Genomic DNA, 57,167 nt, shown 5'->3' with positions numbered 1-57,167 from the left:
CTGCGCCGCCGTCTCGCGCTTCTTGCGCGTCGAGGGTGGGGGAACCGCCTCGGGCGAGACTTCATCGCTGTCGACGAAAACCTCGCCCCGCCGGAAGGCCGCCAGCCGCTTCGACAGAAGCCAGATCTCATGGCCGAGGATCAGCGGCACCAAGACCAGCGCCATGGCCTTGATCCAGATGTAGTCCCACCAGTTGCGCGGGTTCAGGCTCACCTCGTCCAGCGCGACGAAGAGCGCCACGACCGCGACGCCCAGCACGATCACCAGCGCAAAACCCGTCTCGCGCGCAAAGGCCCCCCAGGCCTCGGCCGGGGTCCTGGGCGCCACGCGGCGCCCGCGCCAGGCGCGGCGGGTCTCAGTCATCCTGATGTCCCGCCCTCAGCCCCTCGCGCACGCGGTGGGCTATCTCGATGAACTCGCGGCTGTCGCGGATGTCGAGCGGGCGCTCTTTCGGCAGCGGGCTGTCGATCACATCGGTGATCCGGCCCGGACGCGGCGACATCACTACGATCTTGGTCGAAAGATAGACCGCCTCGGGGATCGAATGCGTGACGAAGCCGATGGTCTTGCCGGTGCGCGCCCAGAGCTTCAGCACTTCCTCGTTCAGCCGGTCGCGAACGATCTCGTCCAGTGCGCCGAAGGGTTCGTCCATCAAGAGGATGTCGGCATCGAAGGCCAGCGCCCGCGCGATCGAGGCGCGCTGCTGCATGCCCCCCGACAGCTGCCACGGGAACTTCTTGCCGAAACCCTTCAGCTCCACCAGCTCCAGCACCCGTTCGGTTCGTTCTTCCTGCTCGGCCTTCGGGAACCCCATGATCTCCAGCGGCAACCTGATGTTCCCGGCGATCGTCCGCCACGGATACAGCCCTGCCGCCTGGAACACATAGCCATAGGCGCGCTTCTGGCGTGCCTCGTCCGGGGTCATGCCGTTCACTGTCAGCGTTCCCGAGGTCGGATGCTCCAGCGCCGCGATGCAGCGCAGGAAGGTGGTCTTGCCGCAGCCCGAAGGCCCGATGAAGCTGACGAAATCGCCCTTGCCGATCGTCAGGTTCACGTCCTTCAACGCCTGCACCGGCCCGTCCGATGTCTGAAAGACAAGGTTCAGCCCCTTCGCCTCGATCACCGGCTGGTCCAGACTTTTCGTGTCCTTCACACCCACATTCCTTCACATTCCCGTTGTCGGCCCGTGCGATCCTGCCATTGGCTTACCATCTGAAGCACGAAAGGAGGACCGCCATGCTTTATGACACCTTGCAGACGACCCTCGCTTTTGCGCCGCAGCCCGAGGATCTGGAAGACATCCACTTCGACGCCCCCGTCATCGCCTTCCACCCGCCCGCAGCGGATGACGAGGAAAGCGAGCCGGGAGAGCCCTGACACCCCTCACACCCCCGTTGCCGGGATACCCGTCCGTTCGACGGGCCGCGGCGCGGTCAGATCCTTCCATTGGGTCAGTGCCCGGTTAACCGCCGGGCGCGCCTCACGAGCGACGAACTTGCCGTGGCCTTCCTGCGTGCGCACCTCGCCGTCGTGGATGGCCACATGGCCGCGGGTCAGGGTATAGCGCGGCAAGCCCTTCACCTTGTGGCCCTCGAACACGTTATAGTCGATCTTCGACTGCTGTGTGGCGGCCGAGATGGTCTTTTCCTTCTCGGGATCCCACACGACCAGGTCGGCATCCGCGCCTACCAGAACCGCGCCCTTCTTTGGATAGCAGTTGAGGATTTTCGCGATATTGGTTGAGGTTACGGCGACAAATTCATTCGGTGTCAGCCGCCCCGTGTTCACCCCGTGGGTCCAGAGCATCGGCATCCGGTCCTCCAGGCCCCCCGTCCCGTTCGGGATCTTCGAGAAATCGCCCCGGCCGAACCGCTTCTGTTCGGTGGTAAAGCTGCAATGGTCCGTGGCCACGACCGAGAGCGAGCCGCTCATCAGCCCGGCCCAGAGGCTGTCCTGGTGCTGCTTGTTGCGGAACGGGGGCGACATGACGCGGCGGGCGGCATGGTCCCAGTCGGGGTGGAAGTATTCTGACTCGTCCAGCGTCAGGTGCTGGATCAGGGGCTCGCCCCAGACCCGCTTGCCCGCCGCCCGCCCCCGACGGATCGCCTCATGCGCGTCCTCGCAGGAGACGTGGACGACGTAGAGCGGCACGCCGGCCATGTCAGCGATCATGATCGCGCGGTTCGTGGCCTCGCCCTCCACCTGCGGCGGGCGGGAATAGGCGTGGCCCTCGGGGCCGGTGTTGCCTTCCTTCAGAAGCTTCGCCGTCAGTTCCGCCACCACATCGCCGTTCTCGGCATGGACCATGGCAAGGCCGCCAAGGTCGCCCACGCGGCGGAAGCTGTTGAACAGCTCATCGTCATTGACCATGAGCGCGCCCTTGTAGGCCATGAAATGCTTGAAACTGGTGATCCCGGCCTTGACCGAGTCCTCGATCCCCTGCCAGACCTTCTCGCCCCACCAGGTGACGGCCATGTGGTAGGAATAGTCGCAGGTCGCGCGGGTGGACTTGTTCGACCAGACCTTTGCCGCATCCATCAGGTCCTGACCCTGCCCCGGCAGGATGAAATCGACGACCATCGTGGTCCCTCCACTCAGTGCCGCCCGGGTGCCGCTTTCGAAGTCATCCGCCGAGTAGGTGCCCATGAAGGGCATCTCCAGATGCGTATGCGGGTCGATGCCGCCGGGCATGACGTAGCAGCCGCTGGCATCCAGAACCTTGTCACCCTTCAGGCCCTGCCCGATCTCGACGATCACGCCGCCCTCGATCTTCACGTCGGCCACATAGGTCAGGTCCGCCGTGACGACCGTCCCGCCCTTGATCACCGTCGAAGCCATCGAACCTCTCCCTGCTTTCATCTTTACGATCGTTTGCTTAGCCCCGCGCCCTGATTGCGCAGTCAGGCGACGACCTCCGCCACCTCAAGGCAGGCATGCAGCAGCACGTCCGTCCCCGCCGCGGCCCATTCCGGGCTGATCTCCTCTGCCTCGTTGTGGGAAAGCCCGTCCACGCAGGGGCACATGATCATCACCGTGGGCGCGACGCGGTTGATCCAACATGCGTCGTGGCCGGCGCCGCTGACAATGTCCATGTGGGAATATCCCAGCTTTTCAGCAGCTTGCCTGACGACCTTCACCAAGCCGGGGTCGAAGGTGACGGGGTCGAAATGGCCCACCGGCTCGATCTCGCAGCCAAGGCCCAGCTCGCGTGCCACCGCGTGGGCCGCGCGTTCCACCTCGGCGCGCATCGCGTCGAGCTTGGCCTGCTCGGGGCTGCGGATGTCCACCGTGAACACCGCCTTGCCGGGAATCACGTTGCGCGAGTTCGGCCAGACGTTGCACTGGCCCACGGCCCCCACGGCGTTCGGCTGGTGGCTCATTGCGATCTGGTGGACCCGTTCCGTGATCCGCGCCATGCCGAGGCCGGCATTCACCCGCATGTGCATCGGCGTCGATCCTGTATGCGCCTCTTTTCCCGTCAAGGTGATCTGTAGCCACCACAGACCCTGACCATGGGTCACGACGCCGATGTCCTTGCCCTCGGCCTCGAGAATCGGGCCCTGCTCGATGTGAAGTTCCAGCATCGCATGCATCTTGCGCGCACCGACCTTCTCGTCGCCCTCCCAGCCGATGCGGGCCAGCTCGTCGCCGAACCGCTTGCCTTCCGCATCGCGGCGGTCCTTGGCCCAGGCCTCGTCATGCATGCCGGCAAAGACGCCCGAGGCCAGCATCGCCGGGGCAAAGCGCGTACCTTCCTCGTTCGTCCAGTTCGTTACCACGATCGGGCGGCGGGTCTTCACCCCCATGTCGTTCAGCGTGCGCACGACTTCCAGAGCACCCAGGACTCCGAGCACCCCGTCGTACTTGCCGCCCGTGGGCTGGGTGTCGAGGTGGCTTCCCATGTAGACCGGCAGCGCCTCGGGGTCGGTGCCCGCACGGGTGGCGAACATGTTGCCCATGGTATCGACGCCCATGGTCAGGCCGGCCGCCTTGCACCAGGAGGCAAAGAGGTGCCGCCCCTCGCCATCGGCATCGGTCAGGGTCTGGCGGTTGTTGCCGCCCGCCACGCCCGGGCCGATCTTCGCCATCTCCATCAGGCTGTCCCACAGCCGCACGGAATTGATCCGCAGGTTGTCCCCGGTTGCTGGCATCTTACTCTCCCTGTTCGCGCCGGGACCATCCTGCCCCTTGCCGCGACTCGTTTCCTGACCGTATGGTCAAGATGAAACGCATCACAACCTGACCAGACGGTCAACAAAAATCCGGGGAGCGATGAGCGGCGACGCCCAGATTTCACGCATCAGGCCCGGCCGCCGCACGGATATTCGGCGCGAGAACGAACGCGCGATCCTGGATGCAGCCGAGAAGGTCTTTGCCGAGGCCGGTTTCGGTGGTGCTACCATGCAGCTGATCGCCGACATGGCCGGGTTGCCCAAGGCGAACCTGCACTACTATTTCGCCACCAAGGAGGATCTGTATCGCCGCGTGGTGCAACAGATCTTCGAAATCTGGCTGGATGCGGCGTCAAGCTTCGATGATGCGCCGGGGCCGGTCGAGGGAATCGGTGCCTACATCGATGCCAAGATGGATATCTCGCGTCGCCATCCGCACGGGTCCAAGGTCTGGGCGTCAGAGGTCATGCACGGCGCTCCGGTGATCCAGGACTATCTGGAAACCACGCTGCGCGACTGGACCGAAGGACGGATCGCGGTGATCCAGCGCTGGATCGACGAAGGCAAGATGCGGCCGGTCAACCCGCGGCATCTGCTGTACATGCTTTGGGCTACGACCCAGCACTACGCCGACTTCAGCCACCAGATCCAGACGCTGAATGGCGGCAAGCCACTTACCGACAGGCAATGGGCCGAGGCGAAGGCCAGCGTGAAGGACATGGTCCTGCGCGGGATCGGCGCGATATAGGAGAGCGCGATGGACAGTGACGACCTTGAAGCCGAATACGCCGGGCTGGAACTTGCCCGGTTCGACGAAACCTCGGCGCTTCGGCTGGGCGAAATCCTGATCGACCTTGCCCTGGCCGAGGATCTGGGCGTGGTGATCGACATCCGCACCGCAGACCGGACGCTGTTCCACGCCGCGCTGCCGGGCTCTGCCCCGCTGAACGATCTTTGGGCGCGGCGCAAGTCGAACACGGCGCTGGCCTTCCAGCTGCCCACGCTTCTGGTCGCACAGCGCAACAGGGCCAGGGGCCAGACGCTCGACCGGCACGGGCTGGCACCGGCCGATTTCGCAGACAGCGGCGGGGCGGTGCCCATCCGGGTCAGGGGGGCAGGCGTCGTCGCCGTGGCCACCGTCTCTGGCCTTACTCAGGAAGAGGATCACAGGCTGGTCGTACGCGGCCTTCGGGCCCTGATGGCCGTATAGGGCGAACCGGAAACCATCGTGCCGTGACGGTCGCCAGACATCCGGTCGCGAATGGCCGGGCGATCTGTCCTGAACCTGCGACGGCTGACCGCATCCCCCTTGCAACCAAGAAGCGCGCGCCTATGTCGGCAAGAAACATCAAGGGAGATCAACATGTTCACTGGCATCAAGCGTTCACTCCTGGTCATTGTCGCCATGGTAACCATCATTCCCTGGGGGATGATGCAGCTGGTGCAGTAGGCCATCGGTCAGGCCGGGTCGGAAGGGACGGAGCGGGCGAATGGTTTGACCCGGCACGCGCCTGCACGCTATCCAGTGAGGCACAGTGATCAGTTCCGTGACCGCATGTCAGCCACCACCCGCCCCCGTACCCGCATCCAGCAGAAGAATCGCGAAGCCATCCTCGATGCCGCGCTGGAGGTGTTTTCCCAGCACGGGTACCGGGGTGCAACTCTGGACCAGATCGCCGAGGTGGCGGGCCTGTCCAAACCGAACCTGCTTTATTACTTCCCGTCGAAAGAGGCGGTACACAAGGCGCTGCTGACCGGTCTTCTGGACACCTGGCTTGATCCGCTGCGGGCGATGGATCCGGCCGGAGATCCGTTAGCCGAAGTCATGTCCTATGTCCGCCGCAAGCTAGACCTGGCCCGCGACTACCCGCGGGAAAGCCGCCTTTTTGCCGGGGAAATCCTGCAAGGTGCCCCCAGAATGCGTGAGGTGATCGAGGGCGATCTGCGCGAACTGGTCGCCGAAAAGGCGCGTATCCTTGCCCACTGGATGGACGAAGGCCGCATTGCCCGCGTTGATCCGGTGCATCTGATCTTCTCGATCTGGGCGCTTACGCAGCATTACGCCGATTTCGATGTTCAGATCCGGGCCGTGCTTGGCCCCGGCCACGATCCCTTTGCCGAGGCCGGCATCTTCCTGGAAACCCTGTTCCAGCGGCTGCTGACCCCGGCCGTGCCCCGGACTCCCGGTAATTGAAGCGTCTGCAGCGAAGGCATGGGCGGTGATGCTGCGGCAGGGTGTCGGCACGGCCAAGGCAGCCCGGATCAACAAGGACCACCGAGCCGGGATAGCCTTGCCCGCCCGTCTTCCCGGCGTTTCGGGGTGCGCAGCGCCCTCGTCTGGCACAGGGCGGCGCTGCGGCACGGCCCCGCCCGTCGCAGGGCCCCTACAGGTCAGTTGCCCTGACGGGTAAAGCTGGTGCGATTGTCCGGGCCGATCGACAGCCAGCCTGCGACCGTTCTGGCGACGTGGTTGGTGATCATCGACTTTTGCGTTACGCCCTTTCTTCTGGCCTCGCGCATCTGATTGCCAGCCAGGGCGGGCAGCTCCGCCCGGATCTCGGTCGCCGGCAGCAGCTCTTCCCCCGTCCGGGCATCGACAACCCGGGCCGTGAACTTGATGTTGTGAACGCCCCAGTTGGTTCCCCGCTGTTCGGCCTCGAACGTCAGGGCGTGGAACCGCAGAACTGTCACCTCGATCACGACCGGGCGCGAACCCCGCAAACCTTGCGCCCCAAGGGTAACGGCGGCGTCCATGATCGCGGCCACCTGTGCATGGCGGTCGCCAAGCGGATCCTCGCGCCAGACAATGTCGGCGTTCGGCAGAAGGGTCTTGGCCTCGCTGACCGTCAGGGTCTTTGGCACCGAAACCCGCACATCCGCCAGCCGCCAGCCGGCGGAAACACTGGCCGGAACGGGAACATAGTCGGTCTTGAACGTGCCGCCGCCCACACATGCAGTCAGCAGCAACCCGGACAGGCCAAACAGGACAACGCGGCGCGCAATGGACATCGATACCTCATGAAATCAGATCAGACCCTGCCTTGTCCCCCCACTCCTAGTGGTCGAGCGTGGCCAGAGCAAGTTGAGACCTTGGCAGAAAAGGGATGGCGGCTTGCCGTTTCGCGCCAATCGTGCCCATTTGCGCCCAACAGCGGGAGACAGAGATGGATCACGAAGACCTGCGATCATGGGCGAAGCGGGCGGCGGACTGGGCCGCGGACTATCACGGGACCCTGCGCGACCGGCCGGTGCGCGCGCCCCTTGTGCCGGGGGCCGTGGCGGCACAGTTGCCGTCGTCGCCGCCCGAAGGCGCCGAGCCGATGGAGACGATCTGGGACGACTTCCAGCGGATCGTGCCGGGCGGCATGACCCACTGGCAGCACCCGCGCTTCTTCGCCTATTTTCCGGCGAACGCCGCTCCTGCCAGCATGCTGGCCGAGCAGCTGGTCAATGCCATGGCATGCAATGCCCTGATCTGGCAGACCTCTCCGGCCGCGACCGAGATGGAACAGGTCATGGTCCAGTGGCTGCGTCAGGCTGTAGGCCTGCCCGAGGGCTATTTCGGAACGATCCATGATTCCGCGACCAACGCCACGTTATCGGCCGTGCTGACAATGCGCGAAAGGGCGCTGGACTGGCACGGACTGGACGAGGGCATGGCAGGGGCGCCGATCCTGCGCTTCTACGCCAGCGCCGAGACCCATTCCAGCGTGGACAAGGCGATCCGCATCGCCGGGATCGGGCAACGGAACCTGGTCAAGGTGCCGGTGGACGAAACCCGCGCGATGACCGGCGCGGCCTTGCGCGCGGCCATCGTGGCCGATCGGACGGCGGGAATGGTGCCTGCGGGCGTCATCCTGTGTGCCGGGGGCACCAGTGTCGGCGCATTCGACCGGATTGCCGACTGCGTTGCCGTTGCAAGGTCCGAAGGCGTGCCGGTCCACGTCGATGCCGCCTGGGCAGGAAGCGCGATGATCTGCCCCGAATTCCGCAGCCTCTGGGCGGGGGTTGAGGGGGCTGACTCCATCGTTCTGAACCCGCACAAGTGGCTCGGGGCGCAGTTCGACTGTTCGGTTCAGTTCCTGAAGGATCCGGGCGCACAGGTGCGCACGCTGGGCCTGCGGCCTACCTACCTGGAAACCGCGGGACGGGAAGAGATCGTCAACTTCAACGAATGGACCGTGCCACTGGGCCGCCGGTTCCGGGCGCTGAAACTCTGGTTCGTGCTGCGCGCCTACGGCCTCGAGGGGCTGCGGACACGCATCCGCAACCATGTTGTCTGGGCACGCGAACTGCACGACCGGATTGCCGCCCTGCCGGGGGTCGAAATCGTGACCGAACCACGCCTTTCACTGTTTACCTTCGCGCTGAAGGACGATGCGGCAACCGAGGCGCTTCTGCAGAGGATCAACGACGACGGCCGGATCTACCTGACCCAGACCCGAGTCGACGGGCGATTCGCGATCCGGGTCCAGGTCGGATCGTTTGACTGCAGGCGCGAAGATGTCATGCTGGTGCAAACGACCGTCCAGGATCTGCTTGCCCCATGTTCCAGCGTGCCATCGGCCTGATTCTCGGCCTGTCTTTCCTGTCCCTCGGTCCTTTCGCCCTGGCCGAGCCGCTGCCGCAACCACTGTCCGACACGGTGTCGGACTATGCCGGGGTGCTGGATGACGCCGAAGAAGGGCGCATCGTGCGGCTTCTCCGGCAACTGCGCGACGAGACCGGGGTTCAGATGGTTGTGGCAACGATGGGCGACATTGCCGACCACGGCGGCGCGGGGATGCGGCTTGATGCCTATGCCAAGGCGCTGTTCAACGCCTGGGGCATCGGAGAGGCAGACCGAAACGACGGTATTCTGCTTCTGGTCGTGACCGGATCGCGCGAGGCCCGGATAGCGCTGGGCACAGGCTATGATGCCGTCTACGACGGGCGCGCCGCACGCGTGTTGTCGACTGCTGTCCTGCCCGAGTTTCGCGAAGGACGCATTGCCGGCGGGATCGAAGGCGGAATCCTTTCCGTGCGGGACCGCCTGATTGCGCCCTTTCTCGAGGGGCAGCCAGTCACGCTGACCGATGGTTTCGGCGAGACTGCGGCCGACCGCGACCTGTCGTGGCTTCTGGGGGTTGGGGGCGTCGGGGGCATTGCAGCCTTCGGGCTTTGGCGTATGCGAAATCGGCGCCGCTGTCCGAATTGCGGCAACGCCACGCTTCAACGCATCAACGAGGTCATCGAACCTGCCGGGAAAGCTTCCTACGGGACAGGAATCGTGCACTTGACCTGTTCGTCCTGCGGTTTCAACGAACGACAGACCTACACGATCCGCCCCGGTCGCAGGGCATCATCGTCGCGCAGCCTGACAGGGGGCAGCAGCGCATCGGGAAGCAGCCGCGGTGGATTTGGCGGGGGGCGGTCGTCCGGCGGTGGTGCAAGCGGCCGATGGTAGACAGATTGTCGGATAGGCCTGACACTGCAGCGCCACCTGACTTCAGGTTGCGCCATTCGAAACACGCGACGGCATGGCCGGCCTCGCCCCCCGGATGGAAAGCAAGGCCGGGCCGGATCACGCCGGCATCAGAAGCGCAGCGAGACCTTGGCCTTCAGGGTGGTGGCATCGAAATCGACGCCCTGACCGTCAAAGTCGCTGAAGCGGTGCTGCAGAAGCTCGCCGCCCACCGTCCAGCGGTCGTTGATGGCAGTGTCGAACCCCGCGCCAATGAACCAGCCATTGTCCGACAGATCGTTTCCGCCGACAGTTGCCGTCGCGCGGGCAGCACCTGCGGTGGCATAGATCAGGCTGTTGCCCACCTCGGTCCCGCCCATGAACTTCAGCCGGGCGATGCTGTCGATCTCGTCACCGGGCACCGAGCCAAGGTCGATGCTCGCGGTGTCATAGTCCAGTTCCGCCCCGGCGACATACTGGCCGAAATCCCAGCGATAGCCGGCGTGGATACCGCCAAGCCAGTCGTTGCCGTCAAGCCCCGCCCCGTTCGAACCGATGTCGGCGTAACCCAACTGGGCACCGGCATAGAACCCGCCCCAGTCGGCCGAAGGCGCGACCACGGGCGCGGGGGCCGCAGTCACAACCGGTTCCGGCTGAACCACGGTCGGCCCACCGGCCAGCGCGGGGCTGGCAAGGGCGGCAGTGGCAAGAAGTGCTGCGATAGATCTCATGATTTGTCTCCTTGTTCCGGCAGCCCGGTCCATGAACCGGGTCGCTCGCACTCAAGGCTGGGCTGCGGACGGGGGAAGCACAAGGCGTCCTCACGCCCCCTTGAACCGATGTGACTGGCCCGGGCAGCCGGTCGCCGATGCGTGGGGCAGAACCGGCCAATTCCTGCCGGAAAACCCCGCCTCAGGCCCGATCGGCAAGTTCCAGCCACTCCGTTTCCGCTGCCGAAAGCGCCGCCTGCCGTTCGGTCATCGCGTCGGTCGCCTTGCGGAATTTCACCGGGTCGCGGGTAAACAGATCGGGGTCCGCCAAAAGCGTGGAAAGCCTGGCGATCTCTGCCTCCAGCTTCTCGATCAGCGCAGGCAGATCCTCCAGCCGCTTCCGTTCCGTGAAGGACAGGCCGCTGGTGCGCGGGATCTCTGTCCTGGTTGCAGGCGCGGCCCGGGCAGCGGCGCGTTCCGGGGCCGGGGCTTCCGCAGCCGGACGTTGCGCCGCATAGTCGGACCAGCCGCCGGGATAGACCGTCGCCCTGCCCTGCCCCTCCAGCGCCACGGTCGTGGTAGCCACGCGGTCGATGAAATCGCGGTCGTGGCTGACCAGAAGCACCGTGCCGTCGTATTCGCCCAGGATGTCCTGCAACAGGTCCAGAGTCTCGACGTCAAGATCATTTGTCGGTTCGTCAAGGATCAGCAGGTTCGACGGCTGCGCCATCAGCTTGGCCAGAAGCAGCCGCGCCTTTTCGCCACCTGACAGGCTGCGCACCGGGGCACGGGCCTGGATGTCGTCGAAAAGGAAGTCCTTCAGATAGCCCACCACATGCCGGGGCTGGCCCCGAACCATCACCTGATCCGCCGCGCCCGAGACGCGCATCAGCGGATCGCCGGTCAGGTTCTCCCACAGGCTCGCTTCGGGGTCTAGCCGGGCGCGAGTCTGGTCGAAGACGGCGATCTGCAGGTTCGTCCCCAGAGTAACCGTGCCGCTGTCAGGTTGAATTTCGCCCGTCAACAGCTTGAGAAGCGTGGTCTTTCCTACCCCGTTCGGCCCGACGAAGGCCACCCGGTCGCCGCGCAGGACGCGCAGGCTGAAGTTGCGGATAATCACCTTGTCGCCATAGGCCTTCGAGATGTTCTCGGCCTCGATTACCCGTCTGCCCGAGGTCGGGCCGGACTCGAAGGCTAGCGCCGCCGTGCCCTGACGCCGGATCTGGGCCGCGCGATCTGCGCGCAACTGTTGCAGCGCCCGCACCCGGCCCATATTGCGCTTGCGCCTGGCCGAGATGCCCTCCACCGCCCACCGCGCCTCGGCCTTGATCTTGCGGTCGAGCTTGTGGCGCGCCTCATCCTCTTCGGCCCAGACGGTTTCGCGCCAGTCCTCGAACCCCTCGAACCCCGCCTCGCGCCGGCGCAGCACGCCCCGGTCCAGCCACAGCGTCGCCCGCGTCAGTGCCCGCAGGAAGGCGCGGTCGTGGCTGATCAGCACGAAGGCCGCGCGGGTGTCGCGCAGCTCGGCCTCCAGCCATTCGATGGCCTGGATGTCCAGATGGTTCGTGGGTTCGTCCAGCAGCATCAGCTCTGGCGCTTCGGCCAGAAGCTTGGCCAGCGCCGCCCTTCGGCGTTCGCCGCCGCTGGCGGTTGCAACCGGGGCGGCGGGGTTGAACTTCAGCCCCTCGGCCACGACCGACAGGCGGTAGTCCTGCCCCTCAGGCAGGGCCGAGGCCGCAAAATCACCCAGGGTGGCAAAGCGCGAAAGGTCGGGATCCTGCTCCATGTAGCCCACGGTCACGCCGGGGGGCACGGTGCGGGTGCCGCTGTCGGGTTCGATTAGCCCTGCCATGAGCTTCATCAGTGTCGACTTGCCCGATCCGTTCCGCCCGACCAGCGCCAGCCGGTCGCCGGGCTGGACGGTCAGCGAAACCTGATCCAGCAGGGGATTGCCGCCGAAGGTCAGCGAAACGGAATTCAGTTGCAGAAGTGGTGCGCGTGCCATGGGGGCGAGGTAGAGAGGGATTTGACCCGCGTCAACGTCTGGACGTCGCGCGCCTGTCATGTGCAACTGGCACAAGCAGACAAGGAGACCCCCAATGGCGCCCCTGGACGGCATCACCATCCTAGACCTGACCCATGTGCTGGCCGGACCGTTCTGCACGCAAAGCCTGCAAGACCTGGGTGCAAGGATCATCAAGGTGGAACGCCCCGGCACCGGCGACGACACCCGCGCCTTTCCGCCGTTTGTCCAGGGCGAAAGCGCCTATTTCGCCACGCTGAACGCGGGCAAGCAGTCGATCGCGCTGGATCTGAAGACCGAAGCGGACAGGGCGATCTTCGAACGCCTTCTGGCCCGGGCCGATGTGCTGGTGGAAAATTTCCGCCCCGGCACGATGGACCGGCTGGGCTTTGGCTGGGAGGCGCTGAGCGCCTTGCATCCCCGGCTGATCTATGCCGCCGTCTCGGGCTTTGGCCGCACGGGGCCGGATGCGATGAAGCCGGCCTACGACATGGTGGTGCAGGCCCGCGGCGGGGTGATGTCGATCACGGGGGAAACGAACGGCCCGCCGGTTCGGGTCGGGGCCTCGATCGGCGACATCGTGGCGGGGATGTTTCTGGCGCAGGGTATCCTTGCTGCACTTTATGACCGCGAAAGGACGGGGCAGGGCGCCCTGATCGACGTGGCGATGCTGGATTCGCAGCTGGCGATCCAGGAACATTCGGTGGCGATCACCACGGCAACCGGGGTGCCTCCGGGCCGGACCGGCTCGCGCCATCCGACGATAACGCCTTTTGCGACCTTCCGCGCATCGGACGGCTTCTTTGTGATCGCCGCAGGAAACGATGCGATGTTCGCCCGCCTGTGCGACGTGCTGGGGCTGAAACTGGCCGACGATCCCCGCTTTGCCACCAATGCCGCGCGCTGCGAAAACCACGCGCTGCTGAAACGCCTGATCGAGGCGGTGACCCTGGGCCAGACGGTGGCCCACTGGCTTTCGGTGCTGGACGGTGCCGGCCTGCCGACCGCGCGGGTGCAGGACATGGCCGAGGTGCTGCGCGACCCGCAGATCCTTGCGCGCAACATGGTGGTGCCTGTGACCCCGCATCCGGGCGGGCCCAGGTTCATTGCCACCGGCAACCCGATCAAGATGTCGACGCTGGACGATCCGTCTGCCCTGCCCCCCGCACCGCGACTGGACGGGGACAGGGAAGCCATCCTGCGCTGGCTGGATGGTGGCAAGGCCGGCTGACACGGGCAGCATCAGGGTGCGGGGCGCATCATATCTTGCGCGGAATTCCCGCCATGGGCTGCAAGGATCGGGGGCCTGTCGCAGGAAAAGCCCGGCCAGCTGCCGGATTGAGGGCGAAAACCGCCGCATTCCGGCATTGCTGGCCTGCTTGTCCGGTCTAGAACTGCTGGCGAACCGGAGAAACCGCCTTGACGACGCCTGCCCGCGTGGACGCAAGCACCCTGCCCGATGAACGCTGGGACGACCCGGCGCGGGGCACGATCCGATTCCGAACGTTGATTTCGGCGCCCGCCACCGACACACGCGATCTGGTCTGCGGCATCGCGCTGATGGCACCGGGCGAAACCTTCGCGCTGCATTCGCATCCTCAGGCCGAGGTCTACTTCGGGCTGGAAGGCGAAGGCGAGGTGCTGATCGACGGCAGACCCCACCGCCTGGCCCCCGGAGTGGCGCTTTACATCCCAGGGGGCGCGGTGCATGGCGTGCCACTGGCAACGACTTCGCTGAAATGGTTCTACACCTTCGCCGCCGACAGTTTCGGCGACATCGCCTACAGTTTCCTGCACGAGAGCCAGCATGACTGACGACGCACTTGTGATCTTCACCCCATCGGGCAAGCGGGGCCGGTTCCCCCTGGGAACGCCGGTGCTGACTGCCGCGCGGCAGCTGGGGGTGGACCTGGACAGCGTCTGCGGCGGGCGCGGCATCTGCTCCAAATGCCAGATCACGCCAGGCTATGGCGAGTTTCCCAAGCACGGGGTCACCGTGGCCGAGGACGCCCTGTCCGAATGGAACGCGGTCGAAGACCGCTACAAGCGCATCCGTGGCCTGAAGGAAGGGCGTCGTCTGGGCTGCCAGGCCAAGATACTGGGCGATGTCGTCATCGACGTGCCCCCCGAAAGTCAGGTGCACAAGCAGGTCATCCGCAAGTCCGCGACCGAACGTGCCATGGTCATGGACCCCGCTACCCGCGCCGTCTATGTCGAGGTGGCCGAACCCGACATGCACGAACCCACCGGCGATTTCGAACGCCTCGCGCGCGCGCTGAAGGAGCAGTGGCAGGTTGACCGGATCGAGGCTGACCTTTCGGTTCTGCGGCAGCTGCAACCCGTGCTGCGCAAGGGCGAATGGAAGGCGACGGTCGTTCTGCACAAGGGCAACCACGATGCCGCGACGCGGATCCTCGACATCTTCCCCGGCTTCCACGAGGGGCCGCTTCTGGGCCTTGCGGTGGACCTTGGTTCCACCACGATCGCCGCACATCTGTGCGACCTTTCGGACGGTCGGGTTCTGGCCTCCTCCGGTCTGATGAACCCTCAGATCCGCTTCGGCGAAGACCTGATGTCCAGGGTCAGCTACGCGATGATGAACCCCGGCGGCGATGTCGAGATGACCAAGGCCGTGCGCGAGGCGATCAACACGCTTGCCGATGCAATCGCCGGCGAGGCGGGGGTCGATCCGGCGGCGATCTACGAAATGGTCATCGTCTGCAACCCTGTGATGCACCATCTTTTCCTGGGGATCGATCCGGTGGAACTGGGACAGGCGCCCTTTGCGCTGGCCACGAGCGGCAGCCTGTCGCTTGATGCCCGCGACCTGGATCTCACGACCCTCAACCGCAGCGCCCGGGTCTATGTCCTGCCCTGTATCGCGGGACATGTCGGCGCGGATGCCGCGGCGGTGGCTTTGTCCGAAGAACCGGATCAATCGCAGGACATGGTCCTGATTGTTGACGTGGGCACCAATGCGGAAATCCTGCTGGGCAATCGGTCCCGCGTGCTGGCCTGTTCCTCGCCTACCGGGCCGGCGTTCGAGGGCGCGCAGATTTCCAGCGGGCAGCGCGCAGCGCCAGGCGCGATCGAACGGGTGGAAATCGACCCCGTTACCAAGGAACCGCGGTTCAAGGTCATCGGCTGCGATCTCTGGTCCGACGAGCCGGGCTTTGCCGAGGCGACCAGGGCGACCGGAATCACCGGCATCTGTGGCTCGGGCATCATCGAGGCGGTGGCCGAGATGCGCATGGCCGGCCTGCTGGATGCTGGCGGGCTGATCGGCGGACCTGAACAGACCGGCACGCCACGTTGCGAAGCCACCGGGCGCACGCACAGTTACCTGATCCATGACGGCAGCGCCGAGGGCGGACCACGCATCAGCGTGACCCAGGGTGACATTCGGGCCATCCAGCTGGCGAAATCCGCGCTTTATGCCGGTGCGCGCCTGCTGATGGACGAGATGGGCGTCGATACGGTTGACCGCGTGACGCTGGCCGGTGCCTTCGGCGCCCACATCAGCCCCAAACATGCGATGGTGCTGGGCATGATCCCTGACGTTCCCCTTCAGAACGTCACCAGTGCAGGCAACGCCGCCGGGACAGGGGCGCGCATCGCCCTTTGCAACGTGGCCGCACGTGACCGGATCGAGACGACCGTTCGGCACATCCACAAGGTAGAGACCGCCATCGAACCGCGGTTCCAGGAGCATTTCGTGAATGCCAATGCGATCCCGCACGCGGTCGATCCCTTCCCGAACCTCTCTGCCATCGTTCATCTGCCCGACGTAAGCTTCAACACCTCAAGTCACGGGTCCGAGGGCGGGCGACGCCGGCGGCGGGGCTGACAGGACTTCTTTCCGGGGGCCAGCCAGCCCGATCCTGCTTGCGCCAGAGGCAGACCTGTCAGCGACGAACGTCTTGCGTCGGCACGGGTTTCCCGTCACGTTCTGTGCATGTCCGACGATCGAGCCGCCGATCTCATCAAGCGTTGCGCCGCACAGGACCGCGCGGCATTCCGCGCCCTGTATCGGGGCAGCGTGGCGAAACTGATGGGAGTCATGCTGCGAATCCTGAAGGATCGCGCCGCGGCCGAAGACGCCTTGCAGGAAGCCTACATCCGGATCTGGCAGCGCGCAGGCAGCTACGACCCCGCCAAGGGACCCGGCATGGCATGGCTGGTGGCGATTGCCCGGAACCTTGCCATCGACCGCCTGCGCGCCCGTGCAGAAACGCTGAATGACCCGGGGCCTGTGGCAACGGGTGATGAGGCCGCCCGGACGCAGGCCCCGATACCTGCCCCGGAGGAGGTGTGTCGCATCGGCGACTGCCTTGCCACTCTGGAACCCGACGGCGCAGCCGCGGTGCGTCACGCCTATCTGGATGGCTTGTCCTACCTTGACCTTGCGGCACAGCATGGTGTGCCGTTGAACATCATGCGCAACAGGCTGCGGCACGACCTGCTGAAGCTGCGGGAATGTCTGGATCAATGACCGGTAGCCTGCTTTCCCCGCGCGAACATGACGAAGTGCTGGCCGCAGAACATGTGCTTGGCGTGGCCGACCAGTCTGAAAGAAGTGCGACCGAGGCGCGCATGCGGGCCGATCCCGCATTTGCCGCACTGGTCGTCGCCTGGGAACGGCGGCTGGCCGGGCTGAACGACGGTTTCCGGCACGGCCCGTCCACCGATCTCCTGCCCCGGATCGAAGCGCGGCTATTTCCGCTGCCTGCGGTGGCCGCTGCGAAGGCTGGGCGTGGACAGGGTCTCTTGCGCTGGCTGGCCGGGATGGCCGTGGCGCTGGCCCTTTTCCTTCTTGGCATCGCCACGCTCGCCCCGCCGCGCCCGGTGCTGGTGGCCACGCTGGCAACGCCCGACCACCGCCTTGCCTACGAAGTGCGGAGTTTTGGCCCGACGCTTCGCGTGACGCGGACCGCAGGCGTTCCGGCGATGGAGGGGCAGGTGCACGAACTCTGGGTCATCGCACCGGATGCAGCGCCGGTTTCGCTGGGCCTGCTTGATGCAAGGCCCCTTGAGGTGGACTATCCCGTGCCGCCACCCGGCTGGATCCTTGCGGTTTCGATCGAACCCGAGGGCGGGTCTGCCACGGGCCTGCCGACAGGTCCGCTCATCCTGACCGCAAGGCTTGGCGACAGCACCTGACTGCGGTCGCGCAAAGGTCAACCGCCCCGGAGACATGCAATGGCATGTGGCGTGATCGGATAAGGTTGCGCACTATCGCCCGTGGTCCTTCCGCCGCGCTGGCCTTGGCCGCCAACCCCATGGTTTGCGCAGGGTCGATGTTCAAGGCCAGGACCGCTGACGAAAGCGCGATCAAGCGGGCCAGCGCACCGGGGGTCAGGCAGCACGGCCGCGACACTGCAGAAACGGTCATTGGTCGGCCAGCCAGCCCGACTTGCGGAAACCGGCCTCGCGCTGGCAGGAGCCGATGATCGTGATGCCCAGGCGGGCTTCAGGGGCCGCTTGACCTTGGCACCGGCTTGGCATACCTGAAAGGCGACGCGGGTGTAGCTCAATGGTAGAGCAGAAGCTTCCCAAGCTTACGACGAGGGTTCGATTCCCTTCACCCGCTCCAGTTCTTCGGACCGCCGCCCCGACCGGGCGGCGGCTTGCTTTTGCGGGGCCGGGCTTCCATGTTTGCGGGCAGTCACCCACGGCCACCCACGGGCGATCCCTTGCCCTTGGCATTGCACCCTATCGGAAGGGAAAGTCTGATGCGCGTCGCCCTGACCCTGCTTCTGGCCACACCCTGGCTTGCGGCCTGCGTGTCCCAGACCCATTCGGCTGACCCTTCCCCCTTTGCCGGCAGTTGGGACTGCGGCGTGGCCGTCTTCCGCTTCACCGACACGACCTATGACAACGCTTCGCAGAGCTACCCGATACGCGCGGTCGCCCAAGACGGTCGCAACTTCACGCTTTGGCTTGGTGACGGTTCGACAATCGGCCTGGTCGCAGTGACAGAGACCGGGTTAACCTGGGTTTCGGGTCGCACGGGCCAACAGTTGAACTGCCGCCGCGTGAAGTAGCTTCCGTTCGCCGCGCGAACCGGGTAACCCACGGGTGGATCAATACGGGAGACTTCAATGAACACCGACATCACCCGCTACGGCACCGGCCCGCGCATGTCAGAAGCGGTTGCCTACAACGGCATCCTCTGGGTTGCCGGTCAGGTCGGCCAGCCCGGCGCATCGGTGGCCGACCAGACCCGGCAGTGCCTTGCCGAGGTGGACCGCATCCTCGCCGCCGCCGGCACGGACAAGACGCGCATCCTGTCGGCGCAGATCTGGCTGGCCGACATCAGCACCTTTGCCGAGATGAACGCCGTCTGGGACGCCTGGGTTCCGCAGGGCCACACTCCCGCCCGCGCCACCGGCGAGGCAAAGCTGGCCACGCCTGACTACAAGGTGGAAGTCATCGTTACCGCCGCGCTGAAATAGCGGTCTGCATGGGGAATTCCGGCCCGATACCCTGACTGGGGTATGCGCCGCCTGCCATGCCGGTCTAGCAGGGAAATCCAAAGGGCCAGCGCTATCTGGACCCATATCGGAATTCGAGGTTCCCCATGTCGATTTCGCCGAAACTGCTGACCCGCTCGTTCGCGGTAGGAATACTTGTCGTATCGAACAGCCAGGGCGCTACCGCGCTGACCTTGACACGCTGCAACGCGCTGAGTGATGGGGTCTATCGGCCTGTCCTCGTCGTCGAACATGACGGGGTACGCACGATCCACGCCATGGGCGAGGACGGGCTGACCCGAAGCATCATCTTCAATCCCGAGGCGGCGCTTTCATGGGCGAAGGCACGCTACGGCGCCGATGCGACAATACCTGCCGTGTATCCCGATGGCTGCGGATCGGGCGGTGGTGGCGGGGCCCCGGCTGCCATCGGCGACGACGATGATGATTATGAAGACGACGATGATGACGATGATGACGATGATGATGACGGCGGCACCGGGTTCTGACCTTGCCCGCAGATGCGTGGCCTGCGCGTTCTGCTAGCCAATGAATCCGGCGGGGGGCGCGGTCATGTAACCACGCTTCGCGCGGCGGCCATGGCCCTTGGCGCAGAGGCCACAGTCATTGCTGCGCTGGGGCGCGACGTCTATGCCTCGGAACTGGCGCCATTCTGCACGCGAATGGTGAAGGCACCCCTGCTCAGACGCCCCCTGCATCTTCGTGCGCCGCTAGGCCCTGTGGGAAGCGCGACATGGGGCGATGTCCTCGGGGGGCTGGGGCTGGGCGATCCGCGCAAGCTGCGCCGCGGAATGGCCTTCTGGCGAAAGCTGATCGTGGAAGAAGACATTTCCCTGCTCATCGCAGATCTCGCGCCTCTGGCTCTCTATGCCGCGCGAGGCCTGCGCGAGGAAGGCTGGGCGATCCGAACCGTCAACCTGGGGGTCGGTTATACCGTGCCCCCGCCCCATCTGCCCGCCTACCCGTCCTATCTGGCCGACTTTACCCGCACCTTCTTCCCCGAGGAAGAGACCCGGGATGCCATCAACCGAACCGGCGCCGCGTTCAGCATGCCCACGTTGCCCGCGCTGCCGGCGCTGCAGGATGCAGACCTGTCGCTGGCATGCAGCTTTCCGTTTCTTGATCCGTTCCGCGACAGCCGCACGCCTTCCGACCGGATCGCTACCCTTGTTCCGGCGGCAAGGGAAAGCCCGGGTTCCGGCGACGAGGTCTTCGTCTACTTCTCTACCGCGGAACTTTGTGATCCGGCGCTTGTTGACGCACTGGAACGCCTGCCCCTTCCCCGCCGCGGCTTCGTTCCCAGCGCCCCGACCGAGGTGAAGGCGCGATTGCAGGCTTCGGGGATGGTTCTGCTGGACCGTCCCGCCAGCGCCGACGAGATCGCCGCGCGATCACGTCTGATCATCCATGCCGCCCCCCATGGGACCGTCAGCCTTGCCGCGCTGGCGGGGCTGCCGCAATTCGCCGTGCCGCAACATCTGGAACAGATCTACAATGCGCGCTAGACGGCTGCGCAGGGTATTCTGGCCCACGCGCAGCCAGGTAGTCCCGATCTGCTGGAACAGATCCTTGCCGCCAGTGAAAACCGGATCATGGCCGAACGCGCCGCGGACCTGTCGGCGACGCTGCGCGGGCAACATCCGCCAGACCCGATTGCCGTTCTAGGCAACCGCCTGCACGATCTGGCTTCCGCAGTGCTTGCCGAACTCTGAGCCTCAGCCGCGCAGGAAGGCGACCAGCGCCGCGGTTGACCCGTCCTTGCCCGCAGTATCCGCCTTGCCCTCCAGCACCGGCTGGAGCGCCAGCGCCAGTTCCTTGCCCAGCTCCACCCCCCACTGGTCGAAGGAATTGATCCCAAGGATCACACCCTCGACGAACACGCGGTGTTCGTACAGCGCGATGATCTGGCCCAGGGTGAAGGGCGTCAGACGGTCATAGGCCAGCACGGTGGAGGGGCGATTGCCCGGAAACACCCGGTGCCGCGCCTGCCGTTCCAGTTCCGCCCCGGTCAGCCCCTTCCGCGCCATGATCGCGCGCGCCTCTTCAAGGCCGCGGCCGCGCAGCAGCGCCTCGGCCTGCGCCAGGCAGTTCGACACCAGAAGCAGGTGCTGATGCGCCAGGTCCGGCTCATGCCCGCGCCGCGCCACCAGGAACTCGCAGGGCACCACGCGGGTTCCCTGATGGATCAGCTGGTAGAAGGCATGCTGCCCGTTCGTGCCTGGCTCGCCCCAGACCACGGGGCCGGAGTGCGTCTCCAGATCCGACCCGTCAATCGCGACGCGCTTGCCGTTGCTCTCCATCTCCAGCTGCTGAAGATAGGCGGGAAGCCGCGCAAGTCTTTGATCGTAAGGCAGAACCGCCCGCGTGGCATGGCCGCAGATCTGGTTGTGCCAGATGCCGACCAAGGCCAGCATCACCGGCATGTTGGCCGCGAAGGGCGCTGTCAGGAAGTGCTGGTCCATCGCCCGGCCGCCGGCGAGGAACTCCTCGAACCGCTCCGGCCCGATGGCGATCATCAGGGCCAGGCCGATCGGACCCCACATGGAATAGCGGCCGCCCACCCAGTCCTCGAAGCCGAAAACCCGCGCCGGATCAATGCCGTAGGCAGAGGTCTTGTCGCGCGCGGTCGAAACGGCGGCGAACTGGGCCGCCGGATCGGCCACCTTCGCCGCCATCCAGCGTTTGGCCGTGTCGGCATTGGTCATCGTCTCGATCGTGGTAAAGGTCTTCGAGGCCACGATCACCAGAGTCGTCGTTGGATCAAGGCCTTGCAGAACGTCGTGAATGTGCGCGCCGTCCACGTTCGAGACAAAATGGCAGCGCGGCCCGTCATGGTAGGGCGCCAGCGCCAGCGTCGCCATCGCGGGGCCGAGATCGGACCCGCCGATCCCGATGTTCACCACGTCGGTGATCGGCCCGCCCTGTCCCTTGAAGGCGCCCGAGCGCACGTCGCGCGCGAAGGCCGCGCAGGCGGCACGGATCCGGCGCACCTCGGGCAGCACGTCCTGGCCATCGACGCGGATCACCGCCTCCTCGCCCGCCCGCAGCGCGACATGCAGCACCGCGCGGCCTTCGGTATCGTTGATCTTCTCCCCGGAAAACATCGCCGCGCGCTTTTCCGCCACGCCCGAGCCCTCGGCCAGTCTGACGAGGGCGGCGCGGGTGGCGGCATCGATGTTGGTCTTGGAATAGTCGAACAGCATCCCGTCGGCCGTCACCGAGAAATCGCCCGCCCGGCTTTCGTCAAACAATTCCAGGATATGGCGGCCCTTGTTCACGTCGTGAAGCCGCTGCAGGTCAGCCCATTTCGTCATGACTACTCCGCCCAATGCACGGTTGCGTTGTCGAGGACGGCCCGGACGGGCGCCTCCTGCGGGCTCAGGGTCATCGCGCGCTCCAGAGCCTCGCGCTTCTCCGTCCCGGTGATCAGGATGTGGATGTTGAACGCCTCGCGCAGCACCGGCGCGGTCAGGGTGACGCGCGGCTCGCCCGCCGCCTCGGCGCGCAACGCCATCAGGATCGGCGCGTCGGGGGCCAGCGCCTCCTCCAGCCGGTCGGCGCCGGGAAACAGGCTTGCGGTGTGCATGTCCGCCCCCATGCCCAGCAGGAGGACCGAGATCGGCAGATGCGGCCGGATGCCGTCGGCCAGCGCATCCAGCACATCCTCGGGTGTCTCGGCCGGTGCATACATCGGCACCAGCCGTGCCCGTGCTGCCCGGCCGCGGATCAGCCGCTGCCGCACAAGGCGGGTGTTCGACCGATCGGAAGATTCCGGCACCCAGCGTTCGTCGTTCAGCAGCACCGCAACATTGGCCCAATCCAGATCCACGCCCGACAACGTGTCGAAGATCGGACCAGGTGTCGTTCCCCCAGGAACACAGAATGTGGCCCGCCCCTCGCGACGCAGGAAGTCGCCCAGCTGGCCAGCGATCAGATCGGCCAACCGCAGCATCATCAGATCGCGATCGGGGTAGGTTTCCAGTTGCATTACCTGATCTCCCGCCAGCGGCGGCCGTCGCGGTGCATCAGCATCAATGCATCCTCCGGGCCCGAGGATCCGGGATCATAGATCTGCGGCCGGTCGCCGCGTGCTTCCCAGCCCTCGATGATCGGGTCGGTCCAGGCCCAGGCGGCCTCGACCTCGTCGCCGCGCATGAACAGCGTCTGGTTGCCGCGGATCACGTCCATGATCAGCCGTTCGTAGGCATCTGGCACATCTGCGGCCTCGGCGCCCAGAGCCTCGGCAAAGGACATGTCCAGCGGCACCTGCATCAGGCGCATGCCGCCGGGGCCGGGCTCCTTGATCATCACCATCAGGTTCATGCCCTCGTTCGGTTGCAGCCGGATGACAAGCACGTTCTCGTGCCAGCCGCTTGCATCGTCGAAGATCGCGTGCGGCGGCGGCTTGAAGGTGATCGCAATCTCGCTGGCACGCGCCCGCAGACGCTTGCCGGTGCGCAGGTAGAAGGGCACGCCCTGCCAGCGCCAGTTCGAGATCTGAACCTTCAGCGCGATGTAGCTTTCGGTGCGGCTGTTGGGGTTCTCGGCATGGGCCAGATAGCCTGCCTCGCCATTTCCCGGCCCGTATTGCCCGCGCACGATGTCCTCGGGCGGGACTGGCTTCAGTGCGCGGATCACCTTCAGCTTCTCGTCGCGCACGGCGTCGGGGTCGAAGTGATAGGGCGGTTCCATCGCGATGAGGCACAGCAGCTGCATCAGATGGTTCTGCACCATGTCCCGCATCGCGCCCGACTTGTCGTAATAGGCACCGCGGCCTTCCACGCCCACCGTTTCCGCGACCGTGATCTGCACATGGTCGATGTATTCCGCCTTCCACAGCGGTTCGAACAGGATGTTGGCAAAGCGGACCGCCATCAGGTTCTGGACGGTTTCCTTGCCCAGATAATGGTCGATCCGGTAGATCTGCGTCTCGTTGAAGTGCCTGGCCAGGCAGGCGTTCAGCGCCCTTGCCGAAGCCAGATCGCGACCGAAGGGCTTTTCGACAACGACCCGGCTCCAGGCATCGGCAATGCCGTGGTCGGACAGGCGCTGCGCGATGTCGCCGAACAGGCTGGGCGCGACCGAGAAATAGAAAGCGCGCACCACGTTCTCGCGCATCAGCGCCTTGAGCTGCGCCCATCCGTTTGCGCCCGTCGCGTCGATGGCAACATAGTGCAGCCGCGCAAGGAATCCCTCGATGGCAGCAGGATCCTGCCGGTCGGCCGGCACGAATTCGGCAATGGCCGCGCGCACCTGATCACGATATTCCTGATCCGTCAGCTCTGCCCGCGCCGCGCCGATGATGCGGCTTTCGGCCGGCATCTGTGCAGCAAGGAACCGACGGTAAAGGCCCGGAAGGATCTTGCGGCGTGCCAGATCGCCGGTGCCGCCGAAGATCACCAAGTCGAATACATCCACCGGAATGACGCGCGAGACCATGGGCTTCTCCTCGAACGGCTGTTAGCGCTAACGGGCGCCTTCTACAGCCTGTCCGGGCCCATGTCTAGCACCCCGAGACGCGCGGTCCAACAGCTGGCGAGATCATGCCTCCAGTTCGGCATCCCAATAGAGGTAGTCGATCCAGCTGTCATGCAGGTGGTTCGGCGGGAAGCGCCGGCCGTGGGCCTGCATTTCCTCGGCCGTAGGGGCGCGGGGTGGACGGCGAAGGGTAAGGCCGGACTGCTTAAGCGTCCTTGATCCCTTGCGCAGGTTGCAGGGCGAACAGGCGGCCACCACGTTCTCCCAACTGGTGATCCCCCCGCGCGACCTTGGCACCACATGGTCGAAGGTCAGATCGCCCTTCGCCCCGCAATACTGGCAACAGAATTCATCCCGCAGAAAAAGATTGAAGCGCGTGAAGGCCACGCGCTTCTGGGGTTTGACGTAATCCTTCAGCACGACGACTGAAGGTATCCTGAATTCCTGCCGCTGGCTTCGCACCACCTGGTCGTATTCGGCGACGATCTGCACCCGGTCCAGCACGGCAGCCTTGATCGCCTCTTGCCAGGGCCAAAGGCTGAGCGGGTAATAACTGAGCGGCCGGTAGTCGGCGTTCAGCACCAGCGCCGGAAAGTGCTTCAGCGCGGCGGGGTCGCGCACGAACTGGGTTCTGAAATCGCCGTCCATTCCGTCAAAGACTCCACGTCCTGCCCGTTGACAACCGGCCTGCAGGGCGGGGGAGCCCACCCCGTGACCTTGAACTATATATGGCGCTTTCGCCGTGGCAACCCCCTAGCGCCAGAGTGTCGCAGAGGTTTTCCACAGGCTTCCTGCCGGATTCGGGTGACAGAAGAATGACAGCTGCGGCACAGGACGCTCATCTCTCCCTTGCGGGGCATCTTCGCTGGGCGACCGCGCGAAGACGTCCCGCAAGGGTCGGATGACCGGCGGTCAGGCGGCCGCCACCGCGCGACCGGTCAGCACCTTGACAAGGTTCGCCCGGTAGGCCGGCGTGCCGTGCAGGTCGCCAATCATGTCCTCCGCGTCCACGCTCAGCCCGGAAATCGCTTGCGGCGAAAAATCCGCCGACAGCGCCGCTTCCGCATCTGCCCAGCGGAAGACCCCGTTCTGCGAGGCCCCTGTGACCGCCACCCGAACGCCATCCCTGAACTTGGCGACGAAGACCCCGGTCAGGGCAAAGCGGCTGGCGGGCTGGTTGAACTTCACATAGGCCGCCCTTTCCGGGATCGGGAAGACGACGCTGGTGATGATCTCGCCATCATGCAGGGCGGTGGTGAAAAGACCCTCGAAGAAATCGTCCGCCGCGATCTTCCGGGTGTTCGTTACCACCGTCGCGCCCGAGGCCAGCACAGCCGAGGGGTAGCAGGCGGCCGGGTCGTTGTTGGCCAGACTGCCGCCGATCGTGCCCCGGTTGCGCACCGCGGGATCGCCGATGCCGCCCGCCAGTGCCGCCAGTGCCGGATAATGCGGGCGCGCCTCGCGTGCCACCACGGCATGCGGCGTGGCCGCACCGATGTGCAAGCCCCCCTCTCCCATGCAGACGCCCTGCATCTCGGCGATGCCGGTCAGGCTGACCAGTACTCCGGGCGCTGCCAAGCGCTGCTTCATCGTCGGGATCAATGTCTGACCGCCTGACAGCCCCTGCGCGCCCTCCTGCCCCAGGGCCGCCACGGCCTCTGCGATGGTCGAGGGTTTGACGAAGTCGAAGTTGTGCATGGTATTCTCCCCTCAGCCGTGGATGGCCTGCCAGACCCGAGCGGGCGAGACCGGCATGTCGATATGGGTCACATGGGTGAATCCCCCGCGGTGCAGGGCGTCTATCACCGCGTTCACCACAGCAGGCGGCGAGCCGATGGCCCCTGCCTCGCCACAGCCCTTGACCCCCAGCGGGTTGTGGGTGCAGGGCGTCGCGCAGGAATGATCGACCCTGTAGAAGGGCAGGTCGTCCGCACGCGGCATGGCATAGTCCATGAACGAACCCGACAGAAGCTGGCCGTTCTCGTCATAGACGCAGTTTTCCAGCATCGCCTGCCCGATCCCCTGGGCAAGCCCGCCATGCACCTGGCCTTCGACGATCATCGGGTTGACCACGTTGCCGAAGTCGTCGGCCGCGGTGAAGGCGACGATCTCGACCTTGCCGGTCTCGGGGTCCACCTCGACCTCGCAGCCATAGGCACCGGCCGGATAGGTGAAGTTCGACGGGTCGTAGAAGGCCGTCTCTTCCAGCCCCGGCTCCATGTCCTCGAGCGGGTAGTTGTGCGGGACATAGGCCGCAAGCGTGATGTCCACCCAGGATTTCTCCTTGTCGGTGCCGGCGACGGTGAACTTGCCGTCCTTCAATTCGATGTCGGCCTCGCTGGCCTCCATCAGGTGGGCCGCGATCTTCTTGGCCTTGTTGATGATCTTGTTCGTCGCCTTGACCATGGCCGAGCCGCCCACCGCAAGACTGCGCGAGCCGTAGGTGCCCATGCCCATCGGCGTGTTGGAGGTGTCGCCGTGGACGATTTCCACCTGGCTTGCATCGATCCCGATCATCTCGGAGATTACCTGGGCAAAGGTGGTCTCGTGGCCCTGGCCATGCGAATGCGACCCGGTGAAGACGGTGATCGATCCCGTGGCATTGACCCGCACGGTCGCGGATTCATAAAGCCCGGCCCGCGCCCCCAGCTGACCCACCAGGTTCGATGGCGCAATGCCGCAGGCCTCGATGTAATGCGCAAGACCGAAGCCGCGCAGTTTGCCGCGCTTCTTCGATTCCGCCGCGCGCGCCTCGAATCCCTTATAGTCCGAAAGCTCCAGCAGCTTGTCCAGAGTCGCGTGATAGTTGCCCGTGTCGTAGACCACCGCGACCGGGGTCTGGTAGGGGAATTGGTCGGGCTTAATGAAATTCTTCCGCCGCAGCTCCACCGGGCTGACGCCCAGTTCGCGCGCGGCCTTGTCGATCACGCGTTCCAGCTGGAACGTCGCCTCGGGCCGCCCGGCGCCCCGATATGCATCGACCGGGACGGTGTTGGTGAAGACGGCCTTCACGTTCGTATAGATAAGCGGCGTGCGGTAGTTGCCCGCAAGCAGCGTGCCGTGCAGCCACGTCGGGATGCAGGGGGCGAACGTCGAAAGATAGGCCCCCATGTTGGCATAGGTCTCGCAGCGCAGCGCGGTGAAGTTGTGGTCGGCGTCCAGCGCCAGTTCGATCCTGGTGATGTGGTCACGGCCCTGCGCGTCCGAGATGAAGGCCTCGGACCGGCTGGCTGTCCATTTGACCGGGCGCTTCAGCACTTGCGCGGCTTTGGTGACAAAGGCCTCTTCGGCATAATGGTAGATCTTCGACCCGAAGCCCCCGCCCACGTCCGGCGCCACGACGCGCAGCTTGTGTTCGGGGATCGACAGGACGAATGCCCCCATCAGAAGCCGGATCACATGCGGGTTCTGGCTGGTCGTATACAGCGTGTGCATCCCCGAATGGTCCTCATAGTCGCCCACGGCGACGCGGGGTTCCATCGGGTTGGCGATCAGCCGGTTGTTCACCAGTTCCAGCGTGGTGACATGGGCAGCCCTGGCAAAGGCCTCGTCCACGGCGGCCTTGTTCTCTTCGACGAAACCCCAGTCGTAGCACAGGTTCGATCCGATCTCGTCATGCACCAGAGGCCCGCCCTGAACTGCGGCCTTCATGTCGATGACGGCAGGCAGTTCCTCGATGTCGATCACGACGGCCTCGGCCGCATCGCGCGCCTGATCCAGCGTTTCGGCCACCACGACGGCGATGGGGTCGCCGACATGGCGCACCTTGCCTTCCGCCAGAACCGGATGCTTCGGTTCAAGCATCGGCTTGCCGTCGCGGCTGGTCACCTGCCAGCCGCAGGGCAGACCGCCCGCGCCCGCGAAATCGGCGCTGGTGAATACCTTGACCACGCCGGGCATCGCCTCGGCATCCCGCGTGTCGATCTTGCGGATCCTGCCGTGCGCCACCTGGCTGCGGATAAAATGGGCGTGAAGCTGGCCCCGGATGTTGATGTCGTCGGTGTAGCGGCCCTTTCCGGTCAGGAACCGCACATCCTCGCGCCGCTTGGTTCTGGCGCCGATGCCTCCGTCTTTCGGCATGTCGTCCTCCCTGTTGCTGTGGCGGTTCCCGCCCTATTCGGCTGCGATCTTCGTCACGTCCTGGCCGCTGGCCGCCAGCACCGCCTTGATGATGTTGTGATAGCCCGTGCACCGGCAGAGGTTGCCTTCGAGATAATGCCGCACCTCGGCCTCGGTCGGCCTGGGATTCTCGGCCAGCAGGGCCGCCGCCGACATCACCATGCCCGGCGTGCAGAAGCCGCATTGCAGCCCGTGGTGGTCCTGGAAGGCCTGCTGGATCACCGATAGCGACCCATCGGGATTTGCCATCCCCTCGATGGTGCAGATCTCGGCTCCTGCCACGTCCTGGGCAAAGACGGTGCAGCTTTTCATGGCCTTGCCGTTGACATGCACCACGCATGCGCCGCACTGGCTGGTATCGCAGCCCACATGGGTGCCGGTCAGCCCCAGCCCCTCGCGCAGGAAGGACGACAGCAGAGTGCGCCCCTCCACCTCGCCGGAAACGGCCTTGCCGTTCACGGTCATGCTGACTTTTGTCATGCCTCTCCTCCCTTGGATTTCCCTGGCAAAGATGCCGGACGTCGGCACCCGGATCTGCCCACACCCGGACCTTCAGCCTCCGACAAGACGCTTGAACCATCCCTTCTTCGGCGCGTCTTCTGCGGCGGATGCGGCCGCCTCTTCTTCGTCCGGGCCCTCGACCGCCTCCTGGAAGCGGGTGAAGAACTCGTCCGCCATCTTCTTCGCGAACCCGTCGATGATCCGGCTGCCCAGCTGGGCAAGCTTGCCCCCGACGCTCGCTTCGACATCGTAGGACAGACGGGTTCCACCCTCGACCGGCTCAAGCCGGACATCCGCGCTGCCCTTGGCAAAGCCCGCGACGCCGCCCTTGCCTTCGCCGACGATGCGCAGGGATCGGCCCTCGACGATGTCGGACAGCTGCACAAGCCCAGTAAACGTTGCGCTGACCGGGCCGACCTTCTGCTTGACCACCGCCTCATAACCCTCGGCGACCGATCCGGTCATGCTCTGGCATCCGGGAATGCACGCCTTCAGCACTTCCGGGTTCAGGATCGCCGTCCAGACAATGGCGGGCTCAGCCCGGATCTCCCGGCTGTCACTCAGCTTCATGGGTCGATTCCCTTTCTCCCTTGGGGCAGAGACTAAGCCAAACTCGCCAAAGGCTAAGCAGAATCTGGCCCCCAGGGTTGAATTTTCCGCGATGCTTCGCCGCTTTCCGCCGAACCGGGCAGCCGGGGCTTGCCGTGCCCGATGTCGGACCGCTAGAACCGCGAAAAACGTCGGAGAATGCCATGCCCCTTTCCCGTCGAAACCTGCTGGTTCTTTCCGCCGCCGCCCTGGTAACGGCCTGTGGTCGCGGAACGCCCAGCGTTTCGACCGTGGGCCGCAGCGATCTTGCGGTCGGCGCCACTCCCGAAATGATGGCTTTGGTTCGGAAATACGCGGCGGTCCACGATATTCCCGAAAGCCTGCTGCACAGGGTGATCCAGCGCGAAAGCGGCTATAATCCGGCAGCACGGAACGGTCCCTATTACGGGCTTTTGCAGATCCATCCGCAGACCGCGCGGACCATGGGCTACAACGGTCCCCCTGAAGGTCTGCTGAACGCCGAAACGAACCTGATGTATGCAGGCAAGTATCTGCGCGGCGCCTGGCTGGTGTCCGGTGGCAGCCAGGACCGGGCGGTGATGTGGTATTCGAAGGGCTACTATTACGAGGCCAAGCGGCTGGGCCTGCTGGAGGAAACCGGCCTGCGGGCCTGAGGGTCCGCCTCAACCGGCGGGGCTTTCGGCCTTCTTCTCCCAGCGACCGGAGTCCTCGGACCAGTATTGCGCGGCATGGCCTGCCGCCGTCACGGCCTTCCATTGCCGCCGCGCGGCTTGCAGACGATCAGCATCGCTGCCATCGAACAACACCCAGACCCGGTCCGAGGCCGCGATCTCTGCATCGGTTGCCTGGGCCCCGTCCACCAGGGCCATGACGCGCGCCCCGTTCACCGGCGCCCCCTGCCCCAGGAGCACGGGCTGGTCGGCATCATGCGGCCCACCCTCCAGCCCGTGGGGCAGGAAGTTTTCCTCGCCGCCCGCAAGCCATAGCGCAGCATCCAGACGCTCCAGCGCCTGCGGATCGGTACCGCGGATCATCACCCGCCAGCCCTGCGCCAACGCCCTCGGCAGAAGCAGGGCCAGCGCGTCCTGCGGGGTCGATCGGGTCAGATGATAGAACAGGACCAAACCCATCAGCGGCGTTCCTGACGGCAGGGACTGCGGATCGCGTCCTTGCGGCCGATCATCGCGGCGCGTGCTGCGTAGATGACCATCCGAAGGGAAGGAACAAGCGGCACCCCGGCGCTAGCTCCGTTCGAACCGTTCGCGGATCAGCCGGTCAAGTGCCATGACCCCCCAGCCTGTCGCGCCCTTGGGCGCTAGCGTGGTGTCGGCCTTGGCGAGGGTGGTACCGGCGATGTCCAGATGGCACCATGGCACCTCTGGCTTGACGAAGCGCGCCAGGAACTGCGCCGCCGTGATCGCCCCGCCCTCGCGGCCACCGACGTTCATCATGTCGGCGATGCGCGATTTCAGCCTCTGGTCGTAGGCCTCGCCCATTGGCATGCGCCAGGCCCCCTCGCCCTCTGCCTTCGCTGCGTCCAGGAAGGCGTTGCACAGATCGTCGTTGTTCGAGAACACCCCAGCATTCTCATACCCGAGCGCGATGATGATGGCGCCGGTCAGCGTGGCCAGGTTGATCATGCCGCTGGGCTTGAATCGCTCCTGCGCGTACCAAAGCACATCGGCCAGCACGAGCCGCCCTTCGGCGTCGGTGTTGATGACCTCGATCGTGTCGCCCTTCATCGACTTCACCACGTCACCCGGACGCTGCGCGCGGCCGTCGGGCATGTTCTCGACCAGCCCTACCAGCCCAACCACATTCGCCTTCGCCTTGCGCAGGGCCAGCGTCCGCATCACCCCCGCGACGACGCCCGCACCGCCCATGTCCATGGTCATCTCTTCCATGCCGGCCGCAGGCTTGATCGAGATGCCGCCGGTGTCGAAGACGACACCCTTGCCGATCAGCGCGAAGGGGGCTTCGTCCTTCCCGCCGCCGCGCCATTCCATGACCACCACCTTCGAGGGGCTTTCCGACCCCTGACCCACACCGAGAAGCGCCCCCATTCCCAGCTTGCGCAGCTGGTCCTCTTCCAGGATTTCGACGTGCAGGCCAAGCTCCTGCATCGCAGCCAGACGTGCGGCGAAATCGTTGGTGGTCAGCACGTTCGCCGGTTCGTTCACCAGATCACGGGTAAAGAACACGCCCTCGGCCACAGCGGCCATGGGTGCTGCCGCCCGGGCCACGGCCTCGGGGTTCGTCACGGCCAGGATCGCCGGCCCCGGCGCCTTCTTCTCGCCGGTCTTGTGGCTGTCGAAGTCATAGGCGCGCAGGGCCAGACCGAAGGCGATGTCGGCGGCCCGCGGATGCCCCTCGGCCAGGATCAGGGTGCCCCCTGCCCCATGCGCCTTGCCCGCGGCGGCCCCGGCCTTGCGGGCCTGGGCGACATCGGCCTTCTTCGGCAGACGGATCAGCTGCACCGCCTCGGCCTGAAGGCCGGCGGGCCAGGCCAGGTCAAGCGCTTCGCCAGGTTTCAGCTTGGCGAAGGCTTCGGAGCTCGCGGCCCTGGACAGCGCGCCCCTGGTCAGACGGTCCAGCCTGCGGAAGCCGGGGCTGAACGGCTGGCCCGGCTCTGCCAGAACGGCGATGCGGCCGGTCACCGCTGAAAGGGCGTCAAGATCGGGGGCGAGGAACTGGATCGGAAGCGGCTGGGCCATCGAAAACCTTCATGCGCATTGCGGGGATGTCCGCGCCTTGGCGGACCTCTGCCGGGAGGCTACAATCCGGCACCGGGAATGGCCAGATAGCAGTTTTCGCCGCGCCGGATTTCCGTTAGGGTCGCTTCAAGATGTTGTAGGGGCCTGGTCGGGCGTGTCTAGATTCGACAGATATATCCTGTCGCAACTGCTTCAGCTATTTGGCTTTTTCGCCCTCGTGCTGGTGGCGGTCTACTGGGTGAACCGGGCGGTGGGACTGTTCGATCAGCTGATCGGCGACGGCCAGTCTGCCCTGGTGTTCCTCGAGTTCTCGCTTCTGACCCTTCCGAACGCGATCCGGCTGGTTCTGCCTGTCGCGGCCTTTGCGGCCGTGCTTTACGCTGTGAACCGCCTGACGCAGGAAAGCGAACTTGTGGTGATGCAGGCCACAGGTTTCTCGGCCTTCCGTCTGGCGCGGCCGGTGCTGTATTTCGGGCTTTGCGTCATGGTCATGCAGCTTGTCCTGACCAACCTACTGGTGCCTGCCAGTCAGCGCACGCTCAGCGCGCGCAGTGCCGAGATTTCCCAGAACATCACCGGGCGCTTCCTGAATGCAGGGCAGTTCATGCATCCCGCGAAGGGAATCACGCTTTACATCCGCGAAATCACCCAGACCGGAGAGCTGATCGACCTGTTCCTTGCGGATGAACGCCGCGCCGACGAACGTGTGATCCACACCGCGCGCAAGGCCTTTCTGGTCCGTGGCGAGGTCGCGCCGAAGCTGGTCATGCTGGACGGGGCGACACAGACGCTCGCCCGGGCCGATGATCGGATGGCGATCACGCGGTTTTCCGACTTCACGCTGGATCTTGCCGGCGTGGTCAATGTGGCGGGCGGCGGGGCGCTTTCCCTGAACGCGCTGCCGACGGGTGATCTGCTGTTCCCGCGCGACGAGGTGATGGCCGCGGCCGGCGCCGCCCGGGCGGAGATGCTGGAAGAGGGCCATTCGCGCCTGGCCTCGCCGCTGCTGGCGGTGGCGGCCGCGCTTCTGGGGTTTTCCGCGCTGATGCAGGGCGGCTTCTCGCGGTTCGGCCTGTGGCGTCAGATGGGGCTGGCGGTCGGCCTGCTGATTGCTGTCCAGCTGATCTGGACATGGGCAGGCAGCGTTGCGATCCAGTCGGCCAATGCCTGGCCGATGGTCTATCTGGCACCGCTGACCGGGATCGTTCTGGCGCTGGGACTTCTGGCCTTTTCCCAGCGGCCCCGCCGCCTGAGGGGGGCGGCGGCATGACGCTCAGCCTGTACATCGCACGGCGCTTTCTTGGCACGGTGGGCCGGGTGTTCCTGATCTTCTTCGGCATCCTGATGCTGCTTGACATGATCGAACAGCTGCGCCGCTTTTCCGATGCGGGACTGGGGCTTGCGGGCGCTGCGCAGCTTTCGCTGCTGAACGTGCCCGAAACGCTGTATCGCATCCTGCCGCTGATCATGATCATGGGGGCGATCGCCATGTTCCTGGGCCTTGCCCGGTCATCGGAACTGGTTGTCGTGCGCGCGGCGGGGCGGTCGGGGCTTCGGTTCCTGCTGACACCGGTGCTGGTGTCGGTCGCGCTGGGTGCGCTGACAGTTGCGCTGTTCAACCCGCTGGTCGCGGCAACCTCGAAGGCCTATGACGCCAAGCGCGCGCAACTGTCGCGCGGCGACGGCTCGGTTCTGTCGGTCGCCGATACGGGGCTGTGGCTGCGTCAGGGGGCAGAGGACGGGCAGACGGTGATCCAGGCAGCGCGCGCAAATCCCGACGGGACAGAGCTGTTCGGTGTCACCTTCCTTGGCTTCGATGCCCGTGGCTTGCCCACGACGCGGATCGAGGCCGACTCGGCCAGGCTGACACCGGGGGCCTGGGAACTCAGCGGCGTCAAGCGGTGGGATCTGACGGCGGCGAACCCCGAATTGAACGCCATCAGCGAGCCGGGGCCGCTGCGCCTGCCCTCTGACCTTACTGCGGAACGGATACGAGACAGCTTCGGAACACCCAGCGCCATCGGCTTCTGGGATCTGCCCCGCTATATCGACGATCTGGAACGCGCCGGCTTTTCGGCGCGGGCCTACCGGCTGTGGTTCCAGATGGAACTGGCCCAGCCGCTGCTTATGGTGGCGATGGTGCTGGTGGCGGCTGGCTTCACCATGCGGCACGTCCGCTTCGGCGGCACTGGCCGCATGGTGCTGTATGCCCTGCTCTCGGGTTTCGCCATCTATTTCCTGCGAAATTTCGCGCAGGCCCTTGGCGACACCGGCCAGATCCCGATCGCCCTTGCTGCCTGGACCCCACCTGCCGCCGCCGTCATGCTGGCGCTGAGCCTGCTGCTGCACCTGGAGGATGGCTGATGGCGGTCCGTCTTCTTGCCCTGTTCGCTCTTTGCTTCACCCTCGCGCTGCCGGCGCGCGCGCAGGACCAGGCGACCCTGGTTTCGGACAGTCTGGCCATCACCGGCGACACCCGGCTGATCGCCGAGGGCAACGTCGAGGTGTTCTTCAAGGGCCGCCGCCTGAAGGCACAGCGTATCGTCTATGACCAGGCCACGGACCGGCTGGAGATCACCGGCCCGATCGTCCTGACCGAGGCGACCGGCGATGTGGTGATCCTCGCCTCGCAGGCCGAGTTGCAGGCCGACCTGACCGAAGGCATCCTGACCAGCGCGCGCCTCGTGCTGAACAGGCAGTTGCAGCTTGCCGCGAACCGGATGATGCGTGTCGCCGGCCGTTACAACGCGATGGAAACCGTCGCGGCGTCGTCCTGCAAGGTATGCGAGGGCGACCCGACCCCGCTGTGGGAAATCCGCGCACGCCGCGTGGTGCATGACGAGGTGGAACGCCAGATCTATTTCGACCACGCGCAATTCCGGCTGGCCGGCGTTCCGGTTTTCTACATTCCGCGCCTGCGGATGCCCGACCCCACGCTCGACCGGGCGACGGGCTTCCTGATGCCCACGGTCCGCACCACGTCGGATCTCGGCACAGGGGTGAAGATTCCCTACTTCATCGCCCTCGGCCCCTCGGCCGACCTGACGGTGGCACCCTACCTTACCTTCCGCAACAGCACGACGCTGAATCTGCGCTATCGTCAGGCCTTTGCCACCGGCCGGATCGAGCTGAACGGGGCAGTCACTCAGGACAGACTGATCCCCGGTGATCCGCGGGGGTATCTTTTCGTCGATGGCGCCTTCAGCCTGCCGGCGAACTTCGGCCTGACGATCAAGGGCCAGACCGTGTCCGACCCCGCCTATCTGCTGGACTACGGGATCGCCAACCTGGACCGGCTCGACAGCCGCCTCGAAATCAGCCGCACCCGGCGCAACGAACACATCTCGGCCCGGATCATCAGTTTCCAGACACTGCGCGACGACGAGGACAACACTACCATCCCCTCGATCGTGTCTGACCTGACCTTCCATCGCCGCTTCTCGCTGGGGGCGGTCGGCGGCGAAGGCGGCCTTCGACTGCAGACGCACAACCACTATCGCAGCTCGACCAGCCCCATCGACGGACCAGACAGCGACAACATCGCTGACGGCCGTGACCTTGGCCGGATCTCGGCGCGGATCGATTGGCGCAAGAGCTTCCTGCTGCCCATGGGAATCGAGACGACGATCCTGGGCGAGGCGACGGCCGACGCCTACAGCATCGCCCAGGATGCCAGCTACGAAGGCCGGACGACACGCACCCATGGCAATGTCGGGGTCGAATTGCGCTGGCCCTGGGTTAAGGTCGGCGATGGCGGGGCGACGCATGTGATCGAGCCGGTGGCGCAGTTCATCTGGGCTTCGTCCGATGCCGAAACCCTGCCGAACGAAGACTCGGTTCTGGTAGAATTCGACGAAGCCAGCCTGTTCGCGCTGGATCGCTTTCCGGGATCGGATGCCGTGGAACGCGGTCCGCGGGCCAACCTGGGCGTCAGCTGGACGCGACACGACCCCGATGGCTGGTCGATGGGGGTCATGGTGGGGCGTGTCTACCGCGAGGCGGACCTGAGCCAGTTCGGTCCGGCTTCGGGCCTCGCCGGGCAGCGATCGGACTGGCTAGCAGGGGTGAACTTCACTCTGTCGAATTCCGTGGCCCTGACCGCGCGTGCCGTTCTGTCTGATGACCTGGACCTGACCAAAGGCGAGGCGCGCGTAACCTACAGCGGCGCGCGCACTTCGCTTGCCGGTTCACTGATCTACGCGGTCGAGGATCCTATCGAAAACCGGCTGGAACCCACGCGCGAAGTCACCTTTGACGCACGGCAGAAGCTGGACCCGAACTGGACGGCCAAGCTGTCAGGTCGCTACGACTTTGTTGCCGATCAAGGCACGGTCGCCGGCCTGGGAGTGGAGTTCCTGAACGAGTGCCTGCGCTTCGACGTTTCCCTCTCGCGTCGCTTCACATCCTCGACTAGTGTGAACCCGACGACGGACTTCAGCCTGTCGCTGGATCTGGTGGGCTTCGGCGGCAGCGCCAAGGGCGGGCCGGCGCGAACCTGTCGCAGGTGACGGCACAGAAACGAGCGGGCAGAGACCTGCAGGCATTAGACGGATGGCGGGAAGAGCGGCAAAGGCAATGGCATTTTCCTTTCTGAAACGGCGGGTGGCGGCGATTCTGTGCGGGGCGCTTCTCGCGGGGCCCGTGCTGGCGCAGGATCTGTTTGCCCCGCGGCTGTATGTCAACGACCGCGTCATCACCGAATACGAGGTGCAGCAACGGGCCATGTTCCTGCAGGTGCTGCGTGCGCCCGGAAACCCCGAGGAAGAGGCGCTGAAAGCCCTGGTGGATGACCGCCTGCAACAAACCGAAGCCAAACGCCTTGGCCTTACCCTGACCGAGGACGAGGTGCGCCGGGGCATGGAGGAATTCGCCTCGCGGGCCAACCTGACGGCCGAAGGCCTGATTGCCGAATTCGAAAAGGTCGGGATCTCGGCCGAAACCTTCCGCGACTTCGTTTCGGCGGGCCTTCTATGGCGCAAGGCGGTGCGCGCCCGGTTCCTTGGCCAGGTGCCGATCAGCGAAAATGATGTGGATCGCGCGCTGGAAGCCTCGGCCCGGCCGCGCGCCCTGCGGATCCTGGCGTCGGAGCTGGTGATCCCAGTACCCGAGGGCAGCGATGGCCGCGAGCAGATGGCGCTGGCGCAGCGTCTGTCCGACACGATCAGCGGCGAGGCGGCGTTTGCCGCAGCCGCGCGCCAGTATTCGGCGGCCTCCACGGCTGGCAATGGCGGGCGCCTCGACTGGATTCCTCTGGCCAACCTGCCCGGCCCGATTGGCGCCGCGGTGCTGGCGCTCGGCCCAGGCGAGGTATCGGATCCCGTGCAGGTTCCGGGGGCGGTCGTCCTGTTCCAGCTGCGCGACGTGGCGCGCGATGAAAGCGCCGAGCCGATCGCGGTCACGGTGGAATGGGCGGAATTCCTGGTGCCGGACGACGCCGCGGAAATCGCCCGCATCCGCGCGGCCGTGGACACCTGCAATGACCTTTACGGCCAGGCAAAGGGACTGCCCGAAGACCGTCTGACGATCACGACCCAGCCAGTGGCCGAAGTCCCGGGTGATGTGGCTCTGGAACTCGCGCGGCTGGACCCCGGCGAAAGCTCGGTTGCGCTGACCCGTTCGGGTTATCGCCGCTTCCTGATGCTCTGCGGCCGCCAGCAGACGCTCGAGGAACCGCCGACCCGCGATCAGGTGCGTGAACGGGTGATCAACCAGAAGCTCGAGGGCATGGCCGCGGGCTATCTGGAAGAACTCCGCGCGGCTGCGATCATCCGCGAGCCGTGATGGCCCCCGTTGTCCTGAGCTGCGGCGATCCGTCCGGGATCGGGCCGGAGATAGCCGCCAAGGCTTGGGCTGCCGGTGAACGTTTCGTCTGGCTGGGCGACCCGCGGCATCTGCCGGAGGGAACCGCCTGGCGCGAAGTGTCCGAGGGCGAGGGGGTCACGGACGGTCCGCTTTGCGTTCTGCGCCATGACTTCCCGGCCTCGGCCCTGCCGGGCCGCCCCGATCCCGCGAACGCGGGCGGCGTGGTTGCAGTCATCGAACGCGCGGTTGGACTTGTCCGGTCCGGTGCCGCGGCCGCGCTTTGCACCGCGCCAATCCACAAGAAGGCGCTGAAGGACGGCGCAGGTTTTGCCTTTCCCGGCCATACCGAGTTCCTGGCGCATCTGGCCGGAACCGACCATGTGGTGATGATGCTGGCCTGCCCCGAGCTTCGCGTCGTTCCCGCCACCATTCACATTGCGCTGTCCGAGGTGCCGAAAGTGCTGACGCCGGCCCTGCTGGAAACGACCATCCGTATCACGCGGGACGGGTTGATCCGCGACTTCGGGATTGCCGCGCCGCGCCTTGCCGTCGCGGGCCTGAACCCTCACGCCGGAGAAGGCGGCGCCATGGGTCGCGAAGAACTTGACTGGATGGCCCCGCTGATCGCGCGGCTTTCGTCCGAAGGGATGGCGATCCGCGGGCCACTGCCAGCAGATACCATGTTTCACCCGGCGGCGCGCAAAGGCTATGACGCCGCGATCTGCGCCTATCACGACCAGGCGCTGATCCCGATCAAGACCATCGACTTCGCCGGGGGGGTCAATGTTACGCTGGGCCTGCCCTTCGTGCGAACCTCGCCCGATCACGGCACGGCCTACGACATCGCCGGTCGCGGCATTGCCGATCCGGCAAGCATGATCGCAGCCTTGCGCATGGCGCGCCACATGGCTGATGCCCGGCGGGCAGCAGCAGGGGGCTGTGGTGGGCACGATTGACGGTCTGCCCCCGCTGCGCGAGGTGATCCGGTCGCATGATCTGGTGGCGAAGAAGCAACTTGGCCAGAATTTTCTTCTGGATCTGAACCTTACGGCAAAGATCGCACGTTCGGCCGGCGATCTGACGGCCTGCGACGTGCTGGAGGTCGGCCCCGGTCCCGGTGGCTTGACCCGCGGCCTTCTGGCCGAGGGGGCACGGCATGTGGTGGCTGTGGAAAAGGACGCCCGTGCCCTGCCCGCCCTGGCCGAGATCGCGGCGGCCTATCCGGGGCGGCTTACGGTTCTGCACGGCGACGCGCTGGAACTCGACCTCACCCAGCACCTGAAGCCTCCGGTCAAGATCGTTGCCAACCTGCCTTACAACGTTGGCACCGAGCTTCTGATCCGGTGGCTGTCGCCCCCAGTCTGGCCGCCGATCTGGTCATCTTTGACGCTCATGTTCCAGAAGGAGGTGGCCGAACGGATCGTGGCCAGGCCACGGACAGAACATTACGGACGGCTGGCGCTGCTGGCCCAATGGCGCTGCGAGGCACGGATCGTGATGACCCTGCCGCCCGAAGCCTTCACCCCCACGCCCAAGGTTCATTCGGCCGTCGTGCAGCTGACCGCCCTGCCCGCGCCGCGCTTTCCCTGCGATTTCGCGGTGCTGCAGCGCGTGACGGCCATGGCCTTCAACCAGCGCCGCAAGATGCTGCGCGCTTCGCTAAAGGCATTGCGGCCGGATATCGAGACCGTGCTCGAAAGCCTGGGCATCCCCCCGACCGCACGGGCCGAGGAGATCGGTCTGGAACAGTTCTGCGCCCTTGCGCGCGCGGTATCCTAGAAGCAAGCATCCCGAAGAGCCGTCGCCTCAGGCCGCCTTCTTCATGCTGAGGACACGGGCCATGGTCTCACCCATGGCGCTGGGGTTCGGGGCCACGGTGATGCCGGCCGCTGTCAGGATTTCCACCTTTTCCTGCGCCGATTCACCGAAGGCGCTGATGATGGCGCCCGCATGGCCCATCTTGCGGCCCTTGGGTGCCGAAAGCCCGGCAATATAGGCCACAACCGGTTTGGACATGTGGTCGCGCGCATAGGCAGCAGCTTCGGCCTCCTGTGGGCCGCCGATTTCGCCGATCATCATCACTGCATCGGTTTCGTGATCATCTTCAAAGAGTTGCAGGATGTCCTTGAAGCTGGAACCGTTGATCGGGTCGCCACCGATGCCGACTGAAGTCGAAACGCCGATCCCCAGGGCCTTCATCTGGGACGCGGCCTCATAGCCCAGCGTCCCCGACCGGCCGACGATTCCAACCCGACCCGGCATATAGATGTGTGGCGGCATGATCCCCATGAAGCCCTTGCCGGGACTGATGATCCCGGCACAGTTGGGGCCGATCAACCGCATCTTGCGGGCCTCGGGATAGCGCTTCAGGAATCGCTTCACCCGCATCATGTCCTGGCTGGGGATGCCGTCAGTGACGCACACTGCCGTGCGGATTCCGGCATCGGCCGCCTCCATGATCGCATCGGCGGCGAATGGGGGCGGGACAAAGACAAGGCTGGCTTCCGCTCCTGTCGCCTCGACCGCCTCGCGCACGGTGTTGAACAGCGGCCGGTCGAGGTGAGTTTCCCCGCCCCGTCCGGGCGTGACGCCGCCCACGACATTGGTTCCATGGCGGATCATGTCGGCCGCGTGGAAGCTGCCGATCCGCCCGGTGATGCCCTGCACGATGACGCGGGTCTTTTCGGTGATGAGAATGGCCATGGGTTCCTCCGTCAGGCGGCTTTGCGGGGGCGGGCGGCGACGGCCGCGGCGGCGGCTTCGGCCAGAGTGTCTGCGGAAATCAGCGGCAGGCCGGACTGGTCGATGATCCGGCGGCCTTCCTCGACATTGGTGCCCGCAAGGCGCACGATGACGGGCAACGACAGACCAAGCTGGCGGTAGGCGGTGACCACGCCCTCGGCCACCCAGTCACACCGGTTGATGCCCGCGAAGATATTGACCAGCACGACCGACACGTTCCGGTCGGCCAGAACGGTCTGGAAGGCCTTGACCACGCGCTCGGGGCTGGCGCCACCGCCGATGTCCAGGAAATTGGCGGGTTCCCCCCCGGCCAGCTTGATCATGTCCATCGTGGCCATCGCCAACCCTGCACCGTTGATGATGCAGCCGATGTCGCCCTCCAGCCCTACATAGGCCAGACCATGGTCGCCTGCGGTGCTTTCCCGCGGGTCTTCCTGGCTGCGGTCGCGCAGTTCGGCCACCTGAGGTTGCCTGAACAAGGCGTGGGTATCAAAAGACATCTTCGCATCCAGTGCCACCAGGTCGCCCGACCCGGTGATAACCAGCGGGTTTATTTCCACCATAACCGCGTCAAGGTCGCGGTAGGCGCGGTAGCAGGCCTTCAGGATCGTCACCATCTGGGCGATCTGGCCGCCTTTCAGGCCCAGCTGGAAGGCCAGTTCGCGCGCCTGGAACTCGGTCAGGCCAACGGCGGGGTCAATGGTCATGCGTCGCAACGATTCCGGGTCGGATTCGGCCAGATCCTCGATCTCCATCCCCCCGTGCGCCGAGGCGACGATCATGATCCGCTCGGATTTCCGGTCGAGGACGAAGCCCAGATACATCTCGCGGGCAATGTCGCTGGCCGCCTCGATCCACAGGCGATAGACGCCCTTGCCGTTCGCGTCGGTCTGCTTGGTGACAAGCTGCTTGCCGAACAGGCTTGCGGCGAAACTGGCGACCTCATGTTCGTCGCGGCACAGCTTCACGCCTCCGGCCGCCCCCCGACCGCCGGAGTGGATCTGCGCCTTCACCACCCAGGCGCTGCCGCCCAGTTCCCGCGCCCGATAACCTGCCTGTTCGGGGCTGTAGGCCAGCCCACCGCGCGGTACCGGCACACCAAAACGGGCAAGGATTTCCTTGGCCTGGTATTCGTGGATGTCCATCGTGGTTCCTCCTCCATGCTGCCGCTTGTCGCTGCCTTGCGGGCGCTCCGCGCTGACCTCGGCGAGACCGCCCGCAAGGAAGGGATGAGCGACCTACTGCGCCGCGATCGCCTCGGCGATCACCAGCACGTTGCGCGCCATCTTCTCGCTGGCGGCGTCGATCATCTTGCCGTCGAGGCTTGCGGCTCCCTTCCCCTGCGCCTCGGCCAGTTTCAGTTCCTCGATGATGCGGCGGGCCTTCGTGACCTCGGCATCCGTCGGACTGAACACCTCGTTCGCAAGGGCGACCTGACTGGGGTGGATCGCCCATTTCCCCTCGCAGCCCAGGGCGGCCGCGCGGCGCGCAGCGTCCCTGTAGCCCTCGGGGTCGGAAAAATCACCGAAGGGGCCGTCGATGGCGCGCAGACCATAGGCGCGGCAGGCAATGACCATGCGGCTGATCGCGGCGTGCCACTGGTCGCCCGGATACATCGGATTCAGACCGCCGATGTTTACCGTACGTGCCCGCATGCTGGCGGCATAGTCCGCCACGCCGAAATGCAGCGCCTCCAGCCGGCCGCCAAACTGGGCGATTGTCTCGACATTCGCCATGCCAAGGGCCGTCTCGATCAACGCCTCTAGGCCCACGCGGGTGCGGTAGCCCCTGGCCTGCTCGATCTGATTGACCATCGCCTCGACCATGTAAAGATCGTCGCGCACGCCCACCTTGGGCACCAGCAGGGTATGCACCCGGTCTCCTGCCTGCTCCATCACATCGACCACGTCGCGATACATGTAGTGGGTATCAAGACCGTTGATCCGCACGCTGACGGTCTTGCCTTTCGCCGCCCAGTCGATGTCGTTCAGCGCCTGAATGCAGTTCCGGCGCGCCTGCTCCTTCTCGGGCGGGGCGACCGCATCCTCGAGGTCCAGAAAGACGTAATCCGCAGGTCCTTCGGCCGCCTTGTCGATCATCGAGGGGTTCGAGGCCGGAACGGCAAGTTCAGACCGCTGAAGCCGCTGCCGGCGCAGCGGGTGAAGAGTGTGGCTCATCGTATTGACTTTCCTGTTTTATTCCGCCGCCATCAGGGCCTGAGCAGGCGCAGATTGCGCATACCAGGCCTGCGCTGCAGCAACGCCCGACCCCAGCTTGACATCCGCGCCGGCCTCGACCAGCGCCATTTCGGCCACCGCAAGCGCCGTGAGGCACATGCCTTCGTTGAGGTCACCCAGATGCCCGATGCGGAACACCTTGCCGGCAAGCCGCGCAAGGCCCGACCCGAACGATGTGTTGTAACGGGCATGGCCGATGCGGATCACCTCGCGCGCGTCCACCCCTTCGGGCACCCTGATCGCCGTCACCGTATTAGACGCAAGCGAAGGATGCTCGGCACAGGTCTGCAGGCCCCACGCCGCCACGCCGCGTCGCACGCCCTCGGCCAGGCGGGCATGACGGGCGATGACATTGTCCAGCCCTTCGGCATGGATGCGGTCCAGTGCGACACGCAACCCGTGCAGGATCTGCGTTGGCGGGGTGTAGGGAAAATAGCCGGTTTCCGCCGTCATGGCAAAGTCACGGAATTCGAAATAGGCACGGCGAAGGGTCGCGCTCTCTGACGCCTTGAGCGCCTTCTGACTGACCGCAAGGATACCCAGACCGGCCGGGCACATCAGGCCCTTCTGACTGCCGGTCACGGCCAGGTCCACACCCCAGTCATCCATGCGGAAGTCGATGGAGCCCACCGAGGAGACGCCATCCACGAACAGCAGCGCATCATGAAAGCAATCATCCAGCGCCTTGCGCACGGCAGCCACGTCACTGGTCACGCCGGTTGCGGTTTCGTTGTGGGTCACGAAGACCGCCTTGATCGCGCCCTTTCGGTCGGCGGCCAGGCGGCGGGCGAACTCTGACACCGGCGCGCCGGCCCCCCACGCGACATCGATCACCTCGACATCAAGGCCCAGCCGCGTGGCCATTTCCGCCCAGAGGGTCGAGAACTGGCCGTGCCGCGCCATCAGCACCCGGTCGCCGGGGTTCAGGGTATTGGTGATCGCCGCCTCCCATGCCCCCGTGCCCGAGCCGGGAAAAAGCATCACCCGCGCAGTCCCCGTCCGGAAGACGCGCTTCAGGTCGGCAAGGATTCCCAGAACGAAGGCGCCGAATTCAGGTCCGCGCTGGTCCTCCATCGCCACGTTCATCGCGCGGCGGACAGGTTCGGGAACATTGGTCGGGCCGGGAATGAAAAGGTGATTGATGCCGGTGCGCATGGGTCTCCTCCGTTTGCACCACCCCTGCCATCGCCCGGAAGATGTGCAAAGGCAAAGCGGGTCTAGCTGTGAATGCGAAGATTTACAGAAGGTATTTTCAGTAATATTGTAAATCTGACAGATCCCGATTTGTGTGCGACAGTATGCAGAAAACCTTCATCGGCCCGCATCTGCGGCGCCTTCGGTTGGAGCGGGGCGAGACGCAAGGCACCATGGCACGCAAGCTGGGAATCAGCGCCTCTTACGTCAACCTTCTGGAAAACAACGAAAGATCCGTTTCAGTCCAGGTTCTTCTGCGGCTTTTCGAAGCCTACGGCGTCGACTGGCGCGAGATCGTGGAGGAAGACGGGGCCAGCCAGCTGGCCGACCTGCGTGCGGCCTTGCAGGATCCAATCTTCGACATCCGCCCCGATCTGCCGCAACTTCGTGCTGCTCTGGTGCATTCTCCCGACCTTGCCAGCGCCTTCCTTCGGCTGCATCGGGCCTTCCAGGCGGCGAATGACCAGCTTCTGGCCCTGAACGAGGGTGAAACCGCCACGATTGCCCCAACACCCGAGGCCGCAGTCCACACGGTCTTCCGCCGCCATCGCAACTACTTTCGCGAACTGGAAGAGGCAGCCGAACGCTTCTGGGAAACCCCGGTCGAACGGGACGAGGTCTATACCGCGCTAAAGGCGCGCCTGCGCGACCGGCTGGGCATCGCGGTGCGGCTCGCGCGGGTAGAGGAACTGCCCGACACGCTGCGCCAATATGACGAGGCGCGCCGCGAGATCCTGTTGTCCGAGGCGATGGACCACACCAACCGCACTTTCCAGCTGGTCCACATGTGCGGGCTTCTGGAACAGCGCGCGCTGCTGGACGGCATCGTGGACCGTTCGGGCATTAGCGACCCGCGCGGGGTAGCGCGGTTGCGGGTGGAACTGGCGAACTATTTCGCTGCCGCGGTGCTGATGCCCTACGCCGCCTTTCTGGCCGAGGCGCGGGCGACGAAATATGACCTCGACCACATCGCCACCCGCTTCGGCGTCAGCTTCGAGCAGGCCTGCCACCGCGCCACCACGCTGCAACGCGAAGGTGCGCAGGGTGTCCCGTTCTTCTTCCTGCGTATCGACAAGGGCGGCAACGTGACCAAGCGCTTCAACGCGACCGACTTCCACCTGGCCGAATATGGCGGTGCCTGCCCCCGGCTCGATGTGCATACCAGCTTCAGAACACCCGGCAAGATCGTTCCGCAATTCGTCGAGATGCCGGACAAATCCCAGTATTTCGTATTTTCCCGCACCGTTGACCGGCCGACCTGGATTCGCCACGCGCAGGATAACCGGCTGGCCGTTGCCATGGGCTGCACGATCGACCACGCTGCAGAGATCGGCTATGCCGAGGGTTTCTCGCTTCCCAGCGCAAGGATGGTGCCGATCGGCATCAACTGCCGCATCTGCCCGCGCGCGAACTGCGACCAGCGCGCGCATCAGGCGGTGGTACTGACCCAGCCAGTCGATGTAAGACGGCGTGGGGCGACCCGGTTCGACGGATAGCGCCGCCTTCACCCCCCGGACCTGATCCTGAACCTCTGGTGTGAGGCGAGGCCCCGGATCATGGCCGGGGCGGGCTCACCCCTTCACCCTGTGGTTCAGCGGATCGTAAAGTGGCGCCAACGTCACCTGGGCTGGCACCCGTTCCGATGCGACTTCCAGCTCGTAACTGCCCGACAGGACAAAATCTTCCGTTACCCCGTCCGGGTGGCGGACATAGCCCATGCCGATGCTTTTCCCGACCGTGTGGCCATAGCCGCCAGACGACAGCCAGCCCACGCGCTGGCCATTGCGATAGATCGTCTCGCGGCCAAGCAGCACGACCGACGGATCGGCAGTGAAGGTGGCCAGACGCTTCTTCACCCCTTCGGCCAGTTGCGCCGCCACGGCCTGGCGGCCGATGAAATCGATGCCCGACTTCATCTTCACCGCCCAGGCAAGGCCTGCCTCGACCGGGGTGTGGTCCGGCCCGATATCCGCCCCCCACGCGCGATAGCCCTTTTCCAGCCGCAGCGTCTCGATCGCGCGGTAGCCGGCCAGCACCGGTGCGCCCTCGCCTGACATCAGGGCCTCATACACGGTCACCGCCACCTCAACCGGCATGTGCAGCTCCCAGCCAAGCTCGCCGACGTAGGTCACACGCAGCGCCAGAACCGCGCAGCCGGCGACAGAAATCCAGCGGGCCGTGCCGAAGGGGAAGGCGGCGTTCGACAGGTCATCCGGCGAATGGCGCGACAGGATCTCGCGCGACGTCGGCCCCATCAGCGACAGGACAGCCATCGACGACGTGATGTCGGAAAGGTGAACCTCGCCCTGCAAATTCCTGGAAATCCAATCGAAATCATGCGTGGCAAAGCCGGTTCCGGTAACGATGTAGAACTCGCGCGGCCCCAGCCGGGCGATGGTCAGGTCGCATTCGATCCCGCCTTTCGCGTTCAGCATCTGGGTGTAGGTCAGGCTGCCTTCCGCCCGGTCGACATTGCCCGCCGCGATCCGGTTCAGCGCCCCGGCCGCATCGCGGCCGGTCAGGCGGAACTTGGCGAAGCTGGTCTGGTCGATCAGCACCGCATGCTCTCGCGCCGCGCGGTGTTCGCGGCCAACGGCCTCATGCCAGCCAGGTCGGGCCATCGAATAGCGGTCCACGGCCTCTTCGCCCGGGCCAGCGAACCAGTTCGGACGTTCCCAGCCCAGCTTCTCGCCAAAGCAGGCACCGGCCGCCTTCAGATGGGCGTAAAGCGGAGAGCGGCGTAGCGGCCGGGCCGAGCGCATTTCCTCGGCGGGCCAGGCGATGGTGTAGTGCTTGGCATAGGCTTCCAGCGTGCGGGTTCGGACATAGTCAGTCACCCGGTGCGGAGGGCCGAAGCGGCGAATGTCGACAGGCCACAGGTCGAAGGGCGGTTCACCCTTTGCCACCCATTCCGCCAGCGCCATGCCCGCCCCGCCACCCGAGGCGATGCCGAAGGCATTGAATCCTGCGCCGACATAGAAGTTGCGCAGTTCCGGGGCCTCGCCCAGGATGAAGTTGCCGTCGGGGGTAAAGCTTTCCGGCCCGTTCAGCAGCTGCTTGACCCCTGCATGGGCCAGCGCCGGAACCCGAGCGATGGCATCGTCCATGAATTGTGCGTAATGATCGAAATCCGGCGTCAGTGTTTCGAAATGAAAGCCTTCCGGAATGCCCTTTACCGCCCAGGGCTTAGGGTTCGGCTCATAGCCCCCCCAGACAAGGCCCCCGACCTCTTCCTTCCAGTAGGTGCGCCGGTCGGGGTCGCGCAGCGTGGGCAGGGTCGGGGTGACGCCCTCGATCCGCTCGGTGATCATGTACTGATGTTCGACACTGACCAGCGGCACGTTGACCCCCACGGTCGCGGCCAGATCGCGGGTCCACTGTCCGGCGCAGCAGACGACCTTTTCGCATGCGATGGTGCCGAAGGGTGTCTCAACCCCCTTGATCCGGCCATCTTCGACAAGAATCCGGGTGACAGGGGTGTCCTCGAAGATGCGCACCCCGGCCATGCGGGCACCCTTGGCCAGTGACTGGGTGATGTCCGAAGGGTTCGCCTGGCCGTCGGTCGGCAGGTAGGCCGCGCCAACCACATCGTCGATCGTCATCAGCGGCCACAGATCCTGCGCCTCTTTCGGCGTCAGAAGGTGCATCTCCAGCCCGAAGGAATGAGCCGTCGTGGCCTGGCGTTTCACCTCGGTCCAGCGGTCGGCATTACAGGCCAGGCGCAGGCCGCCGTTCATCTTCCAGCCGGTCTGCAACCCGGTCTCGGCCTCGAGCGTGCGGTAAAGGGCAACGGAATGGCCCAGAAGCTGGGTGATGTTGGCCGAAGTGCGCAACTGCCCGACCAGTCCGGCGGCATGGAAGGTGGTGCCGGAAGTCAGCTTCTTCCGTTCCAGAAGCACGGTGTCGGTCCAACCCAGCTTGCCCAGGTGATAGGCGACGGAACAGCCGACGATGCCGCCGCCGATGACGACGGCGCGGGCGGTGGAAGGAAAATCGGTCATGGCAGAATCCTGAAGGCGGCCAGCGCCGCACGGTAGGTGTCAAGGTAGCCGGCCGTATAGGCGGCATAATCGAAGTCGAGGTCGGAATGGATTTCCTGCACCATCGACCACATTGCCTCACGCAGCGCCGCCGCCGCCTTCATCGCGCGGTAGCGGCGCCACAGGTCGGCATCGGGCGAGGTGCCATAGTAGGCGGCTAGAAGCCATTCTTCCTGCGTCATGTCGAGGCCCGCATTCGCCGCAAGCCCCCCAAGGTCGAACAGGGGCGACCCCCAGCCGGCATAGTCCCAGTCGATCAGCCACATTCGGGTGCCGTCGTGCAGGAAGTTCGCGGGCAGAAGATCATTGTGGCCGAAGACCAGCTCGATCCGCCCGACGGCCCGTTCCAGCTCGGCCGCCTCGTCCAGCAGGCCGGCAAGCGCCGGGCGATGAGGAGAGCGGCCCTCCTTCAGCGTGGCGGCATAGTCGCGCAGGACATGGAAGACCCAGAAGGTCAGCGCCGGGCCGCGCAGGTGGCGCGGAATGTCGCGGTGCGCATGCATGACCAAGGCAAGCGCCTGTTCTAGCATCTCCTGGTCGCGCAGATCCTCGGCGCTCATCGTGCGGCTGGCGACAAAGTCGATCACCAGCGCGCCGGGCTCATGGTGCAGGACGGCGGGCGAGACCCCGGCAGCATGCGCCGCACGGCTGGCGGCCAGTTCGTTGAAGCGCATGATCTGGTGCACGGGAATGTCGTCGCCGATGCGCACCACGGCGCGGCCTCTGGCATCGGTGACGAGAACATTCAGATTCGTGATTCCGCCGCCAAGGGGTTCGGCGCGGGGCGTGCCGGTCCAGATCGGCAGGGAAAGGGCGCGCGCGATCGGGTCGGTCATGCGTCCATCACCGGAAGCGGGGCCGTCCCGTCGCAGGCAAGGGAAAATTGCAGGCAAGGCATTGCGACATCTCCGAAGCAACAGGCCAATGTTTCGCCGTGGTCGATCGTCCTGTCAAAGCCGATTTCGCAATCCGACCGGGGGCGGAGGGCTGGCCCCGCCTTGCCCCGACGGGACAGCCCGCGGCGCTTTCAGGTGGTTCGCAGCGACGGCAGCGCGGCGATCAGCGCGCGGGCAAGGTCTTCGGGTTGCAAGGGCTTGGCCACGACACCGGCAAAACCCTTCGCGCGGTAGTCCTGAACCTGGTGCGTCATGGCGTTCGCCGTCACGGCCAGCGCGACCGGAGGCGCACACCCCGTAGCCTGCGCCGCTGCCTGCATGGCAGAAAGCGTTGCCAGCCCGTCGCAGCCCGGCATGGCAATATCCAGAAGCACGGCGTCGAAGGGCGCCTGCTGCCAGCGCCGGATCGCGGACGCGCCATCCGGCAGGATCTCGGCCTCGATGCCCAAGGCGCGCAACACGCCGTGCAGGATGATGCGGTTGGTTGCATTGTCCTCGGCCGCCAGCACCCGAAGGCCGGCAAGGTCGGGCAGCCGGGCCGCATCGCCCGCTTCGAACGGGCCTTCGTGCCGGGGCAGCCCAACTTCAACCCGCGCCGAAAGGCCCTGGCCGGGCGCGCTGGACAGCACCACCTCGCCCCCCATCAGCTGCGCAAGGCGCCGCACGATCGTCAGGCCCAGCCCGGTGCCGCCGTGTTGCCGGGCCAGGCCGCCCTGGCCCTGGGTGAATTCCTCGAAGACCTGTTCCAGATCGTCCTCTGTCATGCCCGGTCCGGTATCGGCGACCTCCATCACCAGCCGCTCGGCGTCCGTTGCGTCGATCGAAAGCGAAACCTCGCCGCGGTCGGTGAACTTGACGGCATTGCCGACCAGGTTGTGCAGGATCTGCGCCAGCCGCTTCTCGTCGCCCAGACGGATCTGGTCGCGCTTCTCACCCCGGCAAACCAGACGCAGTGCAAGCCCCTTTTCCCCGGCCTGAACGCGATGAACGCCCAGGACACGATCGACCAGGCTGCAAAGATCCAGCGGGCGGCTGTCCAGTACCAGACGCCCCGCCTCGATCTTGGCAAGGTCCAGGATGTCGTTGATCACGGCCAGCAGATGATCGCCCGATTCACGGATGATCCCCAGCATCTCGCGCCGGTCCGGATCCTGTTCCTGCCCTTCCAGGACCCGCGCCATCCCGAGAACGCCGTTCAGCGGCGTGCGCATCTCATGGCTCATCGCGGCCAGGAAGTCAGACTTTGCCCGGTTCGCGGCCTCGGCCGCGATCATCGCTGCGCGCAGCCGCTCTTCGTTTTCTACGGCATCGGTGATGTCCGTCAGGGCGCAGACAACCGATAGCCTGGTGTCAGGAGCTGTCAGGCGGGCCGCGTTGACCAGGATCACCCGGCGGCTGCCGTCGGGCCAGCGGATCGCATGCCGCATGTCCCGCCCGACGCCCTCGCCCGACATGGCGCGCATCAGGGGCAGGTTCGCCTGGCCGGCTGCGCCAGGATCGGCCGCTTCAATCAGCATCCGCGGCAGGTCATCTCCGGCGGCGATCGGCCGGCCAAGCACGGCTTCGGCCGCGGCATTGGCAAAGACGATGCGCCCGGCGCCATCGATCGCAACGATGCCCGAGACCGACGTTTCCATGATCCGCGCCAGCGTGTCGCGTTCGCGCGCCAGCGCCGCCTCCAGGGCCTTGGCAGCCGAGATGTCAAGATTGACGCCGCTGGTGCGGATCGGCCGGCCCGCCGCGTCCCATTCGATGGCCTGCGTCCGGGACAGGATCCAGACCCAGTGCCCGTCGCGATGGCGCAGGCGTATCTCGTGCTCGATCTGCCACTGGCCGGCGGCGAAGGCCCGCGCCTCGTGCTCCAGAAGATCGCGCTTGTCATCAGGATGCAGCAGGTCCAGCCAGACCGACAGCGGCATCGGGTTCAGTTCTGCCGCGCGATACCCCAGGATTTCCGCCCAGCGTTCGCTGACCAGGGTCACGCCGGTGCGCATGTCGTGTTCCCAGGTGCCGACCTGTGCCCCGTCAATCAGCCGCGACAGGCGCTGTTCTGCCTCGATCCGGGCGGATACATCCAGCGTCACCCCCGAGATGCGCCGCGGCGTTCCATCGGACCGGCGCGCCAGCACACGACCGCGCGACAGCAGCCAGACCCAGTGTCCCTGTGCATGCTGCATCCGGCAAAGAAAGTCGAAATCGTCCGCCCCGCCTTCGAACAGCCGGCGCCGCTCTTCCAGAACACTGAACCTGTCCTGATGGTGCAGAAGGCGGAACAGATCGGCGATCGTGGCAGATCGCCCGTCATGGCCGAGCATTGTCCGCCAGCGGTCGTTGATCGTGGAAAGGCCCTGGTCGATGTCCCAATCCCAGACGGCAAGTTCACCGCCGTCCACGACCTGTTGCAACCGCCGGTCCGCCAGACGGCGTGCGGTGATGTCCTCGTAACCCCCCACCGTTTCCCGGCCGGGGGTAGAGCGTTCGCGCACCAGGATCAGCCGGCCGTCGGCCAGTTCGTCCTCGCCATCCCAGGGTTCGGTCAGACCGCGGTTCAGACGCCGCTGCAGGGCTGCGTCATCGCGTTCGCCCGGCGGGCCGAACACGCCGTGATCTATCGCGGCGCGCAGCAGGTCGTCATACAGCGCGCCAGGCCGGATCCGGTCGGCGATCCGCGAAAAGACGCGCGTGTAGGCGCTGTTCCACAGCACCAGGCGGTCCTCGGCATCGAAGATGGCAAAGCCATCGTCCAGTGCCTCGATGGCCGACAGGAAGCGGGAGCGGGTTTCCTCCAATGCCTTCTGTTCGGCCAGCAGGGCCGCCTCCTTGGCGCGGATCTCGGTCACATCCTCGATCAGCGCCCAGACAAGGCGGCGGCCGTTCGGGTCGATGCTCATGAAGCCGCGCAGCACGGCCGGAAAACAGCTGCCGTCCACCCGGCGCAGCCGCGCCTCCAGCGGGCCGTAGACGCGCTGTTCGCGCAGCGCGTCGATCGCCGGCCCGATCACCGCCATCGCATCGGCTGGCAGAAGGTTGCGCAGATGCAGGCCCGACGTTGCCTTGGGGTCAAGGCCGAAGACCTTCTGGAAGGCACGGTTGGCATCCAGAAGCTCGCCCGTGTCATAGTCGTTCAGAAGGATCGGATGCGGGCACATCTCGAAGAAGGCGGTGAACTGGCCTTCGCGATAGGCAGCCATCGCGCTCGGGGTTTCAGCTGCCGCCAGATCGCGGATTGCCGCGACCAGGCCGACGCGCGCGCCGGACCTGTCCTGCGGCAGTTGCGCGACCGAGACTTCGTACCAGTGCGGCGCGACCAGCGAGGCAAGCCCCACGCGACGGGTGACGCGGGTATGGGGTGCCGGCGGGTCGGCAACGATCTGCCCCAGGACACGCGCCAGCGCCTCGGGCAGAACCTCGGCCAGCGGACGGCCGATGCCGGCGCGGACCAGCCCGGAAAGCCACGGCAGCTTGTCGCTGTGGCAGGCAAGGATCGTACCTTGTGGACAGATCTCGATCACGAGATCGGGCAGCGCCTGCAAGGTTGCCTCAAGATGTTGCCGCATGGCCGCTTCTGCCGCTGCCGCCTCGTGGCGCACCAGCACCGCCGAGACCGCATGCCCCACGCTGGAAAGCAGTCCGACCTCATCCTCGGTCCAGATGCGGTCGGGAACCTGACTGTCGTAGCCGATAACGCCGATCAGACGTTCGCCGTCCATCAGCGGCAGCATCAGCGTGGACCAGACCCCGATCTCTTCCAGGAAACGGCGTTCCGGCATGTCGGGGGGCAGATCATTGCGGTTGGCAATGCGCACCTGCCTTCCGGCAACGAAAGCGGCGTGCCAGCTTGCCCGCACGGTGGGCGACAGCGCCTGCATCCGGGGTTTCAGCGGCGTCACCCCAGGCGCGACCCATTCATGGCTGTTGTAATGCGTCCCGTCAGGGCGGTTGCGGAACAGGAACACCCGGTCCAGACCGAAAGCCATTCCGATCCGCCCAAGCACCTCGTCCAGGGCAAGGTCGATCCCGTCGCGCCCGGGATCGAGCAGGCGGTTCATCAGGTCGATGACCAGAAGCTCGGTCCGCACCGGACGCGCCGCCGCCAGGTCAGGCCTTTTCGTGCGTCCCATGCTGCCCCTGCCCGTCAACCATGCCGCGAGTATTCGTCAGATGCGCCTGTCCCGCAACCCCGGGCGACTGCCTTGGGCCTGAGGGAGAACCAGCAGCAGCGAGCCGACGCCAACGACCGCCCCGGCATTCGGGCCTTTCGACCGGTCAGGTCACGGGCATTCGGCTTTCCGCCATGCCGGCATACCAGCTGGCCCCGAAGGGAATGGCGGCGTCGTCGAAATTGTAGGCCGGATGATGCACCATCGCGGTGTCCCCGTTGCCCAGGAAGATATAGGCCCCGGGCCGTTCGTTCAGCATGAAGCTGAAGTCCTCGGCCCCCATAAGGGGCGCGGTGTCGGTATCGACATGGCCCGAGACCTCGGCCGCGACCTTCGCCGCGAACTCGGTGTTCTCGGGGGTGTTGATTGTCACCGGATAGCCGCGCTGGTAGTTGATCTCGGCCCGGGCGCCAAGTGCAAGGGCCGTACCCTCGACCACCTGCGCCAGCCGGGTTTCGACGAAATCCTGCACCTTGGGGTCCAGCGTGCGGACGGTGCCCTTCATCTTGACCGTCTGCGGAATGACGTTGTGCGCCGGGCTGTCGGTTTCAACCGTGCAGACTGATACGACCACCTGCTTCATCGGATCGACATTCCGGCTGGCAATGGTCTGTATTGCCACGATGACATGGGCCGCGACCACCGTCGTGTCGATGCAATCGTGCGGCTTGGCGGCATGGCCACCCTTGCCCGTCACCGTGATCTCGAACTGGTCAGCTGCCGCCATCATCGGGCCGGGGCGGATCGCGAAATGGCCCACCGGGATGCCGGGCATGTTGTGCATCCCGTAAACCTCCTGGATGTTCCATCGCGTTATGAGACCATCCTGCACCATTTCGCGGCCGCCGCCGCCGCCCTCTTCGGCGGGCTGGAAGATGCAGACCACGGTGCCGTCGAAATTCCGCGTTTCGGCCAGATACCTGGCCGCGCCCAGAAGCATGGCCGTATGTCCGTCATGGCCGCAGGCATGCATCCTGCCCGGGGTCTTGGAGGCATAGGGCACACCGGTCTGTTCGGTGATGGGCAGCGCGTCCATGTCCGCGCGCAGGCCGATCACCCGTCCCCGGGTGTCGGACCTGCCCCTGATCACCGCCACGACACCGGTGCGGCCGATACCTTCCACCACCTCGTCACAGCCGAAACTGCGGCACAGACCGGCCACCTTTGCCGCCGTCCGATGCACGTCGAACTGAAGCTCGGGGTGTTCGTGGAAATCGCGGCGCCAGGCGGTGATTTCCGGCAGAAGTTCGGCAAAGCGGTTCTTGGGCGGCATGTCAGGTCTCCTTTGCGAGCAAGCTGATCCTTTCCCGAGGGATCGGCAAGAGGTCTTGGCGCCTGCCTTGATGCTGCCAAGGATTGCAGGCACTGTCCCCCATGATGAAACAGACTGCCACATACACCTGCACTGCCTGCGGCGCCGCCTATCGCAAGTGGGCCGGTAAATGCGACGCCTGCGGCGGATGGAACACGATTGCCGAAGAGGCGCCGCTGTCCACCGGGCCCAAGGCCCTGGGGGCCAGGGGGCGGGCCATTCCCCTGTCCGACCTTGCCACTGACGAGGCCCCCCCGCCCCGCGCCGCATCGGGAATCGGCGAACTGGACCGTGTGCTAGGCGGCGGACTGGTGCCTGCCTCGGCCATTCTGGTGGGCGGCGATCCGGGGATCGGGAAATCGACCCTGCTGTTGCAGGCGACTGCCAGCTTTGCCCGACAGGGGTTGAAGTGCCTCTACATTTCCGGCGAGGAGGCCGCCGCCCAGGTTCGGATGCGCGCCCAGCGGCTTGGCCTGGGCGATGCTGCGGTCCAGCTTGGGGCGGAAACCGCCCTGCGCGACATCCTGACCACGCTGGACACCGAACGCCCGGCGCTTGCAGTGATCGATTCGATCCAGACAATGTGGCTGGACAGCGTCGAGGCCGCGCCGGGCAGCGTATCCCAGGTCCGCGCCGCTGCGCACGAACTGGTGACCTTCGCCAAGAGACGGGGCGTCGCTGTGGTGCTGGTCGGCCATGTCACCAAAGAGGGCCAGATCGCCGGACCCCGCGTCGTCGAACACATGGTCGATACCGTCCTGTATTTCGAGGGCGAGCGGGGCCACCAGTTCCGCATCCTGCGCGCGGTGAAGAACCGCTTCGGACCGGCAGACGAGATCGGGGTCTTCGAGATGACAGGCACGGGCCTTGCCGAGGTGCCGAACCCATCGGCTCTGTTCCTGGGCAACCGCGACCAGCCGGCGCCCGGGTCGGCCGTCTTTGCAGGTATCGAGGGCACCCGCCCTGTGCTGACCGAGATCCAGGCCCTGGTCGCCCCATCCACCCTTGCAAGCCCGCGCCGCACCGTGGTGGGGCTGGACAGCGGCCGCGTCTCGACCATTCTTGCCGTGCTCGAGGCCCGCTGCGGCATTCCCTTCGCCGGGCTCGACGTGTTTCTGAACGTCGCGGGGGGGCTGCGGGTCTCTGAACCTGCCGCCGATCTCGCGGTGGCCGGCGCGCTTCTGTCGGCGCGCGAGGATGTGGCGATCCCGCCCGACATGGTGCTTTTCGGCGAAATCAGCCTTTCGGGGGCGCTGCGGCCGGTCGGGCAGACGGAAAACAGGTTGAAAGAAGCCTCGAAACTTGGTTTCTCACAGGCGACCTTGCCCTCGCAGTCCAGGATAGCCGAGGGCGAAACCATGACAATTAGGCGGATGCCGGACCTGACGGCCTTCGTGGGTGAAATGTTCGGGGCAGGATAAGCCTTCGCAAGAAACCGGGAATGGGGACTGAAGTATGGAAAACTTGACCGCGGTTGATGGTGGTGCAGCGCTCATCATCATCATCTCGTCGATCCTCGCCTTCTCGCGCGGGCTGGTGCGGGAACTGATGGCGATCCTGGGCTGGATCGGTGCCGCCATCGCCGCCTACTACTTCGCCCCCACGGTCCAGCCGCTGGTCAAGGAGCTTCCCGTTGTGGGAGAGTTCCTGTCCGACAGCTGCGAGCTTTCGGTCGTCGCAGCCTTTTCCGGCGTCTTCGTCATCGGCCTGATCGTTGCCGCACTGTTCACGCCGCTATTTTCCGGTGCGGTGCAGCGGTCGGCGCTGGGCGGCATCGACCAGGCGCTTGGCTTCCTGTTCGGTGCTGCGCGGGGTGTGCTGCTGATCGCCATCGCATTCATCGTCTATGACCGGGTACTCTCGACCAACCCGATCCCGATGATCGACGAATCGCGCACGGCGCTGGTCTTCGCCAACTTCCAGAGCAAGATCGACGAGAGCATCCCCTCGGACGCGCCGGGCTGGATCGTTGACCGCTACAACGAACTGACCAACATCTGCGCCCCCGGGGTGGCCCCGGTCACCCCAGAAGCGGCCCCGGCACAACCTGCGCCCCCGGCGACCGGGAACTGACGAGGCGTATCCCTGATAGCGTTTCAGGGCGTGACACCGGGGCGCGGCTGCCGTAAATGACCGGCAACCGCGCCTAGACAGGAGTCGGACGAATGGCCCCCTTCCGCTCGCATCCCTTTGATGACGACAAGCTGAAGGAGGAGTGCGGGATATTCGGCGTGATCGGCGTTGCCGATGCGTCTAACTTCGTCGCCCTCGGCCTGCATGCCCTGCAACATCGGGGGCAGGAAGCCGGGGGGATCGTCAGCTACCACCCCGACCATGGCTTCAACTCGGCCCGCCGCTTCGGCTATGTCCGCGACAACTTCACAAAGGCCGACGTCATGGACACCTTGCCGGGGTCGCTGGCCATCGGCCATGTGCGCTATTCCACCGCGGGCTCGAAAGGCGCGACAGCCATCCGCGACGTGCAGCCGTTCTTCGGCGAATTCTCGATGGGCGGTTGCGCCATCGCACACAACGGCAACCTGACCAACGCGGCAGCCCT

General features: G+C 65.7%; 51 protein-coding genes and 1 tRNA gene (2 of these 52 only partly in view). 27 read left to right on the top strand and 25 right to left on the bottom strand.

What is annotated here, in order from left to right:
• Positions 1-363: the 5' portion of a hypothetical protein gene (locus EYB42_RS06650; RefSeq protein ID WP_135449088.1), read on the bottom strand. It extends 216 nt beyond the left edge of the window; 363 of the gene's 579 nt are visible here — the first part of the coding sequence; it begins with the start codon at positions 361-363; its stop codon lies off the left edge, out of view.
• On the bottom strand, positions 356-1,153 hold the full coding sequence (locus EYB42_RS06645) for an ABC transporter ATP-binding protein (RefSeq protein WP_135449087.1): 798 nt from the start codon (positions 1,151-1,153) through the stop codon (positions 356-358). Before EYB42_RS06645 ends, EYB42_RS06650 begins: the two co-directional genes overlap by 8 nt.
• Positions 1,154-1,236: 83 nt before the next feature.
• Between EYB42_RS06645 and EYB42_RS17310 the strand changes: the two genes are divergently transcribed.
• Positions 1,237-1,377 (top strand): hypothetical protein, encoded by a 141-nt coding sequence (locus tag EYB42_RS17310; RefSeq protein WP_167850948.1) that lies wholly within the window; start codon positions 1,237-1,239, stop codon positions 1,375-1,377.
• Between the two features lie 6 nt (positions 1,378-1,383).
• Here EYB42_RS17310 and hydA read toward each other — a convergent pair whose 3' ends face one another.
• Together hydA and EYB42_RS06635 are read right to left on the bottom strand one after the other, a co-directional pair.
• Complete coding sequence (hydA, locus tag EYB42_RS06640; RefSeq protein ID WP_135449086.1) at positions 1,384-2,838, bottom strand: dihydropyrimidinase; 1,455 nt, start codon at positions 2,836-2,838, stop codon at positions 1,384-1,386.
• Positions 2,839-2,900: 62 nt separating this feature from the next.
• Positions 2,901-4,151, bottom strand: a complete 1,251-nt coding sequence (locus EYB42_RS06635) for a Zn-dependent hydrolase (RefSeq protein WP_135449085.1) — start codon at positions 4,149-4,151, stop codon at positions 2,901-2,903.
• Between the two features lie 121 nt (positions 4,152-4,272).
• On the opposite strand from EYB42_RS06635, the gene EYB42_RS06630 reads away from it, so the two are divergent.
• The 3 genes from EYB42_RS06630 to EYB42_RS06620 all read left to right on the top strand — a co-directional run bounded on the left by EYB42_RS06630 (position 4,273) and on the right by EYB42_RS06620 (position 6,366).
• Positions 4,273-4,920 carry a TetR/AcrR family transcriptional regulator gene (locus EYB42_RS06630; protein WP_135449084.1) on the top strand — a complete coding sequence of 216 codons (648 nt, stop codon included), beginning with the start codon at positions 4,273-4,275 and terminating at the stop codon, positions 4,918-4,920.
• 9 nt (positions 4,921-4,929) lie between these two features.
• Entirely contained in the window at positions 4,930-5,382 is a 453-nt protein-coding gene (locus EYB42_RS06625) for a heme-degrading domain-containing protein (RefSeq protein WP_135449083.1), read from the top strand.
• Positions 5,383-5,727: 345 nt separating this feature from the next.
• Positions 5,728-6,366, top strand: a complete 639-nt coding sequence (locus EYB42_RS06620; RefSeq protein ID WP_135449082.1) for a TetR family transcriptional regulator C-terminal domain-containing protein — start codon at positions 5,728-5,730, stop codon at positions 6,364-6,366.
• A gap of 197 nt (positions 6,367-6,563) precedes the next feature.
• On the opposite strand, the gene EYB42_RS06615 is transcribed toward EYB42_RS06620, so the two are convergent.
• On the bottom strand, positions 6,564-7,181 hold the full coding sequence (locus EYB42_RS06615) for a DUF6778 family protein (protein ID WP_135449081.1): 618 nt from the start codon (positions 7,179-7,181) through the stop codon (positions 6,564-6,566).
• Positions 7,182-7,336: 155 nt separating this feature from the next.
• Between EYB42_RS06615 and EYB42_RS06610 the strand changes: the two genes are divergently transcribed.
• Positions 7,337-8,743, top strand: coding sequence for a pyridoxal phosphate-dependent decarboxylase family protein (locus EYB42_RS06610; protein ID WP_135449080.1), 1,407 nt, complete (start codon positions 7,337-7,339; stop codon positions 8,741-8,743).
• Positions 8,719-9,618, top strand: a complete 900-nt coding sequence (locus EYB42_RS06605; RefSeq protein ID WP_135449079.1) for a TPM domain-containing protein — start codon at positions 8,719-8,721, stop codon at positions 9,616-9,618. Before EYB42_RS06610 ends, EYB42_RS06605 begins: the two co-directional genes overlap by 25 nt.
• A 128-nt stretch (positions 9,619-9,746) precedes the next feature.
• Here the strand turns inward: EYB42_RS06605 and EYB42_RS06600 are convergent, their stop codons facing one another.
• Together EYB42_RS06600 and EYB42_RS06595 are read right to left on the bottom strand one after the other, a co-directional pair.
• On the bottom strand, positions 9,747-10,346 hold the full coding sequence (locus EYB42_RS06600; RefSeq protein WP_135449078.1) for an outer membrane protein: 600 nt from the start codon (positions 10,344-10,346) through the stop codon (positions 9,747-9,749).
• Between the two features lie 181 nt (positions 10,347-10,527).
• Entirely contained in the window at positions 10,528-12,330 is a 1,803-nt protein-coding gene (locus EYB42_RS06595; RefSeq protein WP_135449077.1) for an ABC-F family ATP-binding cassette domain-containing protein, read from the bottom strand.
• A gap of 94 nt (positions 12,331-12,424) precedes the next feature.
• Here EYB42_RS06595 and EYB42_RS06590 point away from each other — a divergent pair, with 94 nt between their 5' ends.
• From EYB42_RS06590 to EYB42_RS06545, 10 genes are all read left to right on the top strand, one after another.
• Positions 12,425-13,579: a CaiB/BaiF CoA transferase family protein gene (locus tag EYB42_RS06590; protein ID WP_135449076.1), complete on the top strand. Its 1,155-nt coding sequence runs from the start codon at positions 12,425-12,427 to the stop codon at positions 13,577-13,579.
• 188 nt (positions 13,580-13,767) lie between these two features.
• On the top strand, positions 13,768-14,163 hold the full coding sequence (locus tag EYB42_RS06585; protein WP_136644606.1) for a cupin domain-containing protein: 396 nt from the start codon (positions 13,768-13,770) through the stop codon (positions 14,161-14,163).
• The gene (locus EYB42_RS06580; protein ID WP_135449074.1) at positions 14,156-16,195 is read left to right on the top strand and encodes an ASKHA domain-containing protein; all 2,040 of its coding nucleotides are present in this window, start codon (positions 14,156-14,158) and stop codon (positions 16,193-16,195) included. Before EYB42_RS06585 ends, EYB42_RS06580 begins: the two co-directional genes overlap by 8 nt.
• Positions 16,196-16,303: 108 nt before the next feature.
• Entirely contained in the window at positions 16,304-16,840 is a 537-nt protein-coding gene (locus tag EYB42_RS06575) for a sigma-70 family RNA polymerase sigma factor (RefSeq protein WP_135449073.1), read from the top strand.
• Positions 16,837-17,508: an anti-sigma factor gene (locus EYB42_RS06570; RefSeq protein ID WP_167850947.1), complete on the top strand. Its 672-nt coding sequence runs from the start codon at positions 16,837-16,839 to the stop codon at positions 17,506-17,508. The genes EYB42_RS06575 and EYB42_RS06570 overlap by 4 nt, the downstream gene beginning before the upstream one ends.
• 359 nt (positions 17,509-17,867) lie before the next feature.
• A tRNA-Gly gene (locus EYB42_RS06565) sits at positions 17,868-17,941 on the top strand.
• Between the two features lie 139 nt (positions 17,942-18,080).
• A complete protein-coding gene (locus EYB42_RS06560) occupies positions 18,081-18,392 on the top strand; it encodes a hypothetical protein (RefSeq protein WP_135449071.1) in 312 nt (103 codons plus the stop codon).
• Between the two features lie 57 nt (positions 18,393-18,449).
• Positions 18,450-18,803, top strand: coding sequence for a RidA family protein (locus tag EYB42_RS06555; protein WP_135449070.1), 354 nt, complete (start codon positions 18,450-18,452; stop codon positions 18,801-18,803).
• A 125-nt stretch (positions 18,804-18,928) separates the two neighbouring features.
• Entirely contained in the window at positions 18,929-19,330 is a 402-nt protein-coding gene (locus EYB42_RS06550) for a hypothetical protein (RefSeq protein WP_135449069.1), read from the top strand.
• 90 nt (positions 19,331-19,420) lie between these two features.
• Entirely contained in the window at positions 19,421-20,347 is a 927-nt protein-coding gene (locus EYB42_RS06545) for a hypothetical protein (RefSeq protein ID WP_205909961.1), read from the top strand.
• 210 nt (positions 20,348-20,557) lie between these two features.
• Here the strand turns inward: EYB42_RS06545 and pgi are convergent, their stop codons facing one another.
• The 8 genes from pgi to EYB42_RS06505 all read right to left on the bottom strand — a co-directional run bounded on the left by pgi (position 20,558) and on the right by EYB42_RS06505 (position 29,510).
• Positions 20,558-22,156: a glucose-6-phosphate isomerase gene (pgi, locus tag EYB42_RS06540; protein WP_135449067.1), complete on the bottom strand. Its 1,599-nt coding sequence runs from the start codon at positions 22,154-22,156 to the stop codon at positions 20,558-20,560.
• A gap of 2 nt (positions 22,157-22,158) precedes the next feature.
• The gene (gene pgl, locus EYB42_RS06535) at positions 22,159-22,830 is read right to left on the bottom strand and encodes a 6-phosphogluconolactonase (RefSeq protein ID WP_135449066.1); all 672 of its coding nucleotides are present in this window, start codon (positions 22,828-22,830) and stop codon (positions 22,159-22,161) included.
• Entirely contained in the window at positions 22,830-24,281 is a 1,452-nt protein-coding gene (zwf, locus tag EYB42_RS06530) for a glucose-6-phosphate dehydrogenase (RefSeq protein WP_135449065.1), read from the bottom strand. Before zwf ends, pgl begins: the two co-directional genes overlap by 1 nt.
• Before the next feature lie 102 nt (positions 24,282-24,383).
• The gene (locus EYB42_RS06525; protein WP_135449064.1) at positions 24,384-24,968 is read right to left on the bottom strand and encodes an HNH endonuclease; all 585 of its coding nucleotides are present in this window, start codon (positions 24,966-24,968) and stop codon (positions 24,384-24,386) included.
• A 264-nt stretch (positions 24,969-25,232) separates the two neighbouring features.
• Complete coding sequence (locus EYB42_RS06520; RefSeq protein WP_135449063.1) at positions 25,233-26,018, bottom strand: FAD binding domain-containing protein; 786 nt, start codon at positions 26,016-26,018, stop codon at positions 25,233-25,235.
• Positions 26,019-26,030: 12 nt separating this feature from the next.
• Positions 26,031-28,400: a xanthine dehydrogenase family protein molybdopterin-binding subunit gene (locus EYB42_RS06515; protein WP_135449062.1), complete on the bottom strand. Its 2,370-nt coding sequence runs from the start codon at positions 28,398-28,400 to the stop codon at positions 26,031-26,033.
• Positions 28,401-28,433: 33 nt separating this feature from the next.
• Positions 28,434-28,919: a (2Fe-2S)-binding protein gene (locus tag EYB42_RS06510; protein ID WP_135449061.1), complete on the bottom strand. Its 486-nt coding sequence runs from the start codon at positions 28,917-28,919 to the stop codon at positions 28,434-28,436.
• Positions 28,920-28,991: 72 nt separating this feature from the next.
• Complete coding sequence (locus EYB42_RS06505) at positions 28,992-29,510, bottom strand: CoxG family protein (protein ID WP_135449060.1); 519 nt, start codon at positions 29,508-29,510, stop codon at positions 28,992-28,994.
• Between the two features lie 182 nt (positions 29,511-29,692).
• On the opposite strand from EYB42_RS06505, the gene EYB42_RS06500 reads away from it, so the two are divergent.
• Positions 29,693-30,163 carry a lytic transglycosylase domain-containing protein gene (locus EYB42_RS06500; RefSeq protein ID WP_135449059.1) on the top strand — a complete coding sequence of 157 codons (471 nt, stop codon included), beginning with the start codon at positions 29,693-29,695 and terminating at the stop codon, positions 30,161-30,163.
• A 9-nt stretch (positions 30,164-30,172) separates the two neighbouring features.
• Here the strand turns inward: EYB42_RS06500 and EYB42_RS06495 are convergent, their stop codons facing one another.
• Together EYB42_RS06495 and EYB42_RS06490 are read right to left on the bottom strand one after the other, a co-directional pair.
• Complete coding sequence (locus EYB42_RS06495; protein WP_135449058.1) at positions 30,173-30,640, bottom strand: DNA polymerase III subunit chi; 468 nt, start codon at positions 30,638-30,640, stop codon at positions 30,173-30,175.
• A gap of 111 nt (positions 30,641-30,751) precedes the next feature.
• Positions 30,752-32,224 carry a leucyl aminopeptidase gene (locus EYB42_RS06490; RefSeq protein WP_135449057.1) on the bottom strand — a complete coding sequence of 491 codons (1,473 nt, stop codon included), beginning with the start codon at positions 32,222-32,224 and terminating at the stop codon, positions 30,752-30,754.
• 154 nt (positions 32,225-32,378) lie between these two features.
• Between EYB42_RS06490 and lptF the strand changes: the two genes are divergently transcribed.
• The 6 genes from lptF (at position 32,379) to rsmA (ending at position 39,805) form a co-directional block, all read left to right on the top strand.
• Entirely contained in the window at positions 32,379-33,494 is a 1,116-nt protein-coding gene (gene lptF / locus EYB42_RS06485) for an LPS export ABC transporter permease LptF (protein ID WP_135449056.1), read from the top strand.
• A complete protein-coding gene (lptG, locus tag EYB42_RS06480) occupies positions 33,491-34,588 on the top strand; it encodes an LPS export ABC transporter permease LptG (protein WP_135449055.1) in 1,098 nt (365 codons plus the stop codon). Before lptF ends, lptG begins: the two co-directional genes overlap by 4 nt.
• Entirely contained in the window at positions 34,588-36,732 is a 2,145-nt protein-coding gene (locus tag EYB42_RS06475) for an LPS-assembly protein LptD (protein ID WP_135449054.1), read from the top strand. The genes lptG and EYB42_RS06475 overlap by 1 nt, the downstream gene beginning before the upstream one ends.
• Before the next feature lie 67 nt (positions 36,733-36,799).
• Positions 36,800-38,005, top strand: a complete 1,206-nt coding sequence (locus EYB42_RS06470) for a peptidylprolyl isomerase (protein ID WP_167850946.1) — start codon at positions 36,800-36,802, stop codon at positions 38,003-38,005.
• Positions 38,002-38,982 (top strand): 4-hydroxythreonine-4-phosphate dehydrogenase PdxA, encoded by a 981-nt coding sequence (pdxA, locus tag EYB42_RS06465; protein ID WP_167850945.1) that lies wholly within the window; start codon positions 38,002-38,004, stop codon positions 38,980-38,982. Before EYB42_RS06470 ends, pdxA begins: the two co-directional genes overlap by 4 nt.
• Entirely contained in the window at positions 38,969-39,805 is an 837-nt protein-coding gene (gene rsmA / locus EYB42_RS06460) for a 16S rRNA (adenine(1518)-N(6)/adenine(1519)-N(6))-dimethyltransferase RsmA (RefSeq protein ID WP_135449051.1), read from the top strand. The genes pdxA and rsmA overlap by 14 nt, the downstream gene beginning before the upstream one ends.
• Before the next feature lie 27 nt (positions 39,806-39,832).
• Here rsmA and sucD read toward each other — a convergent pair whose 3' ends face one another.
• From sucD to EYB42_RS06440, 4 genes are all read right to left on the bottom strand, one after another.
• Positions 39,833-40,729: a succinate--CoA ligase subunit alpha gene (gene sucD / locus EYB42_RS06455; protein ID WP_135449050.1), complete on the bottom strand. Its 897-nt coding sequence runs from the start codon at positions 40,727-40,729 to the stop codon at positions 39,833-39,835.
• A gap of 11 nt (positions 40,730-40,740) precedes the next feature.
• Positions 40,741-41,913, bottom strand: a complete 1,173-nt coding sequence (locus tag EYB42_RS06450) for a malate--CoA ligase subunit beta (protein WP_135449049.1) — start codon at positions 41,911-41,913, stop codon at positions 40,741-40,743.
• A 93-nt stretch (positions 41,914-42,006) separates the two neighbouring features.
• Entirely contained in the window at positions 42,007-42,945 is a 939-nt protein-coding gene (locus EYB42_RS06445; RefSeq protein ID WP_135449048.1) for an HpcH/HpaI aldolase/citrate lyase family protein, read from the bottom strand.
• Positions 42,946-42,963: 18 nt separating this feature from the next.
• A complete protein-coding gene (locus EYB42_RS06440) occupies positions 42,964-44,160 on the bottom strand; it encodes a pyridoxal-phosphate-dependent aminotransferase family protein (RefSeq protein WP_135449047.1) in 1,197 nt (398 codons plus the stop codon).
• Positions 44,161-44,303: 143 nt separating this feature from the next.
• On the opposite strand from EYB42_RS06440, the gene EYB42_RS06435 reads away from it, so the two are divergent.
• Entirely contained in the window at positions 44,304-45,695 is a 1,392-nt protein-coding gene (locus EYB42_RS06435) for a helix-turn-helix domain-containing protein (RefSeq protein ID WP_135449046.1), read from the top strand.
• A gap of 75 nt (positions 45,696-45,770) precedes the next feature.
• On the opposite strand, the gene EYB42_RS06430 is transcribed toward EYB42_RS06435, so the two are convergent.
• From EYB42_RS06430 to EYB42_RS06415, 4 genes are all read right to left on the bottom strand, one after another.
• The gene (locus EYB42_RS06430) at positions 45,771-48,200 is read right to left on the bottom strand and encodes a GcvT family protein (protein ID WP_135449045.1); all 2,430 of its coding nucleotides are present in this window, start codon (positions 48,198-48,200) and stop codon (positions 45,771-45,773) included.
• Positions 48,197-49,075 carry a phosphotransferase gene (locus EYB42_RS06425; RefSeq protein ID WP_135449044.1) on the bottom strand — a complete coding sequence of 293 codons (879 nt, stop codon included), beginning with the start codon at positions 49,073-49,075 and terminating at the stop codon, positions 48,197-48,199. The genes EYB42_RS06430 and EYB42_RS06425 overlap by 4 nt, the downstream gene beginning before the upstream one ends.
• Positions 49,076-49,266: 191 nt before the next feature.
• Positions 49,267-53,256 (bottom strand): PAS domain S-box protein, encoded by a 3,990-nt coding sequence (locus tag EYB42_RS06420; protein ID WP_135449043.1) that lies wholly within the window; start codon positions 53,254-53,256, stop codon positions 49,267-49,269.
• Positions 53,257-53,401: 145 nt separating this feature from the next.
• Entirely contained in the window at positions 53,402-54,568 is a 1,167-nt protein-coding gene (locus EYB42_RS06415; RefSeq protein WP_135449042.1) for a M20 aminoacylase family protein, read from the bottom strand.
• A 101-nt stretch (positions 54,569-54,669) separates the two neighbouring features.
• Here EYB42_RS06415 and radA point away from each other — a divergent pair, with 101 nt between their 5' ends.
• From radA to purF, 3 genes are all read left to right on the top strand, one after another.
• A complete protein-coding gene (gene radA / locus EYB42_RS06410) occupies positions 54,670-56,028 on the top strand; it encodes a DNA repair protein RadA (RefSeq protein WP_135449041.1) in 1,359 nt (452 codons plus the stop codon).
• 34 nt (positions 56,029-56,062) lie between these two features.
• Positions 56,063-56,680 carry a CvpA family protein gene (locus EYB42_RS06405; protein WP_135449040.1) on the top strand — a complete coding sequence of 206 codons (618 nt, stop codon included), beginning with the start codon at positions 56,063-56,065 and terminating at the stop codon, positions 56,678-56,680.
• A 92-nt stretch (positions 56,681-56,772) separates the two neighbouring features.
• Positions 56,773-57,167, top strand: partial view of an amidophosphoribosyltransferase gene (gene purF / locus EYB42_RS06400; protein ID WP_135449039.1) — the 5' portion only. The gene runs 1,069 nt beyond the window's last position; 395 of the gene's 1,464 nt are visible here — the first part of the coding sequence; its start codon is at positions 56,773-56,775; the stop codon falls past the right edge of the window.

The sequence above is a fragment of the Tabrizicola caldifontis genome (genome assembly GCF_004762095.1).
Classification (GTDB): Bacteria; Pseudomonadota; Alphaproteobacteria; order Rhodobacterales; family Rhodobacteraceae; genus Tabrizicola; species Tabrizicola caldifontis.
Note: the sequence above shows the minus strand (reverse complement) of the source record. Positions and strands in the feature narration are given on the sequence as shown.

Coding starts and splice junctions, on each gene's coding strand:
- EYB42_RS06420 (WP_135449043.1), bottom strand. CDS start 53,256: ATGGGACGCACGAAAAGGCCTGACCTGGCGGCGGCGCGTCCGGTGCGG.
- EYB42_RS17310 (WP_167850948.1), top strand. CDS start 1,237: ATGCTTTATGACACCTTGCAGACGACCCTCGCTTTTGCGCCGCAGCCC.
- EYB42_RS06515 (WP_135449062.1), bottom strand. CDS start 28,400: ATGCCGAAAGACGGAGGCATCGGCGCCAGAACCAAGCGGCGCGAGGAT.
- EYB42_RS06605 (WP_135449079.1), top strand. CDS start 8,719: ATGTTCCAGCGTGCCATCGGCCTGATTCTCGGCCTGTCTTTCCTGTCC.
- EYB42_RS06440 (WP_135449047.1), bottom strand. CDS start 44,160: ATGCGCACCGGCATCAATCACCTTTTCATTCCCGGCCCGACCAATGTT.
- EYB42_RS06405 (WP_135449040.1), top strand. CDS start 56,063: ATGGAAAACTTGACCGCGGTTGATGGTGGTGCAGCGCTCATCATCATC.
- hydA (WP_135449086.1), bottom strand. CDS start 2,838: ATGGCTTCGACGGTGATCAAGGGCGGGACGGTCGTCACGGCGGACCTG.
- EYB42_RS06630 (WP_135449084.1), top strand. CDS start 4,273: ATGAGCGGCGACGCCCAGATTTCACGCATCAGGCCCGGCCGCCGCACG.
- EYB42_RS06470 (WP_167850946.1), top strand. CDS start 36,800: ATGGCATTTTCCTTTCTGAAACGGCGGGTGGCGGCGATTCTGTGCGGG.
- EYB42_RS06625 (WP_135449083.1), top strand. CDS start 4,930: ATGGACAGTGACGACCTTGAAGCCGAATACGCCGGGCTGGAACTTGCC.
- EYB42_RS06520 (WP_135449063.1), bottom strand. CDS start 26,018: ATGCACAACTTCGACTTCGTCAAACCCTCGACCATCGCAGAGGCCGTG.
- EYB42_RS06490 (WP_135449057.1), bottom strand. CDS start 32,224: ATGGCCCAGCCGCTTCCGATCCAGTTCCTCGCCCCCGATCTTGACGCC.
- EYB42_RS06635 (WP_135449085.1), bottom strand. CDS start 4,151: ATGCCAGCAACCGGGGACAACCTGCGGATCAATTCCGTGCGGCTGTGG.
- radA (WP_135449041.1), top strand. CDS start 54,670: ATGATGAAACAGACTGCCACATACACCTGCACTGCCTGCGGCGCCGCC.
- EYB42_RS06550 (WP_135449069.1), top strand. CDS start 18,929: ATGTCGATTTCGCCGAAACTGCTGACCCGCTCGTTCGCGGTAGGAATA.
- EYB42_RS06570 (WP_167850947.1), top strand. CDS start 16,837: ATGACCGGTAGCCTGCTTTCCCCGCGCGAACATGACGAAGTGCTGGCC.
- EYB42_RS06435 (WP_135449046.1), top strand. CDS start 44,304: ATGCAGAAAACCTTCATCGGCCCGCATCTGCGGCGCCTTCGGTTGGAG.
- EYB42_RS06430 (WP_135449045.1), bottom strand. CDS start 48,200: ATGACCGATTTTCCTTCCACCGCCCGCGCCGTCGTCATCGGCGGCGGC.
- pgi (WP_135449067.1), bottom strand. CDS start 22,156: ATGACGAAATGGGCTGACCTGCAGCGGCTTCACGACGTGAACAAGGGC.
- EYB42_RS06575 (WP_135449073.1), top strand. CDS start 16,304: ATGTCCGACGATCGAGCCGCCGATCTCATCAAGCGTTGCGCCGCACAG.
- EYB42_RS06445 (WP_135449048.1), bottom strand. CDS start 42,945: ATGAGCCACACTCTTCACCCGCTGCGCCGGCAGCGGCTTCAGCGGTCT.
- EYB42_RS06475 (WP_135449054.1), top strand. CDS start 34,588: ATGGCGGTCCGTCTTCTTGCCCTGTTCGCTCTTTGCTTCACCCTCGCG.
- EYB42_RS06500 (WP_135449059.1), top strand. CDS start 29,693: ATGCCCCTTTCCCGTCGAAACCTGCTGGTTCTTTCCGCCGCCGCCCTG.
- EYB42_RS06505 (WP_135449060.1), bottom strand. CDS start 29,510: ATGAAGCTGAGTGACAGCCGGGAGATCCGGGCTGAGCCCGCCATTGTC.
- EYB42_RS06555 (WP_135449070.1), top strand. CDS start 18,450: ATGAACACCGACATCACCCGCTACGGCACCGGCCCGCGCATGTCAGAA.
- EYB42_RS06545 (WP_205909961.1), top strand. CDS start 19,421: ATGGCCCTTGGCGCAGAGGCCACAGTCATTGCTGCGCTGGGGCGCGAC.
- pgl (WP_135449066.1), bottom strand. CDS start 22,830: ATGCAACTGGAAACCTACCCCGATCGCGATCTGATGATGCTGCGGTTG.
- EYB42_RS06615 (WP_135449081.1), bottom strand. CDS start 7,181: ATGTCCATTGCGCGCCGCGTTGTCCTGTTTGGCCTGTCCGGGTTGCTG.
- EYB42_RS06510 (WP_135449061.1), bottom strand. CDS start 28,919: ATGACAAAAGTCAGCATGACCGTGAACGGCAAGGCCGTTTCCGGCGAG.
- EYB42_RS06580 (WP_135449074.1), top strand. CDS start 14,156: ATGACTGACGACGCACTTGTGATCTTCACCCCATCGGGCAAGCGGGGC.
- EYB42_RS06595 (WP_135449077.1), bottom strand. CDS start 12,330: ATGGCACGCGCACCACTTCTGCAACTGAATTCCGTTTCGCTGACCTTC.
- EYB42_RS06450 (WP_135449049.1), bottom strand. CDS start 41,913: ATGGACATCCACGAATACCAGGCCAAGGAAATCCTTGCCCGTTTTGGT.
- sucD (WP_135449050.1), bottom strand. CDS start 40,729: ATGGCCATTCTCATCACCGAAAAGACCCGCGTCATCGTGCAGGGCATC.
- EYB42_RS06600 (WP_135449078.1), bottom strand. CDS start 10,346: ATGAGATCTATCGCAGCACTTCTTGCCACTGCCGCCCTTGCCAGCCCC.
- EYB42_RS06425 (WP_135449044.1), bottom strand. CDS start 49,075: ATGACCGACCCGATCGCGCGCGCCCTTTCCCTGCCGATCTGGACCGGC.
- EYB42_RS06560 (WP_135449071.1), top strand. CDS start 18,081: ATGCGCGTCGCCCTGACCCTGCTTCTGGCCACACCCTGGCTTGCGGCC.
- zwf (WP_135449065.1), bottom strand. CDS start 24,281: ATGGTCTCGCGCGTCATTCCGGTGGATGTATTCGACTTGGTGATCTTC.
- EYB42_RS06495 (WP_135449058.1), bottom strand. CDS start 30,640: ATGGGTTTGGTCCTGTTCTATCATCTGACCCGATCGACCCCGCAGGAC.
- EYB42_RS06525 (WP_135449064.1), bottom strand. CDS start 24,968: ATGGACGGCGATTTCAGAACCCAGTTCGTGCGCGACCCCGCCGCGCTG.
- EYB42_RS06590 (WP_135449076.1), top strand. CDS start 12,425: ATGGCGCCCCTGGACGGCATCACCATCCTAGACCTGACCCATGTGCTG.
- EYB42_RS06415 (WP_135449042.1), bottom strand. CDS start 54,568: ATGCCGCCCAAGAACCGCTTTGCCGAACTTCTGCCGGAAATCACCGCC.
- lptG (WP_135449055.1), top strand. CDS start 33,491: ATGACGCTCAGCCTGTACATCGCACGGCGCTTTCTTGGCACGGTGGGC.
- EYB42_RS06610 (WP_135449080.1), top strand. CDS start 7,337: ATGGATCACGAAGACCTGCGATCATGGGCGAAGCGGGCGGCGGACTGG.
- EYB42_RS06620 (WP_135449082.1), top strand. CDS start 5,728: ATGTCAGCCACCACCCGCCCCCGTACCCGCATCCAGCAGAAGAATCGC.